The 55,391-nt window shown below is 63.7% G+C and carries 54 protein-coding genes (1 of these 54 running past the window's edge); 24 read left to right on the forward strand and 30 right to left on the reverse strand.

From position 1 onward, the window contains the following. Window positions 1–167: 167 nt before the first annotated feature. The 7 genes from DC363_RS11335 to DC363_RS11365 all read right to left on the reverse strand — a co-directional run bounded on the left by DC363_RS11335 (window position 168) and on the right by DC363_RS11365 (window position 7,865). Window positions 168–1,358 (reverse strand): ABC transporter substrate-binding protein, encoded by a 1,191-nt coding sequence (locus DC363_RS11335; protein WP_108641282.1) that lies wholly within the window; start codon window positions 1,356–1,358, stop codon window positions 168–170. Further along, window positions 1,355–2,455: a branched-chain amino acid ABC transporter permease gene (locus DC363_RS11340; RefSeq protein WP_108641283.1), complete on the reverse strand. Its 1,101-nt coding sequence runs from the start codon at window positions 2,453–2,455 to the stop codon at window positions 1,355–1,357. Before DC363_RS11340 ends, DC363_RS11335 begins: the two co-directional genes overlap by 4 nt. A 1-nt stretch (window position 2,456) precedes the next feature. Then, a complete protein-coding gene (locus DC363_RS11345; protein ID WP_108641284.1) occupies window positions 2,457–3,404 on the reverse strand; it encodes a branched-chain amino acid ABC transporter permease in 948 nt (315 codons plus the stop codon). A 1-nt stretch (window position 3,405) separates the two neighbouring features. After that, window positions 3,406–4,134: an ABC transporter ATP-binding protein gene (locus DC363_RS11350; protein WP_108641285.1), complete on the reverse strand. Its 729-nt coding sequence runs from the start codon at window positions 4,132–4,134 to the stop codon at window positions 3,406–3,408. After that, a complete protein-coding gene (locus DC363_RS11355) occupies window positions 4,131–4,910 on the reverse strand; it encodes an ABC transporter ATP-binding protein (protein ID WP_108641286.1) in 780 nt (259 codons plus the stop codon). Before DC363_RS11355 ends, DC363_RS11350 begins: the two co-directional genes overlap by 4 nt. 262 nt (window positions 4,911–5,172) lie before the next feature. Then, window positions 5,173–6,468 (reverse strand): NAD(P)/FAD-dependent oxidoreductase, encoded by a 1,296-nt coding sequence (locus tag DC363_RS11360; protein WP_108641287.1) that lies wholly within the window; start codon window positions 6,466–6,468, stop codon window positions 5,173–5,175. After that, window positions 6,468–7,865, reverse strand: coding sequence for an aspartate aminotransferase family protein (locus DC363_RS11365; protein ID WP_108641288.1), 1,398 nt, complete (start codon window positions 7,863–7,865; stop codon window positions 6,468–6,470). Before DC363_RS11365 ends, DC363_RS11360 begins: the two co-directional genes overlap by 1 nt. 227 nt (window positions 7,866–8,092) lie before the next feature. On the opposite strand from DC363_RS11365, the gene DC363_RS11370 reads away from it, so the two are divergent. Genes DC363_RS11370 through DC363_RS11390 form a run of 4 tightly spaced genes read left to right on the forward strand, consistent with a single transcriptional unit; the run spans window position 8,093 to window position 12,300 of the window. Beyond that, on the forward strand, window positions 8,093–9,181 hold the full coding sequence (locus DC363_RS11370) for a polyamine ABC transporter substrate-binding protein (protein ID WP_108641289.1): 1,089 nt from the start codon (window positions 8,093–8,095) through the stop codon (window positions 9,179–9,181). 52 nt (window positions 9,182–9,233) lie between these two features. Next, window positions 9,234–10,385 carry an ABC transporter ATP-binding protein gene (locus DC363_RS11375; protein WP_422396409.1) on the forward strand — a complete coding sequence of 384 codons (1,152 nt, stop codon included), beginning with the start codon at window positions 9,234–9,236 and terminating at the stop codon, window positions 10,383–10,385. Then, complete coding sequence (locus tag DC363_RS17165; RefSeq protein WP_241962982.1) at window positions 10,382–11,488, forward strand: ABC transporter permease subunit; 1,107 nt, start codon at window positions 10,382–10,384, stop codon at window positions 11,486–11,488. The genes DC363_RS11375 and DC363_RS17165 overlap by 4 nt, the downstream gene beginning before the upstream one ends. Beyond that, window positions 11,485–12,300, forward strand: coding sequence for an ABC transporter permease (locus DC363_RS11390; protein WP_108641291.1), 816 nt, complete (start codon window positions 11,485–11,487; stop codon window positions 12,298–12,300). Before DC363_RS17165 ends, DC363_RS11390 begins: the two co-directional genes overlap by 4 nt. Here the strand turns inward: DC363_RS11390 and DC363_RS11395 are convergent. Genes DC363_RS11395 through DC363_RS11410 form a run of 4 tightly spaced genes read right to left on the reverse strand, consistent with a single transcriptional unit; the run spans window position 12,297 to window position 15,528 of the window. Beyond that, the gene (locus DC363_RS11395) at window positions 12,297–13,478 is read right to left on the reverse strand and encodes a trans-sulfuration enzyme family protein (protein ID WP_108641292.1); all 1,182 of its coding nucleotides are present in this window, start codon (window positions 13,476–13,478) and stop codon (window positions 12,297–12,299) included. The two genes, DC363_RS11390 and DC363_RS11395, sit on opposite strands and share 4 nt — an antisense overlap. Window positions 13,479–13,487: 9 nt before the next feature. Continuing rightward, window positions 13,488–14,003: a gamma carbonic anhydrase family protein gene (locus tag DC363_RS11400; RefSeq protein ID WP_108641293.1), complete on the reverse strand. Its 516-nt coding sequence runs from the start codon at window positions 14,001–14,003 to the stop codon at window positions 13,488–13,490. Then, on the reverse strand, window positions 14,003–14,641 hold the full coding sequence (gmk, locus tag DC363_RS11405) for a guanylate kinase (protein WP_108641294.1): 639 nt from the start codon (window positions 14,639–14,641) through the stop codon (window positions 14,003–14,005). Before gmk ends, DC363_RS11400 begins: the two co-directional genes overlap by 1 nt. A gap of 2 nt (window positions 14,642–14,643) precedes the next feature. Continuing rightward, entirely contained in the window at window positions 14,644–15,528 is an 885-nt protein-coding gene (locus tag DC363_RS11410; protein WP_241962983.1) for a YicC/YloC family endoribonuclease, read from the reverse strand. A 275-nt stretch (window positions 15,529–15,803) separates the two neighbouring features. On the opposite strand from DC363_RS11410, the gene DC363_RS11415 reads away from it, so the two are divergent. Beyond that, on the forward strand, window positions 15,804–16,454 hold the full coding sequence (locus DC363_RS11415; RefSeq protein WP_241962984.1) for a PAS domain-containing protein: 651 nt from the start codon (window positions 15,804–15,806) through the stop codon (window positions 16,452–16,454). 14 nt (window positions 16,455–16,468) lie between these two features. On the opposite strand, the gene DC363_RS11420 is transcribed toward DC363_RS11415, so the two are convergent. After that, window positions 16,469–17,839, reverse strand: a complete 1,371-nt coding sequence (locus DC363_RS11420) for a class II 3-deoxy-7-phosphoheptulonate synthase (RefSeq protein WP_108641296.1) — start codon at window positions 17,837–17,839, stop codon at window positions 16,469–16,471. Window positions 17,840–18,015: 176 nt separating this feature from the next. On the opposite strand from DC363_RS11420, the gene DC363_RS11425 reads away from it, so the two are divergent. Together DC363_RS11425 and DC363_RS11430 are read left to right on the forward strand one after the other, a co-directional pair. Next, a complete protein-coding gene (locus DC363_RS11425; RefSeq protein ID WP_108641297.1) occupies window positions 18,016–19,017 on the forward strand; it encodes a GlxA family transcriptional regulator in 1,002 nt (333 codons plus the stop codon). Window positions 19,018–19,049: 32 nt separating this feature from the next. Further along, the gene (locus DC363_RS11430; RefSeq protein WP_108641298.1) at window positions 19,050–19,481 is read left to right on the forward strand and encodes a hypothetical protein; all 432 of its coding nucleotides are present in this window, start codon (window positions 19,050–19,052) and stop codon (window positions 19,479–19,481) included. Window positions 19,482–19,679: 198 nt separating this feature from the next. On the opposite strand, the gene DC363_RS11435 is transcribed toward DC363_RS11430, so the two are convergent. Further along, window positions 19,680–20,255: an outer membrane protein gene (locus tag DC363_RS11435; protein ID WP_108641299.1), complete on the reverse strand. Its 576-nt coding sequence runs from the start codon at window positions 20,253–20,255 to the stop codon at window positions 19,680–19,682. A gap of 126 nt (window positions 20,256–20,381) precedes the next feature. Next, window positions 20,382–21,293: an NAD(P)-dependent oxidoreductase gene (locus tag DC363_RS11440; RefSeq protein WP_277871185.1), complete on the reverse strand. Its 912-nt coding sequence runs from the start codon at window positions 21,291–21,293 to the stop codon at window positions 20,382–20,384. A 74-nt stretch (window positions 21,294–21,367) separates the two neighbouring features. Between DC363_RS11440 and DC363_RS11445 the strand changes: the two genes are divergently transcribed. Next, the gene (locus DC363_RS11445; protein ID WP_108641301.1) at window positions 21,368–23,836 is read left to right on the forward strand and encodes a penicillin acylase family protein; all 2,469 of its coding nucleotides are present in this window, start codon (window positions 21,368–21,370) and stop codon (window positions 23,834–23,836) included. A gap of 116 nt (window positions 23,837–23,952) precedes the next feature. Here DC363_RS11445 and hflX read toward each other — a convergent pair whose 3' ends face one another. The 9 genes from hflX to dusB all read right to left on the reverse strand — a co-directional run bounded on the left by hflX (window position 23,953) and on the right by dusB (window position 35,775). Next, window positions 23,953–25,239 (reverse strand): GTPase HflX, encoded by a 1,287-nt coding sequence (hflX, locus tag DC363_RS11450; RefSeq protein ID WP_108641302.1) that lies wholly within the window; start codon window positions 25,237–25,239, stop codon window positions 23,953–23,955. 3 nt (window positions 25,240–25,242) lie between these two features. Then, complete coding sequence (hfq, locus tag DC363_RS11455; protein ID WP_108641303.1) at window positions 25,243–25,476, reverse strand: RNA chaperone Hfq; 234 nt, start codon at window positions 25,474–25,476, stop codon at window positions 25,243–25,245. A gap of 123 nt (window positions 25,477–25,599) precedes the next feature. Beyond that, window positions 25,600–27,123, reverse strand: a complete 1,524-nt coding sequence (locus DC363_RS11460) for a TrkH family potassium uptake protein (RefSeq protein WP_241962985.1) — start codon at window positions 27,121–27,123, stop codon at window positions 25,600–25,602. A gap of 6 nt (window positions 27,124–27,129) precedes the next feature. Further along, a complete protein-coding gene (gene trkA / locus DC363_RS11465) occupies window positions 27,130–28,506 on the reverse strand; it encodes a Trk system potassium transporter TrkA (RefSeq protein WP_108641304.1) in 1,377 nt (458 codons plus the stop codon). Window positions 28,507–28,569: 63 nt separating this feature from the next. Beyond that, complete coding sequence (gene ntrX / locus DC363_RS11470) at window positions 28,570–29,976, reverse strand: nitrogen assimilation response regulator NtrX (RefSeq protein WP_108641305.1); 1,407 nt, start codon at window positions 29,974–29,976, stop codon at window positions 28,570–28,572. A 12-nt stretch (window positions 29,977–29,988) separates the two neighbouring features. After that, window positions 29,989–32,217 (reverse strand): sensor histidine kinase NtrY-like, encoded by a 2,229-nt coding sequence (locus DC363_RS11475; RefSeq protein ID WP_108641533.1) that lies wholly within the window; start codon window positions 32,215–32,217, stop codon window positions 29,989–29,991. Window positions 32,218–32,384: 167 nt separating this feature from the next. Next, window positions 32,385–33,755 carry a response regulator gene (locus DC363_RS11480; RefSeq protein WP_108641306.1) on the reverse strand — a complete coding sequence of 457 codons (1,371 nt, stop codon included), beginning with the start codon at window positions 33,753–33,755 and terminating at the stop codon, window positions 32,385–32,387. Continuing rightward, window positions 33,755–34,813 (reverse strand): two-component system sensor histidine kinase NtrB, encoded by a 1,059-nt coding sequence (locus DC363_RS11485; protein ID WP_108641307.1) that lies wholly within the window; start codon window positions 34,811–34,813, stop codon window positions 33,755–33,757. The genes DC363_RS11480 and DC363_RS11485 overlap by 1 nt, the downstream gene beginning before the upstream one ends. Then, complete coding sequence (gene dusB, locus DC363_RS11490) at window positions 34,810–35,775, reverse strand: tRNA dihydrouridine synthase DusB (protein WP_241962986.1); 966 nt, start codon at window positions 35,773–35,775, stop codon at window positions 34,810–34,812. Before dusB ends, DC363_RS11485 begins: the two co-directional genes overlap by 4 nt. A 167-nt stretch (window positions 35,776–35,942) precedes the next feature. On the opposite strand from dusB, the gene DC363_RS11495 reads away from it, so the two are divergent. Genes DC363_RS11495 through DC363_RS11505 form a run of 3 tightly spaced genes read left to right on the forward strand, consistent with a single transcriptional unit; the run spans window position 35,943 to window position 38,049 of the window. Beyond that, the gene (locus DC363_RS11495) at window positions 35,943–37,082 is read left to right on the forward strand and encodes a bifunctional 2-C-methyl-D-erythritol 4-phosphate cytidylyltransferase/2-C-methyl-D-erythritol 2,4-cyclodiphosphate synthase (protein WP_108641309.1); all 1,140 of its coding nucleotides are present in this window, start codon (window positions 35,943–35,945) and stop codon (window positions 37,080–37,082) included. Beyond that, the gene (locus DC363_RS11500; RefSeq protein WP_108641310.1) at window positions 37,079–37,579 is read left to right on the forward strand and encodes a phosphatidylglycerophosphatase A family protein; all 501 of its coding nucleotides are present in this window, start codon (window positions 37,079–37,081) and stop codon (window positions 37,577–37,579) included. Before DC363_RS11495 ends, DC363_RS11500 begins: the two co-directional genes overlap by 4 nt. Beyond that, window positions 37,576–38,049, forward strand: a complete 474-nt coding sequence (locus DC363_RS11505) for a CinA family protein (RefSeq protein ID WP_108641311.1) — start codon at window positions 37,576–37,578, stop codon at window positions 38,047–38,049. The genes DC363_RS11500 and DC363_RS11505 overlap by 4 nt, the downstream gene beginning before the upstream one ends. A 15-nt stretch (window positions 38,050–38,064) precedes the next feature. On the opposite strand, the gene DC363_RS11510 is transcribed toward DC363_RS11505, so the two are convergent. After that, on the reverse strand, window positions 38,065–38,526 hold the full coding sequence (locus tag DC363_RS11510; RefSeq protein ID WP_108641312.1) for a type II toxin-antitoxin system RatA family toxin: 462 nt from the start codon (window positions 38,524–38,526) through the stop codon (window positions 38,065–38,067). 85 nt (window positions 38,527–38,611) lie between these two features. Here DC363_RS11510 and hpt point away from each other — a divergent pair, with 85 nt between their 5' ends. The 3 genes from hpt (at window position 38,612) to DC363_RS11525 (ending at window position 40,591) form a co-directional block, all read left to right on the forward strand. Beyond that, window positions 38,612–39,148 (forward strand): hypoxanthine phosphoribosyltransferase, encoded by a 537-nt coding sequence (gene hpt, locus DC363_RS11515; RefSeq protein WP_108641313.1) that lies wholly within the window; start codon window positions 38,612–38,614, stop codon window positions 39,146–39,148. A gap of 104 nt (window positions 39,149–39,252) precedes the next feature. Continuing rightward, complete coding sequence (locus DC363_RS11520; RefSeq protein ID WP_108641314.1) at window positions 39,253–39,720, forward strand: c-type cytochrome; 468 nt, start codon at window positions 39,253–39,255, stop codon at window positions 39,718–39,720. Between the two features lies 1 nt (window position 39,721). After that, window positions 39,722–40,591 (forward strand): c-type cytochrome, encoded by an 870-nt coding sequence (locus tag DC363_RS11525; protein ID WP_108641315.1) that lies wholly within the window; start codon window positions 39,722–39,724, stop codon window positions 40,589–40,591. 37 nt (window positions 40,592–40,628) lie between these two features. Here the strand turns inward: DC363_RS11525 and lipA are convergent, their stop codons facing one another. After that, the gene (gene lipA / locus DC363_RS11530; protein ID WP_196778415.1) at window positions 40,629–41,597 is read right to left on the reverse strand and encodes a lipoyl synthase; all 969 of its coding nucleotides are present in this window, start codon (window positions 41,595–41,597) and stop codon (window positions 40,629–40,631) included. A 97-nt stretch (window positions 41,598–41,694) separates the two neighbouring features. Then, complete coding sequence (locus DC363_RS11535; RefSeq protein ID WP_108641316.1) at window positions 41,695–42,726, reverse strand: DUF6456 domain-containing protein; 1,032 nt, start codon at window positions 42,724–42,726, stop codon at window positions 41,695–41,697. A 214-nt stretch (window positions 42,727–42,940) separates the two neighbouring features. Here DC363_RS11535 and DC363_RS11540 point away from each other — a divergent pair, with 214 nt between their 5' ends. Continuing rightward, on the forward strand, window positions 42,941–43,279 hold the full coding sequence (locus tag DC363_RS11540; RefSeq protein WP_108641317.1) for a DUF6477 family protein: 339 nt from the start codon (window positions 42,941–42,943) through the stop codon (window positions 43,277–43,279). Between the two features lie 32 nt (window positions 43,280–43,311). Here the strand turns inward: DC363_RS11540 and DC363_RS11545 are convergent, their stop codons facing one another. Then, the gene (locus tag DC363_RS11545) at window positions 43,312–44,850 is read right to left on the reverse strand and encodes a trimethylamine methyltransferase family protein (protein WP_108641318.1); all 1,539 of its coding nucleotides are present in this window, start codon (window positions 44,848–44,850) and stop codon (window positions 43,312–43,314) included. A gap of 172 nt (window positions 44,851–45,022) precedes the next feature. Further along, window positions 45,023–45,505, reverse strand: a complete 483-nt coding sequence (locus tag DC363_RS11550) for a YciE/YciF ferroxidase family protein (RefSeq protein WP_108641319.1) — start codon at window positions 45,503–45,505, stop codon at window positions 45,023–45,025. Window positions 45,506–45,695: 190 nt separating this feature from the next. On the opposite strand from DC363_RS11550, the gene guaA reads away from it, so the two are divergent. The 9 genes from guaA (at window position 45,696) to DC363_RS11595 (ending at window position 54,301) form a co-directional block, all read left to right on the forward strand. After that, on the forward strand, window positions 45,696–47,273 hold the full coding sequence (gene guaA / locus DC363_RS11555; RefSeq protein ID WP_108641320.1) for a glutamine-hydrolyzing GMP synthase: 1,578 nt from the start codon (window positions 45,696–45,698) through the stop codon (window positions 47,271–47,273). After that, entirely contained in the window at window positions 47,264–47,929 is a 666-nt protein-coding gene (locus tag DC363_RS11560; protein WP_108641321.1) for a YdcF family protein, read from the forward strand. The genes guaA and DC363_RS11560 overlap by 10 nt, the downstream gene beginning before the upstream one ends. 162 nt (window positions 47,930–48,091) lie before the next feature. Further along, the gene (locus tag DC363_RS11565; RefSeq protein ID WP_241962987.1) at window positions 48,092–49,159 is read left to right on the forward strand and encodes an OmpP1/FadL family transporter; all 1,068 of its coding nucleotides are present in this window, start codon (window positions 48,092–48,094) and stop codon (window positions 49,157–49,159) included. A gap of 91 nt (window positions 49,160–49,250) precedes the next feature. Then, window positions 49,251–50,123: an ATPase gene (locus tag DC363_RS11570; protein ID WP_108641322.1), complete on the forward strand. Its 873-nt coding sequence runs from the start codon at window positions 49,251–49,253 to the stop codon at window positions 50,121–50,123. 29 nt (window positions 50,124–50,152) lie between these two features. Continuing rightward, window positions 50,153–51,124 carry a homoserine O-succinyltransferase gene (locus DC363_RS11575; protein ID WP_108641323.1) on the forward strand — a complete coding sequence of 324 codons (972 nt, stop codon included), beginning with the start codon at window positions 50,153–50,155 and terminating at the stop codon, window positions 51,122–51,124. Between the two features lie 73 nt (window positions 51,125–51,197). After that, a complete protein-coding gene (locus DC363_RS11580; RefSeq protein ID WP_196778416.1) occupies window positions 51,198–52,181 on the forward strand; it encodes an alpha/beta fold hydrolase in 984 nt (327 codons plus the stop codon). A 47-nt stretch (window positions 52,182–52,228) separates the two neighbouring features. Beyond that, entirely contained in the window at window positions 52,229–53,101 is an 873-nt protein-coding gene (gene ppk2 / locus DC363_RS11585) for a polyphosphate kinase 2 (protein ID WP_108641324.1), read from the forward strand. After that, window positions 53,094–53,711 carry a TetR/AcrR family transcriptional regulator gene (locus DC363_RS11590; RefSeq protein WP_108641325.1) on the forward strand — a complete coding sequence of 206 codons (618 nt, stop codon included), beginning with the start codon at window positions 53,094–53,096 and terminating at the stop codon, window positions 53,709–53,711. Before ppk2 ends, DC363_RS11590 begins: the two co-directional genes overlap by 8 nt. Before the next feature lie 77 nt (window positions 53,712–53,788). After that, a complete protein-coding gene (locus DC363_RS11595) occupies window positions 53,789–54,301 on the forward strand; it encodes an acyloxyacyl hydrolase (protein ID WP_108641326.1) in 513 nt (170 codons plus the stop codon). Window positions 54,302–54,383: 82 nt separating this feature from the next. Here the strand turns inward: DC363_RS11595 and rpsI are convergent, their stop codons facing one another. Together rpsI and rplM are read right to left on the reverse strand one after the other, a co-directional pair. Beyond that, complete coding sequence (rpsI, locus tag DC363_RS11600; protein WP_108641327.1) at window positions 54,384–54,887, reverse strand: 30S ribosomal protein S9; 504 nt, start codon at window positions 54,885–54,887, stop codon at window positions 54,384–54,386. Beyond that, on the reverse strand, window positions 54,887–55,391 hold the 3' portion of the coding sequence (gene rplM / locus DC363_RS11605) for a 50S ribosomal protein L13 (protein ID WP_108641328.1). Its footprint extends 5 nt past the window's final position; the window shows 505 of its 510 coding nt (coding positions 6–510); its start codon lies beyond the right edge, outside the window; it ends in the stop codon at window positions 54,887–54,889. Before rplM ends, rpsI begins: the two co-directional genes overlap by 1 nt.

A 55,391-nucleotide genomic window follows, 5' to 3' on the forward strand; every position in this document is an offset into this window, starting at 1 on the left:
AAAGCAACCTGATGGAAATACAGAACCGGTTGGAGTAAAGCGACATATCAGGAACTGCACTTCAGCGTGAGTTCACAGATGGGGCCTGCTCATCTCACACTCCCCCGGGTCACGAAAAACGCCGGACCCTTTCGCGTCCGACGTCTCCCACTTGGTATCGCCGCCGATTACTTGATCAGCTCGGCCTGCCATGCGCCGTCCACGACGACGGACTTCGAGAAGTTGCCGGCCACGTCGCCGTTCTCGTCAAAGTCCTGCGTGCCAGCGCCGCCTTCGTAGTTCACCTCACCGCCCTCGGCGAGGATCGCTTTCGCTTTCTCCCATTCGCCCGGCAGGATCACCTCACCCGGTGCCGAGGCCACGGCCCGCAGATGTTCCGCCAGACCTTCACGCTCGTCTGAGCCCGCAGCCTCAATCGCCAGCGCCATCAGGAAAGTCGCGTCATAGGCGTTCGGCACGAAAGGATCGCCGGCGGGAATGCCCGCCTCATCGGCTAGCGCCTTCCAGGTGGCGAAGGCATCGGTGCTGTCGTCCGACGCTGCGGTCGTGAACATCGCGTTGGCAAGGTTCTCGGCCCCAAGCTGGTCGATCAGCTCTTCCGAGAGCATCCCGTCCGCGCCGATGAAGTTGCTGAAGGCACCGGTTTCCAGCGCGTTGCGCATCAGCGTGACACCACCCGAGCCGTAGTAGCTGAACAGCGCCAGGTTGTCGGAGGTGGCGCCGATGGTGGCCACTTCCGACCGGTAAGACGCCTTGTTGGGCTCATGGGCCTCATTGGCGGTCACGGTGCCGCCCATGCCTTCGTAAGCTTCCACGAAGACTTCAGCGATGGCTGCGTTGTAGTCGTCGTTGGCATAGGACACGGCGATGTTGTCGTACCCGTTGGCCATGGCAAGCTCGGCCAGCGCAACCCCCTGATAGGCATCGGACGCGGTGGTGCGGAACACCAGATCGGTGCCGTCTTCCATGTTGGTCAGCGCCGGTGACGAGGCCGAGACCGCCAGAGTGACAACGCCCGCGGGGATCGACACCGATTCCGCCTGCGCGATGGCCGAACCCGAACAGACCGGCCCGACGATGGCGGTGACGTTGTTGACGTTGATCAGCTTGGTCACAGCATCGACCGCAGCGGTCGGATCACAGGCGGAGTCTGCGCGGATCACGTTGAACGTCTGACCGTCGGCGAACATGCCGCCTTGTTCGTTGATGTGCTTGGCGGCAAGGTCAACGGCCTCGGCGATGGGCGCGTTGAGGTCCGGAATCGGTCCGGTCATCGCCATCGGGTTGCCGATGTTCACGTCGGCCAGCGCCGTGGTCGCCAGCAGCGCCGCGGTGGTTGCCAATACTGTTGTTTTCATTTCGTCTCTCCCGTTATGCCCGCGTCTTGTTTTACAGCCTTCGGTGAAGCGGGTCTCACCTCAGGAAGGATTCCTCCCGGATAGCGTTGCAGGATCACTTGCATCAGGATGCCGATCAGCATCATCCGTAAGAACCCGGCCCGGGTGGCGAGGATTGCCGGATCCAGCGTTGTGAACACCGCATCGACAAGATCGATCGCCCCCGCAATCAGAAGTTCAGAAGCCGACCAGATTGTCCAGATTAGGAATGCACCGACAATCGCGCCACGGTTGTTGCCCGAGCCGCCGGCGATCAGCATGACCCAGACAAGGAAGGTCACTTTCGACGGATCGAAGGTGTTCGTGGGCTCGATCAGCCGCAGGTGCTGGGCGAACAGCGCGCCCCCCAACCCCATGATCGCGGCCCCGATGATGAAGGCCTCGATCCGGCGGCGGGTCACGTCCTTGCCGGCGGCACGCGATGCGGGCTCATTCTCGCGGATGGCGGTCATCATACGGCCCCAGGGCGACAGGCGTGCGCGCTCGAGCATTCGGTAGATCACATACATCACCAGCAGAACCGTGCCCGCGAAGAGCGGCTGCCAATACCAGTTCGGCAGGCTGTCAAAGAACGCCTCCCACCCTTCGGGGGTGTTGAACCATGACATGGGCCATGAGGTGTAGAAGCGTTCCTCGCTGAAATGCTCCCAGGCGCGGGGAATCTTGTTGATGCCGCGCGGCCCGTTGGTGACCTCGGTCTCGTTCTTCAGGATCAGCTTGATGATCTCGGCGATGCCAATGGTCGCAATGGCCAGATAGTCCGAGCGCAGCCGGATACAGATCGCGCCGATCAGACCGGCGATCACGGCCGAAGCCACCATGGCCGCGAACATCCCCACCGGCAGCGGCAGACCCAGCCCGCCATAATGGAAGGTCGATTCCGCCGTGGTCAGCAGCGCGTAGGTATAGGCCCCCACCGCGACGAAGCCGACGATGCCCGCGTTGAACAGGCCGGCGAAGCCCCATTGCACGTTCAGCCCAAGCGCGAAGATCGCATAGATGCCCCCCACGGTGAGCAGCGACAGGAAATAAAGCAGAAAGCCGATATATTCGCCCATCTCAGAAGGCCCTCCCTTTGAACAGACCCTGCGGGCGCACGATCAGCATCACCACCATGATCGCAAAGGCGACGCCCGTCTTGTAGCCCGGTGACAACAGCGGCGCGGTGCCGATCCACGGATAGGCGCTCAGCTCTTCGGCCAATCCGATCACCAACCCGCCGAAGACCGCCCCATAGGGCTTGCCGATCCCGCCAAGGATGGCGGCGGCGAACATGGGCAGCAGCATCCGGAAGCCCATCGTCGTCTCGAGCGTTTGCGTGTCCATCACCAGAAACACCCCGGCGGCGGTGGCGCAGATGCCGCCGACGATCCATGTGGCCTTGATGACGGTTTCCACGTTGATGCCGGTCACATGAGCAAGGTCGGGGCTGTCCGAGACCGCGCGCATGGCCTTGCCGGTGCGCGTCTTGTTGAGCAGATAGCTCAGCGCGATGACGATCACGATGGTGCCCGCAAAAATCCACAGGTGCTTGTTGGGCATGATGATCATTGCGCCCATATCGCCCGTGACATCCCGCAACCATGCGTTGGGCTGCGAGATACCGCGCACGAAAGCAATCTGGTTCGGCCCCCAGATGACCTGCACCGCGGACCGGATGATGAGCATCACCCCGAAGGACGCAATGACGATCTTGATCGTCTCGGCCTTGCGGAACGGTTTATAGAACCAGCGGTCGCAGAGCAGGAACAACCCGACCACGAAGATACAGGCAAAGGGCAGCGCCACCAGCGGATGCAACACGATACCCGCCGCCCCCAGCAGCGTCATGATCGTCCAGGTGATATAGGCACCCGACATCATGATCTCGCCATGGGCGAAATTGGCGAACCGCAGGATGCCGAAGGTCAGCGTGATGCCGATGGCCCCCAGCGCATAGATGCAGCCCAGCACAAGGCCCGGGATCAGGTAGAAGTTGACGAATTCAAACAGATAAGCGTCCCACATGTCAGTGCCCCCCGCCCAAGAACATGCGCGCGATTTCAGGGTCGTTCGCAAGCCCCTCTCCGGTGCCGGTATGACGGTTCGCGCCGTCGACAAGGACGTAGCCGCGATCCGAGACGCCAAGCGCCTGTTTGGCGTTTTGTTCAACGATCAGAATGGGAACGCCGGTGTGCTTGATCTTCTGGATGGTGCTGAAAATCTCGCCACGATACTTCGGCGACAGGCCCGCCGTGGGTTCGTCCAGCAACAGAATTTTCGCATCCACCATCAGCGCCTTGGCCATCGCCACCATCTGCCGCTGCCCGCCCGAAAGCGAGCCCGCCGCCTGATGCCGCTTCTCGGCCAGATCGGGAAACAGGTCATACATCTCGGCGATGCGCGCCTCGACGCCGCGGGGCCGGGTCCATGCCCCCATCTCGAGGTTTTCCTGCACGCTGAGGTTCACGAAAACGTTGTTGGTCTGCGGCACGTATGAAATGCCCTTCTCGATGACCTTCTGCGCTGGCGTGTCGGTGATCTCCTCACCGTTCAGCACGACCGAGCCTTCGCGGATGTTGAGCAGCCCCAGCACCGATTTCATCGCCGTGGATTTGCCCGCGCCGTTGGGACCGATCACGGCGACAATCTCGTTGGGGTTCACGTGCAGCGACAAATCATGCAGGATCTCGGTCTGGCCGTAGCCCGCCTTGAGGTTGTTCAGCGACAGGACCGCGCCGGTCTGTGCGTCGGTCATGCGACCTCTCCGCCGAAATAGGCGTCGATCACGCGCTCGTCGTTTTGCACTTCGTTCATGGTGCCTTCCATCAATACGCGCCCTTCAGCAAGCACCACGACCTTGCCGCACAGCCGTGCGATCATGTCCATATCGTGTTCGATGATGCAGAAGGTATAGCCGCGTTCTTCGTTCAATTGTTCAATCATTTCAGCGACTTTGCGCATCAAAGTGGGGTTGACCCCTGCCCCCGGTTCGTCCAGCAGAACGACCTTGCTGTCGTTCATCATGGTGCGCCCGATTTCGAGCAGTTTCTTCTGCCCGCCAGAGAGGTTCCCGGCCAAGACCTCGCCCACATGGGTCAGGCCCAGAAACTCCAACGTGTCGCGGGCCAACTCAATCACCTCGGCGTCGCGCTGGCGCACGCGGGCGGGTGCGAACCACGTGGCCCAGATGCTCTCTCCGGTCTGGTCCGGCGCCGCCACCATCAGGTTCTCGAGCGCGGTCATGCGGGCGTATTCGTGGCTCAGCTGGAACGTGCGCATCAGCCCCTTGTGATACAGCACATCCGTGCGCTGGCCGGTGATATCCTCACCCAGCAGCGTGATCGTCCCGCTCGACGGCGGCAGCTCACCTGCGATCATATTGAATGTGGTGGTCTTGCCTGCGCCGTTGGGGCCGATCAGCCCGACAATCGCGCCGGCCTCGACCTCGAAATCGACGCCGCGCACCGCGTGCAGGCCGCCGAAATGCTTGGCCAGCCCAGACACGCTGAGCACAACTTCCCTAGATGACATGCGCACCCTCTCCCCAAAGTGGCGTGTTGGCTTTTGAAAATCGGCGCGGGTGCTCTCTCACCCCTGCCCTGTCCCCCCAAAGCGTTTCGGTTTTGCTACCCGAGCGGTCTTCCCTTGTCCACGGTCAATTGCGGTGATTTGGCCTGCGTTTCGTAGGGTTATCATGCAAATGACGTCTTTCGCGCCCGATCATCCGCCGCGAATACACGCATCGGTTTAGCGCAGGTTCCGGCCGCCCGTTCGCGGTGCGCAGCACTCGGTGTCACAGCTTGTCCCGCAGGGCATACCACGCCATCGCCAACGCCAGAAGCGGGCTGCGCAGGGCGCGGCCTCCGGGGAACCGGGGACTGGGCACGTTTGCGAAGATGTCGAACTTGTCCGCCTGTCCGGCGACCGTTTCGGCCGCAAGCTTGCCCCCCAGCGTCGCCATCGCGACCCCGTGGCCGGAATAACCCGACACGCTCAGCACCCGGTCGCTCACCCGCGCGAAATGCGGCATCCGGTTCATGGTGATCCCCAAGGTGCCACCCCAGGCGTAGTCGATCGGCGTGTCCTTGAGCTGGGGAAAGATCTCAAGCATCGGTTTGCGCACCGTGGCGGCGATGTCGCGCGGGAAGCGGTAGCCGTAGCTCTCTCCACCGCCGAAGAGCATGCGGTTGTCGTCCGACAGGCGGAAATAGTTGATGACGAACTTGCTGTCGGCAACCGCGTGATTGTCGCGGATCAGCTCCCGCGCCAGCCGGTCGGGCAGCGGTTGCGTGGCGGCGATGAAATTGTTGATCGGCATGACCCGGCGGGCCACATCGTCATTGAGCGCACCAAGATAGCCATTGCAGCCAAGGATCACATATTTGGCCTTGATTTCAGCCTCTCGCGTGGTGACTTTCGCGTCGTCGCTCACGCCGGTGACGGTGCTGCGCTCATGAATTCGCACGCCCCCGTCCTGCGCCGCCCGCGCCAGCCCCAGCGCATAGCGCAAGGGGTGCAGATGCCCGCCCCCCATGTCGAGCGTACCACCGTAGTAGGCGCGCGACCCCACGAGCGAGCGCATCTCGTCCTTGCCCACCGCGCGGATCTTGTCATAGCCGTAGTCGCTTTGCAGTGTCTCGGCGTAGGCATGGCTGTGAGGCACGAACCGGGCCTTGTGGTCGGCCTCGATGATGCCATCGGCCCAGCCGCAGTCGATCCCGTGATCCGCGATCAGGCTGCGCACGAGGTCGACAGACTCCAGCGACAAATCCCAGAGCGCGCGGGCCTGGTCGCGGGGGACCATGCCCTCAAGCGTGTCCTGCCCCACGCGCTGGCCAACGCTCACCTGCCCGCCGTTGCGCCCCGAGGCGCCGAACCCCACCCGCTGCGCGTCCAGCAGCACCACATCGAAGCCCGCTTGCCGCGCATGCAGTGCCGCCGAGAGGCCCGAATAGCCGCCCCCCACGACGCAGACGTCGCAAGACAGGGCTCCCTTGGCCTGGGGGAACGGCTCCAGCGGTGTGGCGGTGGCGGCGTAGTAGCTGGGCGGATAGGTGCCCGGTGCGTCGTTCGGGGTCAGAAGATCCATCAGCCGACCTTATAAAGCCCTTCGGCGCGGATCAAATCATAGGTCTCGTCCAGCGATGTGACGGCGCGCTCGATCAGGGTGTCGATCTCGTCCTTCGTGATCACCAGCGGCGGCGCGATGATCATGCGGTCGCCCACATGGCGCATCACCAGCCCGTTGGCGAAACAGCGCGTGCGGCAGTGCAGCCCAACGGTGCCGGCCTCGGCGGCAAAGGCGGCGCGGCTGTCCTTGTGCGGGGTCAGCGCGATGGAGCCCATCATGCCGACGATCTTCGCCTCACCCACCAGCGGATGGTCGGTCAGTCCCTGCCATTTCTCGGCCAGATAGGGCGCGGTCTCGGCGGCGACACGGTCGATGATCTTTTCCTCTTCCAGAATGCGCAGGTTTTCCAGCGCCACGGCACAGGCCACGGGGTGGCCGGAATAGGTGTAGCCGTGGTTGAAATCACCCGCGCCGTTGACGACCTCGGCCACCTCGTCACAGACCAGCGAGCCACCGATGGGCGCATAGCCCGAGGACAGACCCTTGGCGATGGTCATGATATGCGGGCGGATGTCGTAGTGCTGCGATCCGAACCAATGGCCCGTGCGCCCGAAGCCGCAGATCACCTCATCGGCGATCAACAGGATGCCGTGTTCGTCGCAGATGCGCTGGATCTCGGGCCAATAGCTGTCCGGCGGGACGATCACGCCGCCCGCGCCCTGAACCGGCTCGGCGATGAAGGCGGCGACGCGGTGGGCGCCCAGCTCCTCGATGGCTTTCTCAAGCTGGCGGGCGCGTTCCAGACCGAAGTCATGGGGGCTCATGTCGCCGCCCTCGGACCACCAGTCGGGCTGGTCGATGTGGTGGATGCCGGGGATCACCGGCACACCCTGAGTCTGCATGCCGGACATGCCGCCCAGAGAGCCGCCGCCCAGCGTCGAGCCGTGATAGGCGTTCTTGCGGCTGATGATGATATTGCGCTCGGGCTGGCCCTTTTGCATCCAGTAGTGCCGCACAAGGCGGATGTTGGTGTCGTTCGCCTCGGACCCGCCGCCCGCGTAGAACACGTGGTTGAGGTCCCGCGGCGCAAGCTCGGCCAGTTTCGACGCAAGGGCAATCGCCGGCACATGGGTCGTCTGGAAGAAGGTGTTGTAGTAGGGCAGCTCCATCATCTGGCGCGACGCCGCCTCGGCCAGTTCGCGGCGGCCGTAGCCGATGTTCACGCACCACAGGCCTGACATCGCATCAAGGATCTTGTGCCCGTTGCTGTCGGTCAGCGTGACCCCGTCGGCGCCGGTGATCACCCGTGCGCCGGTTTTCGCAAGGTCCGCCCCGTCGGTGAACGGGTGCATATGGTGGGCCGCGTCAAGCCGCTGCAATTCGTCGGTCGGCATGTGGTTGGTGATGACGTTCATGGTGTTTTATCCTGTTTCTTCGGGGCGCCCCGCGCAGTCCTGCGGCTCGCATTTGACAGGCAAAGCGGTCCGACTAGATCGAATCCTGCGCGGGCTTTTCACAAGTCTATCACGTTTCAAATAAGGGTGTCACATTTTTTGAGAACCGATATTGCATGTTGAGAAACATGGTTTCATAGTAACATGTGGATCGGGGCCAACCCGACATACCAACAACGGGGATTATCATGACGACAACAAAACTGTTTGCCGGCATTGCCACGGTTGCCCTTCTGGCCGGTGCTGCATCTGCCGAAGAGGTGCGGGTCTACAACTGGTCCGATTACATCGACGAAGAGCTTCTGGCCAAGTTCGAGGAAGAGACCGGCATAGACCTGATTTACGACGTTTTCGACAGCAACGAAGTGCTGGAAACCAAGCTTCTGTCCGGCGGTTCGGGCTATGACGTGGTGGTGCCCACGGCCTCGTTCCTGCAGCGCCAGATCACCGCAGGCGCGTTCCAGCCGCTCGACAAATCCAAGCTGAGCAACATCGACAACCTGTGGGATGTGATCTCTGAGCGGACCGCGCAATACGATCCCGACAACACCTATTCGATCAACTACATGTGGGGCACCACGGGGCTGGGTGTGAACGTCAACAAGGTGGAAGAGGCTTTGGGCGAGGATGCGCCGATCGACAGTCTGGCACTGATCTTCGACCCCGCGAACATGGAAAAGCTCGCTGAATGTGGCGTGCATCTGCTGGACGCACCCGCCGAGATGATCCCCGCCGCGCTGGCCTATCTGGGTGAAGATCCCGACAGCCACGACCCGGACGTGATCGCCAAGACCGAAGCCGTGTTCGAGGGGATCCGCCCCTACGTGCAGAAGTTCCATTCGTCCGAATACATCAACGCGCTTGCCAACGGCGATATCTGCGTGGCCTTCGGCTGGTCCGGCGATATTCTGCAGGCCCGCGACCGCGCCGATGAGGCCGGCAACGACGTCGAGATCGTCTATAACGCGCCGACCGAAGGGGCGCTGATGTGGTTCGACCAGCTGGCCATCCCCGCGGATGCGCCCAACCCGGACGGCGCGCACAAGTTCATCAACTTCCTGCTGGACGCCGAGAACATGGCCACAGCTTCGAACTATGTCTATTACGCCAATGGCAACGAAGCCTCGCAGGAGTTTCTGGTTGAGGATGTGATCGGTGACACGGCGATCTACCCAGATGAGGCGACGCTCGAGAACCTCTATACCACGCGGCCCTTCGATGCGCGCACCCAGCGGGTGGTGACCCGTCTGTGGACGACCGTGAAATCCGGCCAGTAAGCCGGCCCTGCCCCGTGCCATCCCGGCGCGGGGCTTTACCAATACAGGACCAATGATGGCGCATCCAAGACCCGAGGTCGCGTTCGCCCCCTGGGACGATCCCGAGGCCAAGCCGCTGATCCAATTCAAGAATGTCACCAAACGTTTCGGTGACTTCACGGCCATCGAAGACCTGACACTCGACATTTATGCCAAGGAATTCTTCGCTCTGCTCGGCCCGTCCGGCTGCGGCAAGACGACCCTGATGCGCATGTTGGGCGGGTTCGAGACCCCAAGCGAGGGGACGATCCTGCTTGATGGCGTCGATATCGGACCGGTGCCGCCGAACGAGCGGCCGGTGAACATGATGTTCCAGTCCTATGCGCTGTTCCCGCACCTGAGCGTCTGGGACAACATCGCCTTCGGGCTGAAACGCTCCGCCATGCCGAAAGACCAGATTGGTGATCGGGTGGAAAAGATGCTCAAGCTGACGCAGCTGGGCAAGTTCGCCAAACGCAAGCCGCACCAGATTTCCGGCGGGCAGCGTCAGCGCGTGGCCTTGGCGCGGGCGCTGGCCAAGGCGCCGAAACTGCTGTTGCTTGACGAACCTTTGGGTGCGCTCGACAAGAAGCTGCGCCACGAAACCCAGTTCGAGCTGATGGACATTCAGGAAACCACAGGCACCACTTTCGTGATCGTCACCCACGATCAAGAAGAGGCGATGACCGTCGCCAGCCGCGTCGCGGTGATGACCGAAGGCAAGTTGGCACAGGTGGCCACGCCAGACCAGATCTACGAAGCGCCCAATTCGACCTATGTGGCGGATTTCATTGGCGATGTGAACATCATCGAAGGCACCGTAGAAGTCCCTGAAAAGGGCGCGGCCGACACGGCCGTGACGATCCGCTGGGCCAACCACAAGGCTCCGATCAACGCCTATTCCGACCGCCATTTGCCCGCCGCCAGCTCGGTGCATTTCGCCATCCGGCCCGAGAAGGTTGCGATCTCCTCCGAGGCGCCCGAGGCGGCCAATGTTGTTGAGGGCAAGATCCTCGACATCGCCTATCTCGGCAACATCTCGACCTATCACGTTGAGGTGGCCCCCGGCATGGTGATCAAGGCGCAGGCCACGAACAACCGCCGGATTTCGCGGCGCAACCTGACGTGGGAGGATCACGTCTACCTGAGCTGGACCGACACCGCCGGTGTCGTGTTGACCGAATGAACTGGCGCGGTCGCCTTCTGATCCTGCTGCCCTATACGTGGCTGCTGCTGTTCTTTCTGGTGCCCTTCGGCATCGTCCTGAAAATCTCGTTGTCGGACATCGCGCTGGCGATTCCGCCCTACACGCCGACGATGAAGGACGGGCTTTGGACAATGTTGTCCGGGCTGGACCTTGAGAACTACGCCTTCATCGGCGCGGGCGCGGTTTTCGCGGCCTTTCTGGGGGTCGCCGCGCTGGCGCTGCTGTTCCGCGTGGTGTTTCCGCGCGTGCGGCGGGCCATGTCGTTTGACGCCCGGCACGGGTTGTTCGACAGCGTGGCCGCCGCCCTCATCGCGCTGGCCGTGGCGCTGGTCAACGTGGCGCTGGTGGCGGCGGTGCTTAGCGTGCTCTTTCCGGCGCTGTCGGGCTTCATCGACATTCCCGATTTCCTGTACTTCGCGGCCTATCTCTCCTCGCTCAAGATCGCGGTGATCTCAACCTTTCTGACGCTGCTGATCGGCTATCCCATCGCCTATGGCATGGCGCGCGCGGCGGCCCATTGGCGCCCGACCCTGTTGATGCTGGTGATCCTGCCGTTCTGGACCTCGTTCCTGATCCGCGTCTATGCGTGGATGGGCATTCTGAGCACCGAAGGCTACCTGAACCAACTGCTGTTGCAGATCGGCGTGATTTCCGAGCCGCTGACGATCCTGAACACCAACATCGCGGTCTATATCGGCATCGTTTACACCTATCTGCCGTTCATGGTGCTGCCGATCTATGCCTCGCTCGAGAAGATGGACGACAGCCTTGTGGAAGCCGCAGAAGACCTAGGCTGCACCGCCCTCTCCGCCTTCTGGCTGGTCACCGCGCCGCTGTCGAAACCCGGCGTCATCGCGGGCTGTTTTCTGGTCTTCATCCCGACGCTGGGCGAATTCGTGATCCCGTCGCTGCTCGGCGGCTCCAACACGGTGATGATCGGCAAGGTGCTCTGGGAAGAGTTCTTCAACAACCGCGATTGGCCCGTGGCCTCGGCCGTGGCGGTGATCCTGCTGTTGATCCTGATCGTGCCCATCGTGCTGTTCCAGCGCAACCAGCAGGCCCAGCGGGAGGTTGACGGATGAGACGTTTCACTTGGTTCAATGCCACGGCGCTGACCTTCGGTTTCGCCTTCCTGTATCTGCCGATGTTGATCCTGATCTCCTACAGCTTCAACGAATCGCGGCTGGTGACGGTCTGGGCGGGCTTTTCGACCAAATGGTATGGCGAGCTGTTGCAGAACGAACAGTTCCTGAAAGCGGCCTGGGTGACGCTCAAGGTGGCGTTCTGGTCCTCGACGCTGGCCACGGTGCTGGGCACGATGGCGGCCTATATCATGGTGCGCGCGGGGCGTTTCCGCGGGCGCGGCCTGTTTTCGGGGATGATCTATGCGCCGCTGGTGATGCCCGAAGTCATCACCGGCCTGTCGCTTCTGCTGTTCTTCATCGCCATCGGGCTGGACCGCGGCGTGCTGACAATCGTGCTGGCGCACACGACCTTTGCCATGTGCTACGTCAGCGTGGTCGTGACCTCGCGTTTGGTGAGCTTCGACCGCTCGCTCGAGGAAGCCGCCCTTGATCTGGGCTGCACGCCCTTCGATGCCTTCCGCAGCGTGACCCTGCCGATCATTCTGCCTGCGGTGATCTCCGGCTGGCTCTTGGCTTTCACCCTGTCGCTGGACGATCTGGTGATCGCTTCCTTCACATCCGGCCCTTCGTCCACGACCTTGCCGATCAAAATCTTCTCGGCCGTGCGGCTGGGCGTCACGCCCGAGATCAACGCCCTGTCGACGCTGATGATCGGGATCGTGACGGTCGGGGTGATTGCGGCCTCTCTGGTGTCCCGCGCGAGCACGATCAAGGCGCGCGCGGATGAACAGCGGGCGAACCAGACTTAAGGTTTCTGGCTTTCCGCGATGGCGTGGGTGAGTTCCCGGATCAACAGATCGGGGTCCTCAAGCCCCACCGAGACCCGGAAGAACCCTTCGGAAATGCCAAGCGCCGCCCGCGCCTCGGGCGTCAATGCCCGGTGCGAAGAGGATGCCGGATGGCTGAGCGTGGTGCCCACGTCGCCCAGTGTGGGCGCGAAGGGAAGGTCCGGCACCGCCCGTGTGAGCGCGTTGGCCGCCGCCCGTCCGCCCGCCACTTCGAACGACATCATATTGCCCGGCCGGTCCCCCAGCACGGACGTCACCCGGTTGTGGTCCGGGTGGTCCGGACGGCTGGGATGCAGGACCTGCAGCACTCCCTCTAGCCCCGACAAAGCCTCGGCCAACGCGCTGGCCGTCGCCTCGGCGCGGTCATAGCGCAGATCGAAAGACTGCAAGCCGCGCTCGGCCAGCCAGCAATCGAAGGGGCTCGGCGTCATCCCCCAAGAGGTATTGGCGACGTAGATTTGCTCCATCAATGCGGGATCCTTCGCCACCGCATAGCCCAACGTCGCATCGGAATGGCCGGCGAGCAGTTTGGTCACCGAATGGATGACGATATCCGCGCCGTGCTCGAACCGCCGATAGCCGCGCGGCGTCGTGAAGGTGTTGTCCACCATCAACAGAATGCCCCGCTCGGCGCAAAGCTTGGCGATCCCCTCCATATCGGCGATGCGGATCGTCGGGTTCGACACGACCTCGACCACGATCATCCGCGTCTCGCGCCGGATCGCGGCCTCGATCGCGCTTGCATCGGTCGGATCGGCCAGCGTGGTTTGCACCCCGAACTTGGGCAAATCCTCGGTCATTAGTCGCAGGGTGCGCCCGTAAAGCTGGTCCGCGCCGATCACGTGGTCGCCCGCTTTCAGCACACCCAGAAACACCGCCCCGACGGCGGACATGCCCGAGCCGGTGATGATCCCGCCGTCCACACCCTCAAGCGCGTCGATCTTCTGGGCCAGAACGGTCGCGTTCGGATGGCCTTCACGGGCATAGGTGAAGCCGGTGCCGCCTTCGTATTGCGCATCAAGCGCGTCCGGATCGGGCGAGGCATAGACCACCGAAGGCTGCAGCGGCGTTACTACCGGGCGCGAGGTGGACGTGGGCCAGTCCGGCCGGCGTGTGAGGGACGTTCTGTGATCGGTCATCAAAGGCTTTCAAAGGGGGGCAAGGCCCTTGCGGAACCGTGCGGCGTTGTTCTGATAATTCTCGGCCGAGGTGGCCAAGGCTTTGGTGGCGGCGTCGTCAAGCTCGCGCACGACCTTGCTGATGCCCACCACCAGCGAGCGGTCAGCGATCTCCTTGCCCTCGGTCACCAGCGCCCCTGCCCCGATCAGACAGCTTTGGCCCACGCGCGCGCCGTTCAACACGGTCGCGTTCATCCCGATCAACGTCGTGTCACCGATGGTGCAGCCGTGCAGCATGGCCTTGTGTCCCACGGTGCAATTTTTCCCGATGGTCAGCCGATAGCCCATGTCCGTGTGCAGCACGCAGTTTTCCTGCACGTTGCTGCCCGCGCCCACGGTGATCGTCTCGTTATCGCCCCGAATAGTGGTGCCGAACCAGATCGACGCCCCGGCCTCGATCACCACCTTGCCGATGATATGGCACCCCGGCGCGATCCAGGCGTCCGGATGGACCTGCGGCGCGTGGCCATCGAGTTCATAGAGCATCAGGCATCTCCTTCGTATTCGGTTTGCAGATCGCGCACGAAATCGTTCAGGCTGTGCTGGCGTTCCCGGCGCAGGCGTTCCGCCGTCAGGATCGCCTTGAGGTTTTCCGCGCAGGCGTCGGCGTCGTCGTTCACCAGCACATAGTCATATTCCGCCCAATGGCTGACTTCATCAAGGGATTTGGCCATCCGGTTGGCGATCACCTCATCGCTGTCCTGCCCGCGTGAGCGCAGGCGGTGCTCGAGCACGGCCATGCTGGGCGGCAGAAGGAAGATCGACACCACGTCATTGCCCAGCGAGGAGTTGCGGATCTGCTGGCCGCCCTGCCAATCGATGTCAAAGAGCGTATCAAGCCCCGCGCCCATCGCCTCTTTCACCGGCGCCTTGGGCGAGCCGTAGAGGTTGTCGAAAACCGTGGCATGTTCCAGCATTTCCCCGTTCTCGACCAGATCGGTGAAAGCCTCACGGGTGACGAAATGGTAATCCACGCCGTCAACCTCGCCCACGCGCGCAGGCCGCGTGGTGGCCGAGACCGAAAAGCGGATCGACGGGTCCCACTCCCGCAAAAGTTTGGAATGAAAGGACTTTCCCGCACCAGAGGGGGAAGACAGGATGATAAGAAGGCCGCGCCGCTTCATGGCTACTCCACGTTTTGAACTTGTTCGCGCATCTGGTCGATGACAGCTTTGAGCGCCAGACCAACCCCGGTGAGGTCGACATCCTGCGCCTTGGAACACAGGGTATTCGCCTCGCGGTTAAATTCCTGTGTCAGAAAATCGAGTTTGCGGCCGCACGGCCCGCCGTTGGCCAACAGCTCCCGCGCGGCCTGCACATGGGCGCGCAGGCGGTCAATCTCTTCGGTGATGTCGGATTTCACGGCGATCAGGGCAAGTTCCTGCGCGACGCGGTCCGGATCGACGCCGGTGGCATCTTCCATGACCCGCGCCAGCGCCGCGGTCATCTGAGCCTTCACCGCATCGGGCCGCGCCCGGGCCATGTCGGCGGCGCGGACCGTGAGCGCTTCGATCTCGTTCACCTGTTGCGTCAGCACCGCGTGAAGGCGCTGGCCCTCACCTTCGCGCATAGTCAGAAGCGCGGTAAGCGCCGTTTGAAAATCGGCAAACAGCGGTTCGGCCAGATCGGCGCTCTCTGCCTGGGTCGCGATCAGGACGCCCCGTTGCGCCAGAACGTCGGCGGCGGTGGGCTGGCCCAGCGTCACCCCCTTGTCGAAGGCCCGTTCCTGCACCGCGTCCAACGCGTCCAGCACCGCATCGAGCCGCGCGGGATCGACCGCCAGCGCACCCTCGCCCGCATCCCGCGTCAGGCGGAGCCCGATGCTGACGTTGCCCCGGGTGATCCGGGCGTTCACCGCTTCTCGCACCCGCGCCTCAAGCCCGTCGATGTCCTCGGGCAGACGCAGCTTCACATCCCGGCCGCGCCCGTTGACGCTGCGCAACTCCCAGACCCAGGTCGCGCGCTCGGCGGCTCCCTGCGCGGTGGCGAAGGCGGTCATGGATCGGATCACGGGCAACTCCGGTAGTGGCGATGTGCCTGCACCTAAAGGCAAACCTTGCCACGGGGCAAGGGCCGCCCCCCGTTTGCGCGGGCAAAATCCACCCCCACAGGGGGCCGCGTTAACCCGTTAAGACTTTGTTTAGAGTATTCTGCAGCAAGCTGTGGCACATTCGGATGACATTGCGACAAATTTTAAGCGTCAAGGCGGGCTTCTTTTCCGTGACCATTGCAGACATGCCCCCGATCCGCCGCCCCCGGCACCAACCCGAACCGCAGGACGTTCTGATGACCAACCCGACGGCCCCCCGTGATCTTGAACGCTATTGGGCCAGCCTGCCACGCCTGCGCGGCGTGCCTTTGCGCCGTGACCTTGATCCGGCCGCGATGGAGGGGTTGCTTGAGGATTGCTTCATCCTGGAACGGGTGGCCCCCGGTGTTGCGCGGTTCCGGGTCGCGGGGCGCAACCTGCACCGGCTGCTGGGGGTCGAGCCCCGGGGCCTGCCGCTCACCGCTGCCTTCCTGCCCGAGGCGCGCGCGGCGATGGCACAGCATCTGGACGCGGCCTTTACGACGCCCGGCCTTGTCGAGCTGTCCCTTGATGGGCCGCGCGCGGTGGCGCAGCCGCGACTGAGTGGCAAAATTCTTCTGCTGCCCCTGCGCGACGATCACGGTCAGATCAGCCGCCTTCTGGGGCTTCTGGTGATGAGCGGCCGACGCGGGTTGGGCGGGCGGCGCTTCACGATTTCGCAGACTGAACACGCGCGGTTTGAGCCGATCCCGGGGCTGCACCCTGTTTCCACGCCGGAAACGGGCCTCAAGGATGGGTTGACGGGTCCGTCACATCAAACAATCGCGCACCGCAGCCCTGCGCGGGCGGCAGACAGCAACAAGGCGGAGGACCGACCAGCCCTCCGCCTTGTTGTTTCCAATTCCTAGACCGGTTCCGCCGCTTAGGCGGATTGTGCGGTCTTCACCCCGTCGCGCCGGGCCGAAAGCTCTTCCGCGATGAGGAAGGCCAGCTCAAGCGACTGCGAGGCGTTCAGACGCGGATCGCAGGCGGTGTGGTAGCGGTCCGACAGATTCTCGTCAGTCACCGCGCGCACGCCGCCGGTGCACTCGGTCACATCCGCGCCGGTCATCTCGACGTGGACACCGCCGGGAACCGTGCCTTCGGCGTTGTGGACAGCGAAGAACTCACGCACTTCGCGCAGGACCGAATCGAAGGGCCGCGTCTTGTAGCCCGAAGAGGATTTGATCGTGTTGCCGTGCATCGGATCGCAGGACCAGACGACGTTGGCGCCTTCCTCTTCCACGGCCCGGATCAAGCGCGGCAGATGTTCGCCCACGGTCCCCGCACCGAAGCGCGCGATCAGGGTCAGGCGGCCGGCCTCGTTCTCGGGGTTGAGCTTGGCCATCAGCGCCTTGAGGTGGCCCGTGGTCATGGTCGGCCCACACTTGAGCCCGATGGGGTTCTGCACGCCCGAGGCATATTCCACATGGGCGCCGTCCGGCTGCCGGGTGCGGTCGCCGATCCAGATCATGTGACCCGAGCCTGCAAGCCACTTGCCCGAGGTGGAATCGAGCCGCGTCAGCGCCTCTTCGTATTCCAGCAGCAAAGCTTCATGCGAGGTGTAGAAGTTCACCGTTTGCAATTCGTGGTTCGTCTCGGTCGTCAGCCCGGCGGCCTGCATGAAGTCCAGCGTGTCGGAAATCCGCTCGGCCATGGCGCGGTATTTCTCCGCTTCGGGTGCGCCGGTAAAGCCCAGCGTCCAGCCGTGGACCTGATGCACGTCCGCATAGCCCCCGGTCGAGAAGGCCCGCAACAGGTTCAGCGTGCCCGCCGCCTGGGTATAGGCCTGAAGCATCTTTTCGGGGTTGGGGATGCGCGCCTCGGGCGTGAAGTCCAGATCGTTGATGATGTCGCCGCGGTAGCTGGGAAGCTCCTGCCCGTTCACGGTCTCGGTCGGGGCCGAGCGGGGCTTGGCGAACTGACCGGCCATCCGGCCGACCTTCACCACCGGCACCTTGGCGCCATAGGTCAGCACCATTGCCATCTGCAACATCACCTTGAAAGTGTCGCGGATCGCATCGGCCTGGAAGGCGGCAAAACTCTCGGCGCAGTCGCCCCCCTGCAACAGGAAGGCATCGCCCCGGCTCACATCGGCCAGCTCGGCCCGCAGGCGGCGCGCTTCTCCGGCAAAGACCAACGGTGGATAGCTGCTCAACTTCTCCTCCACAGCGGCCAGGGCCGCGGCGTCGGTATAGTCGGGCATCTGAACCCGCGGCTTGTTGCGCCAGTCAGATTTGTTCCAGTCCGTCATGTCATGCTCCGAAGATAGAAATTGAAGGTACGTTAGCGATACCAGCCCTGCTTATAGCGAAACCGCACGGCAAGGTCCAAGGCAAATACCCGGGATCTTTCAGGGAAACAACGGCAATGCCCTTGATCCTTGCAACAAAAGGTGGTGAGCATCTTTCAACGACAGAGAGAAATGCCATGCAGCGTCATAATATCATTGATGTGGAAGCCACCCGAGGCGCCCCGCGTCGGTTCGTGTTTGTCCTGCTTGAGGATTTTACCCTGCTGTCTTTTGCTGCCGCGATCGACTGTTTGCGGCTGGCCAACCGCATGGCCGATCAGGAACTCTACAGTTGGCGGCTGCTGGGCGAAGGCGGCGACACAGTGACATGCTCGACCGGCACGGTCTTCAAGGTGGACGGCGATCTGGACGAGATGCACCGCGACGACACCGTAATGATTTGCGGCGGGCGCGATGTGCAGAACGCGACCACGCGCAAGGTGTTGAACTGGCTCCGGCGTGAGGCGCGGCGCGGCATCGTCATCGGCGGTCTGTGCACGGCGGCCTATACGCTGGCCAAGGCCGGATTGCTCGACGGCAAACGCGCGACGATCCACTGGGAAAACCACGACAGTTTCTCCGAGGAGTTCCTTGAGGTTGAGCTGACAAAATCTGTCTTTGTGGCCGATGGCAACCGGATGACCACAGCGGGCGGCACCTCGTCCATCGACCTGTTTTTGCAGATCATTGCCGACCAATACGGCGAGGAGCTGGCGAACGCCGTGGCCGACCAGCAGATCTATTCCGCGATCCGCACCGATCAGGACACCCAGCGGCTGTCGATCCCCACGCGGATCGGCGTGCGACACCCCAAGCTCAGCCGTGTGATTCAGGAGATGGAACAAAACATCGAAGAGCCGATCAGCCCCAGCGTTCTGGCGAAAGACGTGGGCATGTCCACGCGCCAACTTGAACGGCTGTTCCGGCGCTATCTGAACCGCTCGCCCAAGCGCTACTACATGGAATTGCGCCTGCAAAAGGCGCGCAACCTGTTGATGCAGACGGATATGTCCGTGATCAACGTGGCACTGGCCTGCGGCTTCGCGTCGCCGTCGCATTTTTCGAAATGCTACCGCGCCCATTATGACACGACCCCCTACCGCGAACGGGGCGCCCATGCGGCGCGCCTGTCGGTCTAGGTGCTGGTCCTGCGACGAAAGGATGGTTTGCGATGACCGGACGGGCGACCCTTGTCCCGATCATGCTGGTGGTCACGATTCTGGTTCTGTTGCTTTACGCCATCAGCACCGGGCGCTCGAACGACACGGGTCTGCGGGGGGATGCGGCCTATCCGCACCACATCTGCACCTTTACCAGAACCTGCGTCGGACCGGACTGCACGCGCGAGCCGCAAAGTTTCATCCTGTATCTGGCCCATGTGGACGGCACGCCGCGGCTGGACCATATGCCCGATATGGCGCCCGCGCTTGACGCGCAGCCCGTGGGCGACGCGATGACCTATCGCTCACGCGGGGGCGAGGTTGAGGGCACGTTCACGCTGTTCCGCGACCGCGCGCTGGATTTCAGCGGCACCTCGGGCGACGGTGCGATGCCCGTTGAGCACTACGCCAGCGGTACGTGCGAGCGGTTGCAAACACCGTAAGCGGTTAGGCTATCTGGTTGTTGTGAAGCGGACAGGTCGCCGCATGAGGCCCAGCCTCTTTCGCCAGTGCTCTCTATCAAAGGCACTTCCCCGTTGCACGGTGGATGCCTTGCAAGAACCACGAGGCACCCCTTCGCCCCGCGCACGAAAAAGGGCAGCGCCGAAGCACTGCCCTTAAAATCTGTCAGACAGATCGCCTTAGAACGTGAAGGATGCACGCAGGCTGATGGTGTCGACTTCGAGGTCGGTAGTAGAGCCGGCGAAATCATCCTTCTGGTGACGCAGAGCTTCAACGCCAACGCGGAACATGTCAGTAGCTTGGAAAGAACCACCAAGACCGTAGAAAGTGGCTGTGTCGTCAGGGCCGCCTTCAATGTCGATTTTTGCCGCACCAGCGGTCAGGTAAGGCATGAAGGAGCCGAGGTCGTAGCCAGCGATCGCCTTGGCGCGCAATACGTCGGCATCTACGCTCGGAGACACGTCAAACTCGATCTTGTCATAGTCAAGTTCGCCACCGAGGACGAAGCTGCCCATGTCGTAGAGGTAACCGACGTGCACGCCGTAACCGTCGAGATCAACTTCACCGAAGCCGTCATCGGCATCACCGGTGACATACTGCGCACCAGCGTAGAAGCCAGTCCAGTCAGCAGTTGGCACCACGACAGGTGCGACGGGGGCGACCGGAGCCACGACGACAGGCTCGGACAGGTTGCCGGCGAAAGCGGCGGTGGAGGCCAGCGCGAGGCCGGAAGCGAGAAGGGTTGTACGGATCATTTATAGTACTCCTGGTTAACGTTAAACTTGGCGTAACCTACTGGAATGCTAATCGGAAGACGAGTCTGCATGGTTAATGGAAATTGCGTTGTTGCCCTAAGGTCACAATCTCAGGCCCGCCGAAATCTAACCGCGTAACCGCTTGATAAGGCTTGATGTATCCCAGCGTCCGCCGCCCATATTCTGCACATCCTTGTAGAATTGATCCACCAGCGCGGTCACAGGAAGGGCGGCACCTGTCTCATTTGCCGCCTCAAGACAGATACCAAGGTCCTTGCGCATCCAATCCACGGCGAATCCGTGGTCGAAGGCGTCGTCGAGCATGGTTTCATAACGATTCTCCATCTGCCAGGACCCGGCCGCGCCCTGGCTGATCACCTCGACCACCGCGCGCTCGTCCAGCCCGGCTTTCTGCGCGAAATGCAGGGCTTCGGACAGACCTTGCACCAGCCCGGCGATGGCGATCTGGTTGCACATCTTGGTCATCTGGCCTGCGCCGCTTTCACCGATGCGGCGGCAGATGCGGGCATAGCTGTCGATGATCGGCGCGGCCTGCTCGAACGCCTCGGCGTCGCCGCCGCACATGACCGAGAGCACGCCCTTCTCGGCCCCCGCCTGCCCGCCGGAAATCGGCGCATCCACGAAGGACACACCCCGCGTGGCGGCGGCCTCGTAGAGCTCTCGCGTGACCTTGGCCGAAACGGTCGTGTGATCGACGAAAATCGCGCCCTCGGCCATGCCGGCAAAAGCCCCGTCCTCTCCGGTGCAGACGGCGCGCAGATCGTCGTCGTTGCCCACGCAGGCCATGACAAAGTCCGCCCCCTCGGCCGCCGCTTTCGGGGTCGCGGCGGTGGCGCCTCCGTATTCTTTCGCCCAAGCGTCGGCCTTGGCGCCCGTGCGGTTATAAACGGTCACCTCATGCCCGGCCTTCACCAGATGCCCGGCCATCGGATAGCCCATGACCCCAAGTCCCAAAAACGCGATCTTCGCCATGCTCACTCTCCCTGCTTGCTTGCATACCTGCGGCTGTTCATGGATAGGTAACGAACCCTTGGACCGCGTCAACTGCCACAGGTTCCGCGGCGCAGGGGCGCAAGGCAAGGGACACTGATATGGCAACTGTTTTTCGCTGGTTGATCCGCATTGCCTCGGGTCTGATCTTCCTGATCGTCGCCGCCTTCGTCCTGACCTATTATTTCGCCTCACGCTCGCTGCCCGACTATGACCAAACGCTGCGGGTCGCCGGGATCAGCGCCCCGGTCGAGATCGTGCGCGACAACGCCGACGTGCCGCATATCTTTGGCGAGACCGACGACGACGTGTTCTATGCCTTGGGCCTTGCCCACGCGCAGGACCGTCTGTGGCAGATGACCATGCTGCGGCGCACAGCGCAGGGCCGCCTGTCGGAGCTGTTTGGCCGCCGCACTGTGTCGCTCGACAGCCTGATCCGGCGGCTCGCGCTTTATCCGCTGGCGCAATCCTCGGTGGACGCGCTGGACGCGCGGACCCAAAGCGCGCTTCGGGCCTATGCTGCCGGTGTGAACGCCTGGATCGGTCAGGTCAACGATGGCGCGCGAGGGCGCGGCGCGCCCGAGATGTGGCTGTTCAACCATGCCATCGCCCCATGGCAACCGGCGGATTCCGTGGCGATCATCAAACTGATGGCGCTGCAACTGAGCAGCCATCTTGAGGAAGAGGTCCTGCGCGCGCGCACCTCGCTGATCCTCAACGACGACGACCGTTTGAACGACATTCTGCCCACCGCGCCGGGGGACGGGATCGCCGCCCTGCCCAGCTATGCCAGCCTGATGCCCGGCGTGCCGCGCTACGCGCCCAACACCCGCATGGCGTTCGACCCCATGTCGCCGGTGGTGCCCCGCGCCCATGCAGGCGCCTCGAACGCCTGGGCCGCCGGGCCAAGCCGCAGCGCCACCGGCTCGACCCTTCTGGCGAACGATCCGCATCTGGGCCTGACCGCGCCCTCGATCTGGTATCTGGCACGGGTGGAACTGGAAGCCGGCGGCGTGATCGGCGGCACGATCCCCGGGGTGCCGGTGGTCATGGTGGGCCGGTCGGATGCGCTCGGCTGGGGGATCACCTCAAGCTATCTGGACGATCAGGACGTCTATATCGAAGAGGTGAACCCCAGCGACGCCAGCCAATACCGCACGCCGGACGGTTGGGCCGACTTCGAGACCCGCGACAGTATCATCCGCATCAAGGACGCGCCCTCGGTCACGCTGCAACTGCAATGGACGCAAAACGGGCCGGTGCTGCCGCCGGATCAATACGACCTTGGCACGATCCGTCCGCCCGGCCATGTCACCGCCTTGGGCTGGACTGCGCTTTCCGACAGGGATACGACAATTCAGGCGGCGATGAACCTGATGCGCGCCCGCACCGTGGAAGAAGGGATTGCCGCCGCCGAGGACTACGTCGCCCCCAGCCAGATGCTGACGCTGGCGGATCGCAACTCGGTCGGGCTGAAACTGATCGGCCATGTGCCCAACCGCGACGCGGACCACGTCACCCAGGGGCGTCTGCCGCACTTCGGCTATCTGCCGCAGAACCGCTGGGACGGGCGGCGACCCTACGCCGAAAACCCCGAATGGATCGACCCGGTGGGCGGGATCGTCGGCAACACCAACAACAAGGTCGTCGATGCGCCCTTCCCCGGCCATGTCAGCTTTATGTGGGGCGACAGCCAGCGCATCCACCGCTGGCGGCGTCTGATGCAGGCGCGCGAGGTCCACACCCGCGACAGTTTCATCGAAGCCCAAAGCGATACGGTCAGCCATACGGCACGGTCGATCCTGCCGCTGATCGGCGCGGATCTGTGGTTCACCGGAGAGGCGGCACCCGACGGCACGCCCGAGAAACGCCGTCAGGATGCGCTGTCATTGCTGGCCGAATGGAATGGCGAGATGAACGAGCACCTGCCCGAACCCCTGATCTATTCCGCCTGGCTGCGCGCGCTACAGGACCGGCTGATACGCGACGAGTTGGGCCCGCTCGCTCGGGAATTCACCCACGTGGAGCCGCTGTTCATCGACCGGGTGTATCGCGATACCGGCGGTGCATCGGTCTGGTGCGACGTGCTGCAATCGGCCCCGGTCGAGACCTGCTCCGACATCGCCCGCATGGCGCTGGACGACGCCTTGATCTGGATCGACGAGACCTACGGCGGGGCGCTGGAATCCCTGCGCTGGGGCGATGCCCATGAGGCGACCCACGACCATCCGGTGCTGGGCGAGGCCCCGGTGCTGAGCTGGTTCGTCAACATCCGGCAATCCACCTCGGGCGGGGACAACACCCTGATGCGGGGCCGCACCTCGGGCGCGCCGGGGGCGCCGTTCCGCAACGTCCACGCGGCAGCTTATCGCGGGGTCTATGACTTTGCCGACCCGGACAGTTCCGTATTCATCATCTCCACCGGGCAGTCCGGCCACCCGCTGTCGCGCCACTACGACGATCTGGGCGATCTGTGGCGGCGGGGGGAATATATCCCCATGTCGCTGGACCCGGCGCTGGCGCGCGGCGGCGCGGTGGGGATCACCGTGCTGGAACCGGTTCAGGATTAGAGGGACGTAAAGTCTTGGTCGGTTTGGGGGCTTTGCCCCCCTTCGCTGCGCTCATCCCCCCAAGGTATTTGGGAACCAGAGAAGATGGGGCGGCGCAGGATGGGACAGTGCGTGGATTAGAACGCGTCGGGGAATTGCTTTTCGAACTTGGCCTGTTGGATCGCGGTCCAGCGGACTTGAAGGGTCCAGCCGCTGTCGGTCTGGGTTTCGGATTCGATGACACCTTCGCGCTGCAGCCAGCTTTGCGCGGCCCCCTGTGACCAATCCAGCGTCAGCGTCATATCGCGGGTCTTGCCCTTGAGCTCATCGGCCACTTCGGCCAGCAGGGCGTCGATCCCCTGCCCCGTCACCGCCGAGATCGGGAAGACCTTGGCGTCGGTGCGGTTCATGGCGCGCAGGTAATCCTCGTCATCCTCGGGCAGCAGGTCGATCTTGTTGAGCACCTCGAGCATGGGCACCTCTGGATCGACGTCGAGCTGTTTGAGCGTGCGGCGCACGGAGGCGTTCTGCGCCTCGGACTGGGGATGGCTGATGTCACGCACATGCAGGATGATGTCGGCTTCCAGAACCTCTTCCAGCGTTGCGCGGAAGGCGGCGACCAGTTGCGTCGGAAGCTCGGATATGAAGCCCACCGTGTCCGACAGGATCACCTCATCCCCCGTGGGCAGTTCCACCCGGCGCATGGTCGGGTCGAGCGTGGCAAAGAGCATGTCCTTGGCCATCACGTCCGCCCCGGTCAGCCGGTTGAACAGCGTCGATTTGCCCGCGTTGGTGTAGCCCACAAGGGCCACGATCGGGAACGGCACCTTGGCCCTTGCCTTGCGGTGCAGCTCGCGGGTCTTCACGACCTTTTCGAGGGACTTTTTCAGCCGGTTGAGCTGGGCGTCGATGGCGCGCCGGTCCGCCTCGATCTGGGTCTCACCGGGGCCGCCAACGAAGCCCAGCCCGCCGCGCTGACGCTCAAGGTGGGTCCAGGCCCGCACCAGACGCGTGCGCTGATAGGAAAGTGCCGCCATCTCGACCTGCAGCACCCCTTCGCGGGTGGCCGCCCGGTCCGAAAAAATCTCAAGGATGAGCCCGGTCCGGTCAAGCAGTTTGACCTTCCACTCTTTTTCCAGATTGCGTTGCTGCACCGGGCTGACGGGGCCGTCGATCAGCACCAGACCGGCGTCGGCTTCGGCCAGCCACTCTTTGATCTCGGCGATCTTGCCCTTGCCGAACAGCGTCCCAGGGTGGACCTTGGGCAGGCCCACGACCTGCGCGCCGGCGACTTCAAGCTCGGGCAGCGCCCGGGCCAGCGCCACGCCTTCTTCCAGCGCGGCGGTGGCATCCCGCCGGCCCGGGTCGGACTTGATCTCCGGGTGCAGGACATAGGCCCGCGTGGCGGACGCATCCTCGCCCATGGGTTACTCTTCGCCGTCGTACAGGCTGATGGGGGTGCTGGGCATGATGGTGCTGATCGCGGACTTGTACACCAGCTGGCTTTGACCGTCCCGGCGCAGCAGCACGCAGAAACTGTCGAACCATGTGATCACGCCCTGAAGCTTTACCCCGTTGATCAGAAAGATCGTCACCGGGATTTTCGCTTTGCGGACGTTGTTCAAGAACGCGTCCTGAAGGTTCTGCTTGTCTGAGGCCATGATCCCCGTCCCTTATTTTTTTATTGTGGCTGACGTTGCAGCCATTTGTAATGCGTCATGGGTCACTATGTCCGGAAGGTGGCCGGATTTCCACCCCAAAAACAAGGGCGTCCGGCGGCCGGTTCAGCGGCGCCAGAATTCGGGGTTCAGCAGCGCGATCATGGCCAGCGCTTCGAGCCGGCCGAAGACCATCGCCAGCGCCAGCACGAATTTGCCAAGATCGGGAATCCCCGCATAAGAGACCGGCGCCTCGGCGGCGATGCTGGCCAGCGGGCCCGTCGTCGAGAGGGCGGCCACCGCAAGCACCACGGCGGTTTCGAACTGCACGCCCGTGAGCGACAGCAGGACCATCACCACGGCGATGGAAATCGTGAACAGCATGAAGAAAATCCAGGCGATCTGCGCCCCCTGTTTGCGGATCTGCCGCGCGTCGGCCCCCGATCCCCCGATCGAGGACGGATAGATCAGCCGTTCGACTTCGCGTTCCCCGTGTTTCCACAAGGCATAGACCCGCAAAAGCTTGATCCCCCCCGCGGTGGTCGCCACACCACCGCCGATCAGCGACAGCCCGACAAGGATCAGCCCCGGGGTGCCAAGGCCCGACCAGTTGCGGGTGGCAGTCCAATCGGCGGATTCGAAGCCGGTGGTGGTCATGAAGCTGGTGATCGTGAAGATCGCCCCCCAGAGCGCGCGCGCGGCGCTGCGCACGTCATTGGCCGCATCGCTATCAAACGCCACAAGACCGTGGCGCAGGAAAAGTACCGTCACCAGAAGGGCAATCAGACCCAGCGCCAGCCGGAATTCATGGTCCTTGTGCAGGGGGTTCACCTCTTGCCCCGAGAGGCCACGGGAAAACGACACCCGTGACAGGGCGAAGACGAAGAACCCGAGGATGAGAAGCTCGCCCAGAAAACCCGCCGGCGAGAACACCAGCCCACCCACCGGCGAGATGCCCGAGGTCGCCATGACCGACATGGCGTGACAGAAGGCCACGAAGGGGATTTCTCCCGCCACGGTGAGCATCAGCCACAGCAGCAACGTGAGGCCGGTATAGAGCGGCACCAGCTTGGCGCCGTAGCGCACCAGCCGCTCGGACGGGTCCAGCTCGCGCCCGATCTGCGCATAGGTGCGTTCCCGCATGAGGCGGCCATCCGCCGTGGCGCGCACCTCGAACCCGCCGATGTTGAGCGGCGCCAGAACCGCGATGGCGGCGACCCAGACCAGAAGCCCCCCAAGCCACCCCATGAGCGCGCGCCACAGATGCACCGTCGGTGGCAGCGTGCGCGGGCTGTCAAACAGCGTGGCGCCCGTGGTGGTGATCGAAGAGACGGATTCGAACCAGGCCTCGAAGAAGGTGATCTGCGGCACGACCTCGTAGATGGGCACGGCCAGCATCAGCGGCAGCACCAGAAAGGCCGCCAACAACGACACCAGATACCCGCGCGAGCGGTTGGTGAACTCGTAGTTCGCCGTCGCGAGCCCAACGAAAACGGTGATCACGAAGAACAGCAACGCCGAATAGAAGAACGCGCGCGAGATGGCATGTTCGCCGATCGCCAGCGCGTGGATCGACGGCACCACCATGGCCAGCGCGCCGATCCCCATCAGCACCACGAAGAACGACCGCTTGAACAGGCTTTCAAACATGAAGCATCAGAAGTAGTCGATGGAGACTTGCAGCAGCGCCTCGACTTCCGCCACCTGATTGGCCATGGCGAAGATCGCCACGATGTCGCCTTCGTCGATGCGCAGATCGCCGCGCGGCTTCAACATCTTGCCGGCCTTGAGCACCCCGCCCACCAGCACGCCTTCGGGCAGGTCGAGATCGCGCAGACGGTTGCCGGAGATCGGGCTGGTGGTCAGCACCTGCGCCTCGATCACCTCGGCCTCGGCGTCGCCGATGGAATAGACCGACCGCACGCGCCCGTGGCGGATGTGCTGAAGGATCGAGCTGACGGTGGTCGCGCGCGGGTTGATATAGGCGTCGATGTTCAACGGCCCCATCAGCGGCACCAACGTGGGATCGTTGGTCAGACAGATCGCCATGGGGCAGCCCAGCTCTTTCGCGCGCACGGCGGCCAGCAGGTTGGTCTTGTCGTCATCGGTCACCGCCAGCACCGCGTCGGCGTTGCTGATGTTCGCCTCTTCCAGAAGGCTGGCGTCCAGCCCGTCGCCGTTGAGCACGATGGTGCGCTCCAGCGCGTCCGCCGCCCGCTCGGCCGTCTCGCGGTCGCGTTCCAGCACGCGCACCCGCACGCGGTTGGTGCGCGCCTCAAGCGCGCGGGCCACGGCGAGCCCCACGTTGCCGCCGCCGATGATCACCACCCGTTCCAGCTTGCCTTGCGTCTTGCCGAAGATCTCAAGCGTGCGCGCCATGTCGGTGTTTTCCGTCATGACGTAGCACTCATCGCCTGCAAAAATCTGGTCGTTGGCCGAAGGCACGAAAAGCGACCCCTTGCGACGGATGCCCAGCACCACCGCCTTCAGGGTCGAGAACAGATCGGTGAGCTGGCGCAGGGGCGTGTTGATGACGGGGCAATCCTCGTCGATCGAAATCCCCAGCAACTGCGCGTGCCCTTCCAGAAAACTTTCTGTGTCGAAAGCCGCCGGGGCCGCAAGCCGTTGCAGCGCGGCCTCGGCCACCTCCATCTCGGGCGAGATCACCACGTCGATGGGCAGATGGTCGCGCCGGTACAGGTCGGAATAGATCGCGTTGAGGTAGCTTTGCCCGCGCAGACGCGCGATCTTGCGCTGCACCGAAAAGACCGAATGGGCCACCTGACAGGTGACCATGTTCACCTCGTCCGAATGGGTCGCCGCGATGATCATATCCGCATCATTCGCGCCGGCCCGCTCCAGAATGTCGGGATAACTGGCAAATCCGGCGATGCCCTGCACGTCAAGCGTGTCCGTGGCACGGCGCACCAGTTCGGGATTGTTGTCCACCACTGTTACGTCGTTGCGCTCGGAGGCGAGGTGGCGCGCGATCTGCCAGCCGACCTGACCTGCCCCGCAAATGATAACCTTCATGGACGTATCCCGCGTGGTTGCCGTCCCGCCGTGATGCCAGTTGGCCGCGGCACGGTCAATCCGCTAGGCCTCGGCATTTTCCTCCACATAGGCCACGCGCGCGCCCGCCTTGTTCGAGGTGACCACGCCCAAGGTCTTGAGCTTGCGGTGCAGCGCTGAGCGTTCCATGCCCACGAAACTTGCCGTGCGGCTGATGTTGCCGCCGAAGCGGTTGATCTGGGTCAGCAGGTATTCCCGTTCAAACAGCTCGCGCGCCTCGCGCAGGGGCAAGGTCGCAAGACTGCCCGACAGCAGCACGCGGCCGTCTTCCACCGGTCCATCCTGCTGGCTGGGCAGTTCCCGCGCTTCGATCGGACCCGAGCTTTCGCCAAGGATCAACACCCGCTCCATGACGTTGCGCAGCTGGCGCGCGTTGCCGGGCCAGGGCATCGTCTGCAACAAGGCGTCCGCCTCGTCACTCAAAGGACGCGGTGTAAGCCCCTGAGTTTCATGGAGTTCTTCGATGAAGTGCTTCGCCAGAAGCGGAATATCCTCGCGCCGTTCCTCAAGGCTGGGCACATGGATTGGCACGACGTTGAGCCGGTGATAGAGCTCCTGCCGGAAGCGGCCCGCATCAATTTCGCCCTGCAAGTCCTTGTTCGTGCTGGAAATAACACGCACGTCCACCTGCACCTTGTCGATTCCGCCGACCCGCTGGAACTTCTGGTCGACCAGCACGCGCAGCAGTTTGGACTGGGTGCCAAGGGGCATGTCGGCCACGCTGTCGAAGTAGATCACGCCGTTGTTGGCTTCTTCGAGCAGGCCGGTTTCGATCCCCCGCCCCTCGGTCTCGCGGCCGAACAGCACCTCTTCCATGCGCTCCGGCTCGATCGCGGCGCAATTGACGGATACGAAGGGCATCTCGGCGCGGTCCGATTGCGCGTGGATGTAGCGCGCCGCCGTCTCCTTGCCCGAGCCACCCTCGCCCGAGAGCATCACCCGCCCGTTGCTTTTCGTCACCTTGTCGAGCTGGCCGATCAGAGTGCGGAACGCGGCGCTTTCGCCCAGCATCTCGGTGGGCGCGGCATCGGTCCGCTTGAGCGCGATGTTTTCCCGGCGCAGGCGGCTGGTTTCCATCGCGCGGCGAATAACGACCAGCAACTGGTCGATATTAAAGGGTTTTTCGATGAAGTCGTAAGCGCCCTGCTTGATTGCGGCGACGGCAATCTCGATGTTGCCGTGGCCCGAGATGATCACCACGGGAACCTCGGGGTGATCGCGTTTCACCTGTTTGAGGATGTCGATCCCGTCCATCCGGCTGTCCTTCAGCCAGATGTCGAGGATCATCAGCGAGGGAACCTCGGCGGCAATCTCACTCATGCATTCGTCGGAGGTGCCGGCCAGCCGCGTGGTGAACCCCTCATCCTTGAGGATGTCGGAAATCAATTCGCGGATGTCCCGCTCGTCGTCTGTAATCAGAATATCGCCCATTCTACTCGCTCCTCATGCTGTTTTTTTGGTATCCACCGCGGCCGTGGCCTCGATGGGAAGTGTAATGACTGCCATGGCGCCGCAGCGGTCCGCATTGCCCGGCCCCTCGAACTCCGGCGCATCGGTCAGGGTCAGCGTGCCGCCGTGTTCGTCGATGATTTTCTTGACGATGGGCAGGCCAAGCCCCGTGCCCTTGTCCCGCGTCGTGACGTAGGGCTCAAAGAGTTTCGCGCGATCCTCGGGCAGGCCGATGCCATTGTCCGCCACCCGGATGCGCACCTGCGTCTGCTCGACGTCCATAGTGACGCGAACTTCGGGCACCACTTCAGCGTCGGGGAGCAATTCGGAATAGGTTTCAATGGCTTCGCCTGCGTTCTTGATCAGGTTTGTCAAGGCTTGCGACATCATGGTGCTGTCCAGATCGGCCCAGACCTCGAAGGCGGGAATGTCCGTCTTGAAGGTCACACCGGGCTGACCCGCCTCTTGCAGGGTGACCGCATCGCGCAGGAGCGCCGCCAGATCATAGCTGCGCCGGTCGGGCTCCGGCATCCGTGCAAACTTGGAAAACTCATCAACAATGCGCCGCAAGTCATTGGTTTGCCGCACGATTACGTCGGTAAGCTGTTCCAGATCAGGGGCCAGATCGCCCACCTCCTTGCGGAACTTGCGTTTGATCCGTTCGGCCGAGAGCTGGATCGGCGTGAGCGGGTTCTTGATCTCATGGGCGATGCGTCGCGCCACGTCGCCCCAGGCGGCCATCCGCTGCGCCGAGACCAGATCGGTCACATCCTCAAAGGCAACGACATAGCCCTCAAGCGTGCCATCCTCGCGCAGGCGGTGGGACATCCGCACGAGCAGGCTTTCCTGCTGCCCGCCGCGCACGAGGTTGACCTGTTCTTGCACCACCGCAGCTTCGGTCGTGGTGAGTTCCTCGAACAGGCTTGCGAACTCGGGCACCGCAAGGCTCAGTGCGGTCTGGGTGTGGCCGTCGACCTCAAGCAAGCGTCCGGCGGCGCGGTTGGCGAAGGTCACGCGCCCCCCTTCATCAAGGCCGACAACCCCCGAGGGCACCGAGGACAGCACGGAATCGAACAGGCGGCGGCGCTGTTCGATCTGCTGGTTGGTGTCCAGAAGCTCTTGCCGCTGGTGTCGCAGCTGCGCGGTCATCTGGTTGAAATAGCGGCCCAATTGCGCGATTTCATCCTCGCCGTCTTCCTCGGGCACGCGCACGCTCAGATCCCCCGCGCCAACCCGCTGGGACGCGCCCACAAGCCGCCCTACGGGGCGCGACAGGCGCTCGGCGAACCACAGGCCGACCCAGACCGCGGCGATGATCAGGATCAGCGCGAAGCCCAGATAGATCAGCCCGAACTCGAAAAGCACACGGCCGCGCTCGTTCTCGAGCTGGCCGTAAAGCTCGACCGTGGCCTGCGTGTCGTCGAGCAGCGCCAGAATGTCGCCGTCGACCTCGCGGGTGACATAGAGGTATTTGTTGGCGAAAGCCTCAAGCGGGATCAGGGCGCGGAACTCGTTGTTCGACCAATCCTCAATGATGACGATGCCGTTGCGCCGCGCCTGCGCCAGTTCGTCCATGGTGGGCTGTTCGAAATAGAACTCATAGGATTGCTCGCCCCGGGCCCAGATTTCCCCGGCCTCATCCAGCACGAAAACTTCCGTCAGGCCGCGTTCGATCTGCGGCTGCGCGCGGGCCAGCGCCTGTCGGACCTCGCCGCGTTCCATGAAGAAGGTCTGCAACCGCTCGGTGTTGAGATAGCCCGCAAGCGCGCGCCCGTCCCGCGCGACCTCCTGGCGGTGCTCCTCTTCATAGGCCTCGGCAGCTGAGAGCGAATTGCCCAGCACGTTGCGCACCCGCTCAGAGAACCACCCCTCAAGCCCGATGTTGATCGTCAGCACGGCGAAAACAGCGACCGCCACCGTGGGGATCAGCGCCAGAAGCCCAAAGACCCCGGTCAGCCGCAGGTGCAGCCGCGACCCGGCCGAGCGGTTGCGCCGCGCCACGATCATCGTCACCACGCGCGACGCGACAAGGGCCGCGATGATCAGCACATAGATGATATCGGCGAGCAGGATCAGCCGCAGCGTTTCGGTGCGTCCGGTCTGATCCAGCGGTCGCAGGGCGGTGATCGTGAGAATGATCAACAGCGGCGCCATCAGCGCCAGCACGACGGTGATCGTGGCCTGCACCCTGCGCCGCCGCCGCCAGCGCGAAAACGCCAGCATATAGGTCCCGATGAGCGATCGCTGCACGCGACTTGCCCCGCTGTAAAAGGGCTAGCGGGGTCAGATGCCCCACGTGCCCACCGCCTGTTCTATGTGGTCCTGCCCTGATCCCGGCGCGGTGCGAAGACCGGCGACTGGGGCCAGAGGGCCACGGTTATGTTGCCCTTTTACATCAACTTGCGCCCGCGTGTCACGCGGATATCCAGATCGGTGAGCTTTTTTCGCAAGGTATTGCGGTTGATCCCCAGAAGTTCGGCACATTTCGCCTGATTTCCGGCAGTTGCCCCAAGCGCAATCTCAAGCAACGGCGTTTCGATTTCCCGCAGGATGCGCTGATACAGGCCCGCCGGCGGTAGGCTGTCGCCGTGCAGGTCGAAATAGCGGCCAAGGTGTTGGGCCACCGCGTCCGCCAGGCGCTCGGTCGCGGGCGGCTGCAGCGGTCCGGCGGCCGGTTGTGCCGCCAGCGCTTGTTCGACCTCGGCGCGGGTGATCTCGGGCAGCGCGGCGGTGACCGCCAGACGGCGCATGATGTTTTCGAGCTGGCGCACGTTGCCGGGCCAGCGATAGCTGCGCAGAAGCTCGCCCGCCGCGTGCTCGAGCCCCCGGTCGGGACCACCGTCCTGCGCCGCGCGGGCGAGAAAATGCGCCGCCAGAAGCACGATATCCTCAACCCGGTCGCGCAGCGCGGGCACGGGCAGCGTCACCCCCGCAAGGCGATAGAACAGATCCGACCGCAGCCGCCCGCCGGACAGCGCTCCCTCCAGATCCCCGCGCGACGTGGCGATGACGCGCGGGGCGGTGTCGTCCCTAAGCGTGGCGTCATGGTCCAGAAGCGCCACGATTTGCGCCTGCGCGGTGTCGGGCAGGTCCGCGACCTCCTCCAGCACCAGCGTGCCCGTCCCAACCTGCGCCAGAAGCCGCGCCCCGGCATCGGGCGGACCGTCAAAGGTGGCGGCGGTGGCGACGAGGAAGGGCCGTCCTTGCCGGTCGGAGAGGTCATGAATGGCCCGCGCGACAAGGCTTTTGCCGCTGCCGCTTTCGCCAGTGACCAGCACCGGCAGCGACGTGTTCATCACCTGCGCCAACAGCCGGTACAGCGCCTGCATCGGCGCCGAGCGGCCCACCAGCGGCAGGTCCGCGGTGGCACGATCGTCGCGCGGCTCGGGCTTTGGCGACTTGCGGTCCAGCCCGCGCGCCACACGCTGCATCAGGTCCGGTAGATCGAACGGTTTGGGCAGATAGTCGAAGGCCTCCGCCTCAGCCGCCTGAATGGTGGTCATGATCGTGTTCTGCGCCGAAATCACGATCACCGGAAGGTCGGGGCGCAATTGGGCGATTTGCGGCACCTGCGTCAGACCGTTGCCATCGGGCATGACCACGTCCGAGATCACCAGATCGCCCATGCCCTCAGTCACCCAGCGCATCAGCGTGACCAGCGAAGAGGTCGCATGCACCTTGCACCCCGCCCGCGTCAAAGCCTGCGTCAGGACCGTGCGAATGGTGCGATCGTCATCGGCGACCAGTATCGTGCCGTCCATCAGATCTCTCCTGTTTTGGGGGCGAGGGCGAGCGACAGGCGGAACCGCGTCTGGCCCGGGGCCGAGGTGACGGTGACCATCCCGCCCATGCCCGAGATCAGCTTGCTCACCAGCGCCAGCCCCAGCCCGGTGCCATTCTCGCGCCCGGACACGAAGGGGTCGAAGACGTCTCCGGCGATGTCCGGCGGCAGGCCCGGGCCGTCGTCGATCACGTCGATCTGCAAGGGGACCCGCGCGGCGGGCTTGTCCCCGTCGTGCAGGCGCAGCGATGGCTCGTAGGAGGTTTGCAAGGTGATCGTCCCGCCCTTTGCCCCGGCCTCGGCGGCGTTGGCCAGCAGGTTCAGGATCACTTGCAGCAACTGGTCAGGGTCCGCCAGCGCATCGGGCAGCGACGGGTCGAACCGGTCCCGGATGGTCATATGCGCTGCCACCCCGACCGAGGCCGATTGCCGCGCGCGGTCGAGCACGTCATGGATGTTCACGGGGCGCAGCGCCGGGGGGGTCAGATTGCCGAACTGCTCCACCCGGTCCAACAAAGTGACGATCCGGCGCGATTCCGCGACGATCAGGTCCGTCATCTCGCGATCCTCCGGCGGCAGCGACATGGCCAGCAGTTGCGCCGCACCGGTGATCCCCGCGAGCGGGTTCTTGATCTCATGGGCGAGCATTTCCGCCATGCCGATGGCCGAGCGCGCCGCCCGTTGCGACCGGGCCGAAGGGATCAGCCGGGTGGCCATGTCGCGCGGCGTGAACAGCATGAGCATCTGATCGGCGCTGTCCTGCATGGGGGAGGCCTGGATCGCGCATTGCAGATCCGCCTGCGCCAGCCCGCCCAGGGTCACGTCATTGACAAACAGCGCGCTGCGCTGCGCCTCCGCGCGCCCGTAGGCCGCGTTCAGGGGCGCGTCCACCTCGATCATGTCCCACAGCCGCGCCCCGTGCAGGGCGCGCGAGGACAGGTTGAAAAAGCTCTGCGCGGCCGGATTGCTCTCGGCGATGATCGCACCGGGGTCGAGTAGAAGCGCCGGCACCGGCAGCGACGCCCACAGCGTTTTCATGCCGCGGTCCGCACGGTCAGTGCGTCGGGGAGCAGCTCAAAGACGCGCGCCGGGTCCCGCTCGGTCAGCACCGCCTTGCGCAGGCCCGCGGGCGGCGCGGTCTGGTCCATGTACCAGCCCAGATGTTTCCGCGCGACGCGCCCGCCCAGTGTCTTGCCGTAGAACCCCAGCATCGCGTCGTAATGGGCGGCGACCATGTCCACAAAGCCCGCGCCCTGCGGGATCACCGGTGCCGCCTGTCCGGCCAGATCAGCAGCCACCTGCGCCAAAAGCCACGGCCGCCCCTGCGCGCCGCGTCCGATCATCACCCCGTCCGCGCCCGAAGCCCGCAGCGCCGCGCGGGCGGATCGCGCATCGACAATATCGCCATTGGCGATGACCGGGATCGAGACCGCGTCTTTGATTGCGGCAATGGCGTGCCAATCCGCACGGCCCTTGTAGAACTGGCAGCGGGTGCGTCCGTGGATCACGATCCGCTGCACCCCCGCGCCCTCGGCCCGCTGCGCGAGCGTGTCCGCGTTGCGCAAGCTGTCGTCCCACCCAAGCCGCGTCTTCAGCGTCACAGGGATCGAGACCGCGCCCACGACCGCCTCGATCAGCGTCAGCGCATGGTCAAGATCGCGCAGCAGGGCCGAGCCGGAGTAGCCGTTGGTGACCTTCTTGGCGGGGCAGCCCATGTTGATGTCGATCATCGCAGCGCCGTTGCCCTCAACCACGCGGGCGGCCTCGGCCATCCAACGGGCGTCGCGTCCGGCCAGTTGCACCGCCGTGTTGCCCTGATCGAAGCCCAGCTCGGCCTTCTCACGCACGCCCGGCTTGGCCTGGACCATCTCTTGGCTGGCGACCATCTCGGACACCACCCAGCCCGCGCCGAAGGAGGCTACAAGCTGGCGGAACGGCAGGTCCGTGATTCCCGCCAACGGGGCGAGCGCCACGGCGCTGTCCGGTGCGGGAAGGGGCATGCGCTGTCTCATCGGACTGACCTAGCGGGCCGCGCGGCGAATCTCAACGCCGGAATGCTCAAAAAACAGGCAGTTCGTGCCGGCGCCCCTGCGCCCCGACGCAAGCGCCCCCTTTCCCCTGTCCCGCGGTCTGGCTACAACACCGCGACTGACGTGAAGGACCCGCCATGACCACAGCCGCCATCATCGTCGCCGCCGGGCGTGGCCGTCGGGCCGGCGGTCCTCTGCCCAAACAATGGCAAGAGGTCGCGGGCCGCCCGGTGGTGGAACACACGCTTGCGGTGTTCGAGGCGCACCCCCGCGTGGACCGCATCACCCTTGTGATCGCGCCCGAGGATATGGAACTGGCCCAAGCGCGTGGCCTGCCGGACCGTGCGGTGATCGCCCTTGGCGGGGCCGAGCGGTCCGCATCGGTACGTAACGGATTGGCGGCCACCCGTGCCGAGCGCGTGCTGATCCACGACGCCGCGCGCTGCTGCCTGCCGTCCGGGGTGATCGACCGGGTGCTGGACGCGCTCGACACCCATCCCGCGGCCGCCCCCGCCCTGCCCGTCACCGACGCGCTCTGGACCGGGGCCGAAGGTCAGGTCACCGGCGTGCAGGACCGTCGCGGCCTTTACCGCGCGCAGACCCCGCAAGGCTTTCACTTTGACGCCATCACCGCTGCCCATGCCACCCACGGCGCCGGTGCCGCCGACGATGTCGAAGTCGCCCGGCGCGCGGGCCTGCCCGTCGCAATCGTCGAGGGCGACGCCCGCAATCTGAAAATCACCACGCCCGCAGACTTCGCGCGGGCCGCAACGCTTCTGGAGCCCCCCATGACCATCCCCGACATCCGCACCGGCAACGGGTTCGACGTCCATCGTTTCGGCCCCGGCGATCACGTGATGCTGTGCGGCGTGAAAGTGCCACATGGGCGCGGCCTGCAGGGCCATTCGGACGCGGACGTGGGCATGCACACGGTGACCGACGCGATCTACGGCGCGCTGTGCCAAGGCGACATCGGCCAGCATTTCCCGCCCAGCGATCCGCAATGGAAAGGCTGCGAAAGCCATGTCTTCCTGCGCCACGCCTGCGCGCTTGCCCGTGAGATGGGCTTCACGATCACCCATGTGGATTGCACGCTGATCTGCGAATTTCCCAAGATCGGCCCTGTCGCCGACGCGATGCGCACGCGCATGGCCGAGGTGATGGGCATGGACCGCGACCGGGTCAGCATCAAGGCCACCACCTCCGAGAAACTGGGCTTCACGGGTCGCGGCGAAGGCATCGCGGCGCTGGCCACCGCAACACTGGTGAAGACATGAAGGACACTTTGGCAAAACTCATCGCGACGGTGTTCTACGTGGGCTACCTGAGGCCCGCGCCGGGCACTTGGGGGTCGCTGGCCGCCTTGCCGCTCGCCTGGCTGATCTACCAGATCGGCGGCTTTTGGCTGTTCGCGCTGGCGATCCCGGTGGCCTACGTCAAAGGCTACGTTGCCACCCAATGGATGACCCAAGGGGCCGAGGACCATGACCCGTCGGAGATCGTCATCGACGAGGTCGTGGGGATGTGGATCGCCCTGTTGCCGGTGATCTATGGTGCGGGCATGATGGGGGTCACGCTGCTGACGCTCTGGCCCGGCTGGATCGCGGCCTTTGTCTTCTTCCGGCTGTTCGACATCACCAAACCGGGGTTCGTGGGCTGGGCCGATCGCAAGGACAACGCCACCGGCGTGATGCTGGACGACGTAATCGCGGGCGTTTTCGCCGCGCTCTGCGTGGCGGGGGCTGCCAGCCTGTTTCACGGGATGATGGGATGACCGAAACCGCCGCCACCATCGTGCGCCTGTGCACGCAACGGGGCCTGAGCGTCACCACCGCCGAAAGCTGCACCGGAGGGCTGGTGAGCGCCGCCCTCACCGCGATTCCCGGAAGCTCTGCCATGTTCCAGCGCGGCTTTGTCACCTACTCGAACGAGGCAAAAGCCGAAATGCTGGGCGTGTCCCCCGCCACCCTTCAAGCCCATGGCGCGGTCTCCGAAGAGGTCGCGGGCGAAATGGCGCAGGGGGCGCTGCGGGCCGCGCGGGCAGACATCGCGGTGTCGATCAGCGGGATCGCCGGGCCGGGCGGTTCTGAACACAAGCCCGAAGGGCGCGTCTGTTTCGGATTGGCCACGCAGGCGGGGGTAGAAACACTCACCCGTGAATTCGGCCCGCTGGGGCGCGACGGGGTGCGGCGCGAAAGCGTGGTTCAGGCGCTCGACCTGATTGCGAACGCCATTGAAGGTTAGGCGCGCCTGCGCGGCTTAGGGCTGGCCGTAAAGCTCTTGTGCGCGTCGCTCGAAGGCGCGCACGATGGTCTGCATCGCCTGATTGAAGAACATCCCCGCCGCCCCCTGCAACAGCCGGTTGCGGAATTCGAAATCCACGTCGAAATGCACAAGGCTTCCGCCGCCCTCAGCCTCGGGCACATCCTCAAACCGCCATGTGCTGTCCATGTGCTTGAACGGCCCGTCGATATAGGCAGTGTCGATGCGCTTTTCCTCGGGCCAGAGCTGAACGCGGCTGCCGAACTGTTCGCGGAACACCTTGAAGCTGATCACCAGATCCGCCAGCATTTCGGTATGATCACCTTTGTCCGTGGTCGATCGGATGCGTGCCGCCGCCGTCCATGGCAGGAACTTCGGATAGTCGCCCACATCGGCCACAAGATCATACATCTGTTGCGCGGTGTAGGGCAGTCGTCTGGTTTCGGAATGGGCAGGCATGGGGCGCTTTCACGGGTGACGTTTCCTGACCCATGTCCTATGATTTGCCGAAAGATTCAAGCAAGTGACACGAAGGCCTGCCCTGATGACAAAACCCGCATACGTGATCGATGAAATGATCTCGGCCAAATCCATCGCCGCACGGATCGAGGATCTTGCCAAGATCATTGACGCCGAATTCGACGGCACCGACAAGCTCGTGGTGGTGGGCCTGCTGCGCGGGTCCTTCGTGTTCATCGCCGATCTGGTGCGTGAGCTGAACCTGCCGGTTGAGGTCGATTTCCTTGAGGCGAGCAGCTACGGAGACGGCATGGAATCCTCGCGCGAGGTGCGGATTCTCAAGGATCTGCGGGGCCAGATCGAAGGCCGCGACGTGCTGGTGGTTGAGGATATCGTCGACACCGGCCACACGCTGCATCAGGTGATCGACATGCTCAACACCCGCAAGCCGGGGCGGCTGAAATCCATCGCCCTGCTCGACAAGCCCACCCGGCGCGAGGTCGACATGAAGGCCGATTGGACCGGCTTCGAGATTCCGGATGAATTCGTGGTTGGCTATGGCATCGACTACGCCCAGCGGGACCGGAACCTGCCCTATATCGGCAAAGTTCGGTTCACCTGAGCACAGGCAATTGTGCGCTCATGCAAAGGTGGGCGCCATGACGGACGGAAAACCTGTGTTAGCGTAAGGGCTCATGTCGCAACCTTTTCTCAAGGAGCCTTTCGATGAAGTCACTTCCCTTGCTCGCTGGCCTTGCCACCCTTGCGCTGGGCACGCTCGTCCACGCGGACGCCCACTCCAACCTGCCCCCCGCCGTGAAAGCGCGGCAGGCGCATATGCAACTTTATGCCCACAACCTCGGGGTACTCGGCGGCATGGCGCAGGAAAAGATCGACTATGACGCGGCGGCGGCCTCGGCGGCGGCAGCGAACCTTGCGGCGCTCGCGCAACTGGACCAATCGAGCTACTGGCCCGAAGGCACAGACAACGGCGCAATCGAAGGCACCCGGGCGCTGCCGGCGATCTGGACGGACTTCGACGGCGTCATGACGGCGAGCGAAGGTTTGATCGAAGCCTCGGCCGCAATGAGTGACGTGGCCGGTGACGGTCTCGATGCGCTCAAGGGGGCGATGCGGCCGTTGGGTCAGGCCTGTTCGGCCTGCCATCAGGACTACCGCCAGCGCGACAACTGATATGCGCAAAGGGGTTTGGCTTCTGGCCGGGGTCGGGGTCGTCGCCGTGGCGGGCGTGGGCTTGGCTGTGACACAGCCGCAGTCCCTTCCCGCCTCGGCCCTCGCCGGGGTTGAGGGGGATGCCGCGCGCGGCGCGCAGGTCTATGCAGCGGCGGGCTGCGGCTCCTGCCACGGCGCGGAGGACACCGAGGCGCTCGCAGGCGGCGCGGCCTTCGCCAGCCCCTTCGGCACTTTCTACGCGCCCAACATCTCGACCCACGCGGACCAGGGCATCGGCGGCTGGAGCGACTACGAGCTTGCCAATGCGATCCGCGCCGGCGTCTCGCCCGAGGGCCAGCACTATTATCCGGCGTTCCCCTACACCAGCTACGCGCGGATGACGGCGCAGGACACGGCGGACCTGATCGCGCATCTGCGCACCCTGCCCGCCGACGCCACCCCCTCACGCGGCCATGATGTGGGCTTTCCGTTCAACATCCGGCGCTCGCTGGGGGGCTGGAAATTTCTGTTCGCGTCGGACGATTGGGTCGTGACCGACGCGCCCTCGCCCGAGGTCGAGCGCGGACGTTATCTGGTTGAGGCTTTGGGCCATTGCGGCGAATGCCACACCCCGCGCAACGCGCTGGGCGGGCTGAAAACAGATCAATGGCTGCGCGGCGCCGCGAATCCGGCGGGTGACGGGCGCATTCCGTCGATCCATCCCGACGATCTCGGTTGGAGCGCGCAGGACATCGCAATTTATCTCGAAAGCGGATTTACCCCGGATTTCGACACGGTCGGGGGCGAGATGGTCGAGGTGGTCGAGAACACCGCCAAACTGGCCGATGAAGACCGCAACGCCATCGCCGCCTATCTGGTGGCGCTGCCTTAACGCCGGGCGACGTGTCCCGCCCGGCGGTGCGGAGCCGTCAGGACCCCAACTTTTCCAATCGGGCCGCGCGCAGCTTGGCGAAATCGTCGCCCGCGTGATAGCTCGACCGCGTCAGGGGGGACGCTGAGACCATCAGGAAGCCTTTGTTATAGGCCGCTTTTTCGTAGGTCTCGAACTCCTGTGGCGTCACGAAACGGTCCACCGCGTGGTGCTTGGGCGTGGGCTGGAGATATTGCCCGATGGTCAGGAAATCGATGTCAGCGGCGCGCATGTCTTCCATCACCTGCACCACGGCCTGTTTGTCTTCGCCCAGCCCGACCATGATGCCGGATTTGGTGAACATCGTCGGGTCCAACTCCTTGACCCGCTGCAACAGGCGCAGCGAATGGAAATACCGCGCGCCGGGGCGCACCTGCGGATACAGCCCGGGCACGGTTTCAAGGTTGTGGTTGAACACATCGGGCTTCGCCGCGACCACCACCTCAAGCGCGGAGGGCGCGCAGCGGATGAAGTCCGGCGTCAGGATCTCGATCGTGGTGCCCGGGGACTGGCGGCGCACGGCGCGGATCGTCTGGGCGAAATGTTCCGCCCCGCCGTCTTCCACATCGTCGCGGTCCACCGAGGTGATGACCACGTGATTGAGGCCGAGTTTCTTGACCGCATCGGCCACCCGGCCCGGCTCGAACACGTCCAGCGCCTCGGGCGGCTTGCCGGTGGCAATGTTGCAGAAGGTGCAGGCGCGGGTGCACACCTCGCCCATGATCATCATCGTCGCATGGCCCTGCGACCAGCATTCGCCCACATTGGGGCAGCCCGCTTCTTCGCAGACAGTGGTGAGATTGTGCTCGCGCATGATGTTGCGCGTGTCCTTGTAGCCTTCGCTTGTGGGCGCTTTCACCCGGATCCAGTCGGGCTTCTTCGGCTGCGGCGAATCGGGCCGCCGCTGCTTTTCCGGATGCCGCTGGGCCGGTATCTTCAGATCGCGCACTTTATCTGCTTGGGACATAGATCTCTCCTCTTGCGCCCTACCTAAGCGGGATCGAAGGATTTGTCCAAGGAACTCGATGTCGCGGTTTGCGGAATTGCACCGGCTGCATGGCCGGTCAGCCGATCTTGGGCCCCAGCGTGCCACGATCTTCGTAAAACAGCACCAGCCGTTGCAGCGCGATGCGCAAGACGACCTTGCCCGAGCGCGCCGCCCAGCCCATCTGCTTCTCGCAGGTTTCCAACCCGTCCAGAAGGCAACAGCAGCGGAAGGCAACCTCGGACAGGCCCGGCCCGAGGAAAGACAGCGCCTCGGTCACGAAGCGTGCGATGTCGCCTTCGGGCATGGTCACCGGCGCATGCGTTTCTACGGCCTTCAGGATCCCCTCCCAATCGGGGCGGCTGCTGCCCCGGTCATGGCGTCCGATCTGGGCGATCTCGTAATCCTCGCGCAGACGTTCCGCCGCGCGGACCATGGCGCGGTTGAGGAAGGGCGCGCCGCTTTGGTCCTTGCGCCGCGCGAGGGCCACCACAGGGCTTTCCTGCACCGGCGCGCGGATGGCTTTCGCCCCGCCCCCCCACGGGCCGTCGCGGTCCGCGGCCCCCTCGAATCCGGCGGGTGCTTCGGCCATGGCGCGGGCGTGATTCTCGGAGCGCGCCACAAGGTCGCGCAGGGCGGCCCGCCCCGCGGGCGTGATCCGGTAGCGCAGCACCTTCGCCGTCGTCTGGCTTCCGGCGATCCAGCCCCGCAACGCCAGCGTCTGGGCCGTCTCACGCGACAAAGGCGTGCCCCGGTCCGGCTCTCCGCTGGGGGTGTCGTGCAGAATCACGCCCTGTTTCATCCCCATGGCAATCGCCAGCAAGGCATGCGGCATGGCGAGCCTGCGCAAAGCCTGCATCAGCTCCAGCTCGGACGGCGTCTGCGTGTCATCCTCATCAGAAGACAGGCACCGGATCGCATGATCGACCAGCGGATCGTCGCGCCGCTGCTCAACCTTTCTGATCTGCCGCATGATGGTAGAGGGATGGCACGCCTGTGAGCGCGCAAGCCCCCGGATCGGCTGTCCCTGTTCCGTATGAAAGACGTAGTTTCGCACCTCGACCGGCACCCAGGCCGGCACCGCAGGCGCCGCATGTTTGGCGTTCGTCATTGTCTAATCCGTGTCCCTGAAACGGCATTTGCCCCGCCGTTTGCGCACAACTCTTGAGCGCAATTGTTTCTGAATCGTTAACTTTATCCACAGCGTTCATGATTGTTTCTGAATGGTAAACAAACCCTAACGCACCGCGCGGTGGAACTTATCCACACGCAACACCCCCATAGGTTGTGCCATGATTGCGCCACAATCTGCGAAGGGGAGAACAATGGAAGATATTCTGACACGGGTTTCACGCCTGAACCGGCCAAAGCTGCTTGTGCGCACGGCGCGTCATGGGCTCGACGATTACAACCGCATCGTGCACCTGCGACGCCTGCTTAAGGTGATGACGCCGCCCGGCCCGCGTGAGGCCGTGGTGCGACTCATGGAGCTGGAAGAGCAGGCCGAGACACAGCGGCAGACCGGCCGCGGGGAATATTCGGTGGCCCGTCACGTGGACCTGATCACCGCCCTGATGTGTGAGGTGCGAATCCTCAAACAGGCGACGCGCCAGACGGCCCGGCGCGCGCCAAGGTTGGAGGTGATCCCGACATCGCCGACCTGAACCCGACCGGAACCAGACGGACCTAGACGGTCCTACATGAAGCTGTCAGGCATCGAGGCCTTCTTCTCGGCGATATAGGCTTCCAGTCGGCTGCGGATCTCGGGGTCGAGCGCGGGCGGCTGATAGGTTTCGATCAGCTTCTCAACGCGGGCCGAGGCGAGGGTCTGGCTGTCGCGCGCGCCCTCCTCCTCCCAAGTCTCGAAGGGTTTGTAGTCGAAGACCTCGGAGCGCCAGAACGCCGTCTTGAAGTTTGCCTGCGTGTGGGCGCAGCCCAGATAATGCCCGCCCGGTCCGACTTCGCGGATAGCGTCCATGGCTTGCGCGTTCTCGTCCACGGGGACGCCGCGCGCCATGTGGTGCAGCGCGCCCAACTGGTCCGCGTCGAGCACGAATTTCTCGAAATCAGCGACCAGCCCGCCTTCGAGCCAGCCGCAGGCGTGGAGCATGAAATTCACCCCTGACAGCAGCCCCATGTTGAGACTGTTGGCGGTCTCATAGGCCGCTTGCGCATCGGGCAATTTCGAGCCGCAGAACGACCCGGCCGAGCGGTAGGGCAGCCCCATGCGGCGGGCCAGCTGCCCGGCCCCATTGGTGATATGAGCGGCCTCGGGCGTGCCGAAGGTCGGCGCGCCGGAGTTCATGTCGATCGAGGTCACGAAGGTGCCAAAGATCACCGGCGCCCCCTTGCGGATCAACTGGCTGTAGGCCACGCCCGCCATCACCTCGGCCAGCACCTGCGTCAGGGTGCCCACGACCGAGACCGGCGCCATCGCCCCGCCCACGATGAACGGGCTGATGATCGAGGCCTGATTGGCCTCGGCATAGACTTCGAGCGCGCCCATCATGGTGTCGTCGAAGGTCAACGGTGAGTTGATGTTGATGAGCGAGGTCATCACCGTGTTCTCTGCCACGAATTCTTTGCCGAAAAGGATTTCGCACATCTCGACGCTGTCGCGCGCGCGGCTGGGCTCGGTCACGGACCCCATGAAGGGCTTGTCGCTCAGCGTCATATGCGCAAGCAGCATGTCCAGATGGCGCTTGTTCACCGGCAGGTCCGTCGGCTCGCAGATGGTGCCGCCGGACAGGTGCAACCATTTCGACATATAGGCCAGCTTCACGAATTTCTGGAAATCCGCAATCGTGGCATAGCGCCGCCCACCGGCCGCATCGCGCACGAAGGGCGGCCCATAGACCGGTGCCAGCACAAGGTTGTCGCCGCCGATGGTGACGGACTTTTCCGGATTGCGGGCGTGATGGACGAATTCCGACGGCGCGGTGGCGCAGAGCTTGCGGGCCAATCCCTTGGGGATGCGCACCCGCTCACCGGTGACCTCGGCCCCCGCAGCCTTCCAGCGCTCAAGCGCCTTAGGGTTGTCGACAAAGGCGACGCCGATCTCTTCCAGCACCTGTTCGGCATTGGCTTCGATGATGTCCAAAGCCTCTTCGCTGAGCATCTCGAGGTTGGGGATCTTGCGCTCGATCACCGGAGCCGTCTCGAATGACACGGCGGTCCGTTCTGCCCGACGGGCGGCCCCGCCGCCTCCGCGTCCTCTGCGCCGTGCCTGCGTCATGATCGTCTCCCTTCTTTGAGATGCTTTTTGCAGCCCTACCCCATGGGCGCGCGGCACCTGTCGCGGATTGCGTCTGTTAGGGGATAAAAGCGACATCGCGCGCCCGCACGGCCCGTCAATCACGAAAACGCCGCCCCGAGCGGCGGCGTCCCTGTGCGTCATGCAGCACGGATCAGGCGGCTTGCTTGTTCAGCTTGCTTTCGGCCATCCGGTCCAGTTTCTGGTCGGCGGAATATTCCTGATCGAGGTTCTTTTGCAGGATCTCGGCGCAGTCGTCTTTGCCCAACTGCTTGGCCCAGCTTACCAGCGTGCCGTAGCGCGTGATCTCGTAGTGCTCGACCGCTTGGGCTGCGGCGATCATGCCGGCGTCCAGCGCATCGGGATCTTCGCACTCATCCATGATATGCTTGCCTTCCTTGAGGATCCCCTCAATGGCTTCGCACTTTTCGCCCTCGGCCTTGAGCCCGCATTTCTCGAACACCTGCTCGAGGTTGCGGATCTGCTCTTCGGTCTCGGTCTTGTGCTCCTCGAAGGCCTTGCGCAGATCGGCGCTGTCGGCCTTTTCGGCCATCTTCGGCAGCTCTTTCACGATCTGCTGCTCGGCGTAGTAGATATCCTTGAGGAAGTGTTCGAACAATCCGTTGAGGTCTTTCATCGTCGTCTCCTAACATTGGTAATCGTTACTGTTGACGTATGAAAGAAACCTCTGCCGCTGCCCTTCGTTCCGTTGATCCATGTTAACCGCGGCGCTTGGCAGACAGTTGCCGATCCAAAGATCGGGATCAAAGCACCTGTCGTGGACTTCCACGCTTGCCACCGCGCCCGTGCGACCCTAATCAGGCGCCATGGACATCATCGAACACGACCGCCTTCTCATCATCGACTTCGGCTCTCAGGTGACGCAGCTGATCGCGCGCCGCTTGCGGGAACAGAATGTCTTTTGCGAAATCCTGCCCTACCAGATCGTCACTGACGATGTGCTGGCCGAAATGGCACCCAAAGCGGTGATCCTCTCCGGCGGGCCGGATTCGGTCACCCGCGAAGGCTCGCCCCGCGCGCCCGAGAGCCTTTGGACCATGGGCATCCCCGTACTGGGCATCTGCTACGGCCAGCAGGTGATGATGGAGCAGTTGGGCGGCAAGGTGCTGGGCGGCAAGAACACCGGCGGCGGCGGCACGGCAGAGTTCGGGCGCGCCTATGTCACGCCCACTGAAGAGCGGATCGATCTGCTCGCCGGCTGGTTCCTTGGCGAAAAGGAACAGGCCTGGATGAGCCACGGCGACCACGTCGCCAAGCTGGCCCCCGGCTTCAAGGTCTATGGCACCTCGCCCAACGCGCCCTTTGCGGTGACCGCCGATCTGGAGCGTAATTTCTACGCGGTGCAATTCCACCCCGAGGTGCATCACACCCCCAACGGCCCGACGTTGTTCGAGAATTTCGTGCGCCTTGCGGGGTTCACTGGCGACTGGACGATGGAGGCCTACAAGGACATCGCGATCGAGAAGATCCGCGAACAGGTGGGCGACAAACAGGTGATCTGCGCTTTGTCGGGTGGGGTCGATTCCTCGGTCGCGGCGGCGCTGCTGCATGAGGCCGTGGGCGACCAGCTCACGTGCGTCTTCGTGGACCACGGGCTGCTGCGCCTGAACGAGGCGGACGAGGTCGTGGCCATGTTCCGCGATCACATGAACCTCAAGGTGATTCACGCGGACGAAGTGGACCTGTTTCTGGGTGAGCTTGAGGGCCAGTCGGACCCCGAGACCAAGCGCAAGATCATCGGGCGGCTGTTCATCGACGTGTTCCAGAAATACGCCAATGAGATTGAGGGCGCCGAGTTTCTGGCGCAGGGCACGCTATACCCGGATGTCATTGAATCGGTGTCCTTTTCCGGCGGTCCCAGCGTCACCATCAAATCACACCACAACGTCGGTGGCCTGCCCGAGAAAATGGGCCTGAAGCTGGTCGAACCGCTGCGCGAGCTCTTCAAGGACGAGGTGCGCGCGCTGGGTCATGAGCTGGGCCTTCCGTCGTCCTTCATCGGCCGCCACCCCTTCCCCGGGCCCGGCCTTGCCATCCGCTGCCCCGGTGAAATCACCCGCGAGAAGCTGGAGATCCTGCGCAAGGCTGATGCGGTCTATATCGACCAGATTCGCCGCCACGGGCTTTATGACGAGATCTGGCAGGCCTTCGTCGCGATCCTGCCCGTGCGCACCGTGGGCGTCATGGGCGATGGGCGCACCTATGATTTCGCCTGCGCCTTGCGCGCCGTGACCTCGGTCGACGGCATGACCGCGGATTACTACCCCTTCAGCCATGAGTTCCTCGGCGAGACGGCGACCCGCATCATCAACGAGGTGCCGGGCATCAACCGGGTGACCTACGACATCACCAGCAAGCCCCCGGGAACCATTGAATGGGAGTGATCCGCTGGCTCGCGCGGCTTCTCAAACTCGGACTTTACGCCTATCTTCTTCTCTCTCTCGCGATGCTCGGCTGGACCTTTCTGTGGCCGCGGCCCGAGATGAATGACCTCAAACAGGCGGACGCGATTGTCTGTCTGGGCGGCGGCATTTCCCCCAACGGCACCCTGGCCGCGCCGGTGTTGCGCCGGATTGAGCGTTGCGTGCAGCTTTACGAGGCCGGGATCGCGCCGGTCGTGGTGTTCACCGGCGGCACCACAACGGCGGACGGGATGAGTGCGGCGACCGAGATGGGGCGCTTCGCGGTCTCCATGGGCGTGCCCCCCTCGGCGGTGATCGAGGAAGGCCGCGCCCGATCGACCTTGCAGAACGCTCTGTTCACGCTCGATCTTATCCCGCAGGCCCGCCGTCTGGTGGTTGTGAGCGAGGCGTTCCACCTGCCGCGCGCATGGGCCTCGTTCCGCTGGGCGGCGTGGCAGGTGAACGACCCGGATGTTTCGGTGACGCCAGTGATGTCGGAACCGGTGCGCCGCGACCCGGTGACGGGGACCGTCCGCTGGCCCATGCTTTTGCGCGAAAGCTTCGCACTGTGGTTCAACGGGGTGCGGGCGCTGGCCTATTCCCTCAGCCCCGACGCGCCTTTGGCTTGGCTGGAGTAATCCGCCCGTCCGCGTGCGGACCTGTGACATCCTTGCATCGCACCCCCCTGCTGCGGTGAAGCGACGCAGGGTCAACTTATGACGGTGATTGACCCTCTCATCACGCTCTCATTACTGTGAAGGTCGGAGATGTCCAATTTTGGATAAGGGACTTAGGACACTATGAAAAACATTATGACAGCAGGCGCGGCCCTGCTTATGACGACCTCTATCGCGACGGCTGGTGGTCTTGACCGTTCGGGGCAGCCGATCGATGTGATTTTCGAGGATACGGGCGCTACCGGTGGGTATAGCGAATTGAGCTATGGTTCGGTCGATGCCAATCTGTCGGGCACATTCAATGGTGATGAGAGCGGCGATATTTCCCCACGTTACGGCCAGCTCGGTATGGCCCTTAAACAGCAGCTGACTGAGCAGTTCTCACTTTCGATGATTTATGACCAGCCATTTGGCGCAGTTGTGGATTACGCCGAACCTGGATACGCCCTTGATGGGGTGAATGCTGAGGTGGAAACAGATGGTGTTACCATCCTCGGTCGCTACGAAATCAACCCCAACTTCAGCGTTCACGGTGGTCTCCGCTACGTTCAGGCTAAGGGCGTCTACGATATTGTCGCCTATGAATCTAACTACGATACGGATGGCGATTTCGGTTATGTCTTGGGTGGCGCCTATGAGCGTGACGACATCGCTTTGCGGGTTGCTCTGACTTATTCTAGCGCCATCGATTTGGAGCTGGACGGTGACGTCGGTGGAAACACTCTGACGGCGAATCTCCCCGAGAGCGTTAATCTGAATTTCCAAACCGGAATCGCTGCCGATACGTTGGTTTTCGGCTCTGTTCGGTATGTTGCTTGGGACGGATTCCGTTTGGTGGATAGCAATGATCCGACCGGAGAGGGCAATATCCTTGCCTATGATGACGACGTGATCACGTACAACCTCGGCATCGGTCGGCGCTTCACCGATAATTTTTCTGCCACGATCGGTGTGGGTTACGAAAAATCGACCGGCGAAACGACAGGTCAACTTGGCCCGACTGATGGCTTTATCAGCTATCAAGTAGGCGGAGCGTATACGATGGATAACGGGATCGAGATCTCTGGCGGAATCCGCTACATCGACATCGGTGATGCAGATACGAACCCAATCGCACCTGCCCCATTCGGTCAGACCTATGAAGACAATGATGCAATTGCCATCGGTCTCAAGGTGGCATACGCATACTGATCAGCAGGATAACTAGTTGAAACAGAAGCCCCGTCCCTTCGGGCGGGGCTTTTCAGTTGCTCCCCGGGGCCAGCTTCGCTACCCATCCTGCATGCTGTACCAAACTGCCCGCGCCTGGATCGATGCCCCGCAAAAACGGGTGCTTTTGTTTGCCATGTCGGGACTGGGAAAAACCCATACCTCCAACCTTTTGCGCGACACGGGGGAGTGGTTTCACTACTCCATCGATTACCGGATCGGCACCCGCTACATGGGTGAATTCATCGTCGACAATGCCACGGCACAGGCGATGAAAGTGCCCTTCCTGCGCGATCTGCTGATGTCTGATAGCATCTACATCGGCTCAAATATCAGTTTCGACAACCTCGCGCCCGTCAGCACCTATCTGGGCAAGCCGGGCGATCCGGCCAAGGGCGGCCTGCCCATGGCGGAATACCAGCGCCGGCAGGAACAGTTTCGCCGGGCCGAGCTCGACGCCCTGCGCGACACGCCCTATTTCATCGACCGGGCGCAGACGCTCTACGGCTATCCGCATTTCGTCTGTGATACCGGCGGGTCGATCTGCGAATGGGTCGACCCCGAGGACCCCAACGACCCCACGCTCAAGCTGCTGTCCGACAGTTGCCTGATGGTCTGGATCGAGGGGAGCGACGGGCACACCGCCGACCTTGTCCGGCGCTTCGACAAAGCGCCCAAGCCCATGTCCTATGACCCTAGGTTCCTCACCTCTTGCTGGCGCGAATATCTGAAGGAAAACAACGTCGAAGAAGATGACGTTGATCCAGATGAGTTTATCCGCTGGACCTATGCCCGCGCGCTGGCGCACCGCCAGCCCCGCTATGCCGCCATGGCCGCCAACTGGGGGGTCACCGTGCCCGCCTCGGACATGGCGCAGGTGCGCGATCAACACGACTTTACCGCCGTCATCGCCAAAGCCCTTGAGGTGCGGCGCCAAGGCGCTTAGGTCATCGGTTCCCAATCCTCAGGTGTGCCATGCCGATCCGTCTTCCCCGCTCCCTTCCCGCCTTCAATGTCCTCAGCCACGAAGGCGTCATGGTCATGGGCGAACGTGCGGCCGACCAGCAGGACATTCGCCCCCTGCGGATCGGCTTGCTCAACCTGATGCCCAAAAAGATCCAGACCGAGACCCAGTTTGCGCGTCTGATCGGGGCCACGCCGCTGCAGATCGAGCTGACGCTGATCCGCATGTCCGATCATGAGGCGCGCAACACCGCCGCGGACCACATGGAAGAGTTCTACCAACCGTTTCAGGCTGTTAAGGACCAGAAGTTTGACGGGCTGATCATCACCGGCGCGCCGATCGAACACCTCGACTTCGAGGATGTCACCTATTGGGACGAGCTGCGCGAGGTGATGGACTGGACCCAGACCAATGTGCACGCGACCTTCGGCGTCTGCTGGGGCGGCATGGCGATGATCAACCATTTCCACGGGGTGCAGAAACACCTTCTGGAAAAGAAGCTCTTCGGGTGCTACCGGCACATGAACTTTGCCCCGCAAAGCCCCTATTTGCGTGGGTTTTCCGATGAGCTGGCCATGCCGGTCAGCCGCTGGACCGAGATGCGCCGGGATGAGATTGAAGCCGCCGGCCTGCCGATCCTGCTCTACTCGGACGAGGTCGGCCCCGCACTGGTTGAGGACCCCGCGCACCGCGCGCTCTATGTCTTCAACCATTTCGAATACGACAGCGACACGCTTGCGCAGGAATATCAGCGCGATCTGGAAAACAACCAGATCGCCGGGGCGGAGATCCAGATGCCGGTGGATTATTTCCCCGACAACGACCCCAGCCGCAAGCCGCCGAACCGCTGGCGCAGCCATGCCCATCTGCTTTACGGCAACTGGATTTCGGAAATCTACCTGACGACGCCCTATGACATCGACCAGATCGGCGTGAGCTCCACCGACCTGCGCCGCCCCGCCACCGACGACGCAACGGAATAGCCGCGCGGGCTGGCGCGGCGGCTGCGGCGGATTAGCTGTTCGGTCAGGGAAACGGATCGGGAAAGGCTGCACCATGGGTGGCAGATTGCTGAAATCACTGACGTTGGCGGCGCTGGTCGGCGGCGTGTTGTTCACCGCGCGCCAGTCGAGCGAACATGTCGCCGCCGCCGAACGCAATTTCCCGCCCGAGGGTCAGTTCGTCGAGGTGGACGGGCGACAGATCCATGCGGTCGTGCGCGGCACCGGCCCCGATCTGGTGTTGATCCACGGGGCGGGCGGGAACCTGCGGGATTTCACCTTCGACTTGATGGACCGTCTGACCGACCGTTACCGCGTGATCGCGTTTGATCGGCCGGGCATGGGCTACAGCGACCGCGCGGGGGATGGTTATGGCGATGCCTTCGGCAGAACCGCGGAAAGCCCCGCCGAACAGGCCGCTCTGCTGGCCGCCGCCGCCCGTGCCTTGGGGGCCGAACGGCCCATCGTGCTGGGCCATTCCTACGGCGCGTCCGTGGCGCTGGCCTGGGCGCTGAACCACCCTGACGCCATCGCCGGATTGGTCAATCTCGCCGGCCCCTCGCACCCCTGGCCCGGGGAGCTTGGCGCCTATTACACCGTGATCGGGTCGTCGCTGGGCGGTCTGGTCGTGCCGCCGCTGGTCTCGGCCTATGCGTCGGACGGGATGATCCGCGGCGCGGTCAAAGGGATCTTCGGCCCGCAAGAGGTGCCCGAAGGCTACGTCGAACACATCGGCGCGCCGCTGACGATCCGCCCGGACAGCCTGCGCGCGAACACCCGGCAGGTGAACACCCTGCGCCCGCATATCGTTGAGATGTCAGAGCGTTACGCGCAAGATCTCACCCTGCCGGTCGAAATCATCCACGGCGATCTGGATGAGACCGTGCCGCTCGAGATCCATTCGATCCCCCTGCGCAACGCGCTGCCACAGGCGACCCTGACGGTGCTTGAGGGGGTCGGCCACATGCCCCATCACGCCGCCCCCGACGTGGTCGAGGCCGCCATCGATCGCATCGCTGACAAGGCCGGATTGCGCTAGGGCCGCCGCCCTCCCATAGTGGAGCGGACAACAACAAAGGCAACGACATGAGCACCCTGCCCTTCGACGGAGAAATCAGCCGCTACTTTCGCGAGGACGCCCCCGCCGCCGTCCGGCGCGAGATCGAAACCCACGCGAAGGGCGAGATCCTCGCCACCACTTTTCCCTATGATTGCCGCTGGAAAAAAGACGACTACCGCGCGGCGTTGGACGATCTGCAAGTGGAGCTGGTGAAGCTGCAGGCCTGGGTGAAAGAGACAGGTCAACGGGTCGTCATCGTGTTCGAGGGGCGCGACGCGGCCGGCAAGGGCGGCACGATCAAACGTTTCCGCGAATACCTCAACCCGCGCGGCGCGCGCGTCGTGGCCCTGCCGAAACCGACCGATACCGAAAAAGGGCAATGGTATTTTCAGCGCTACATCCAGCACCTGCCCACCGCCGGTGAGATCGTGTTCTACGACCGGTCCTGGTACAATCGCGGCGTCGTGGAAGAGGTTTTCGACTTCACCACCAAGGCGGCCCGTGACACCTGGTTCGATCAGGTCTGCCCCTTTGAGCAAATGCTGGTGGATGACGGCATCAAGCTGTTCAAGATCTGGCTGACCGTGGACCGCGCCGCGCAATTGCAGCGCTTCCTGGACCGTGAGCGCGACCCGCTCAAGCAATGGAAGTTGAGCTGGATCGACGTGGAAGGCCTGAAACGTTGGGACGCCTATACCGCCGCCATCGAAGAGACCTTGCAAAAGACCCACACAGAAGCCGCGCCGTGGCATGTGATCCGCAGCGCGGACAAGCGGCGCGCGCGGGTGAATGCCATTCGCACGGTGCTGGGCGGGCTGGACTATCCGGGCAAGGATGCGCAGGCCGTCGGCACCCTCGACCCGCTGATTGTGGGCGGGCCGGAGATGCTGGATGGGTAAACGTGGCTATCACCATGGCGATCTGAAACGTGCTCTGGTGGACGGTGCCCTGCGGTTGATCGAAGAGAAGGGCCCGACAGGGTTCACCCTCTCCGAGGCTGCGCGCGAGGCCGGGGTGACGCCGGCGGCGGTTTACCGTCATTTTGACGGGCGCGAGGATCTGATCGCCGAGGCCGCGCGACAGGGCTATGCGATCTTCGCCGATCTGATGGCCTATGCCTATGACAAGGGGCAACCCTCGGCGCTGGCGTCGTTCGAGGCGACGGGGCGCGCCTATCTTGCCTTCGCGCGCAAATACCCCGGCCACTACGTCGCCATGTTCGAATCCGGGATCAGCATCCAGTCAACGCCCGAATTAAACGAAGTCGCGACCCGGGCGCTTGGCGTGCTTGAGAAGGCGGCCGTCGACCTGTCGATGCAGATCCCCGAAGAGCGCAGGCCCCCGCCGCAAATGTTCAGTGCCCATATCTGGGCCATGAGCCACGGGGTGGTCGAGCTTTTCGCGCGCGGCTCGCCCGGCACGAAATCCCCCTTCCCGCCCGAGGACCTGCTCGAAACCGGCATCGGCGTTTATCTGCGCGGGCTCGGGCTGGTGCCCCACGACGAATAACGACCCAAGCGCGTAAGCGGGTCTTGCCGCGCGGGCCTGGTTTGTGCGACCACTGACCCAAAAACAGGGGTTCGGGTATGGACGGCACGCTTGCCATGATTTTTGCAATCGTCGGGCTGAGTGACATGGTCCTCAACGACTGTCCGACCGGGTGTCTGGCCGAGAGGCCCGCAGACCGGCGGCTGAGCTTTCAGGCCTCGGGCGTGCAGTTTCAGGACGACTGGATCGGCTCAGAGCTGGTCTTGGGCTACGAATACGACCGCCGTTTCGGACCGTTCCAGCCGCTCGCGTCGGTGTCCTTCACCGAAGAAGGCGACGTCTGGATCGGCGGCGGCGTGAAGTGGCGCTACGCGCTCGGACAGTCGGATTTCTTCGTCGATGGCAGCTTTCAGCCCGGCCTTTGGGCGCGCAACGATGGCCCGGACCTGGGCGGCGTGCTGCAATTCCGCTCGGCCCTTGGCCTCGGCTATGCCTTCACCGACCAAAGCGCCGTCGTGGTCAGCTTCGATCACCGCTCGAACGGAGACACGCAAAGCGTCAATCCGGGGCTTGAGACCCTATCGATCCAGTATTCCATGACACTCGACTAACACCCCGTTGCGACGCTGCTGTTGCGCACGAAAAAGGGCGGCCCCATGGACCGCCCTTTCGCAAATGTCTGGTGACGAAGGCTTAACGCTTCGAGAACTGGAAGCTCTTCCGGGCCTTGGCCTTACCGTATTTCTTCCGCTCTACGACGCGGCTGTCGCGGGTCAGGAAGCCTGCGGCTTTGAGGGCCGAGCGCAGCGAAGGGTCGAACAGCTGCAGCGCTTTCGAGATGCCGTGCTTGACCGCACCGGCCTGACCGGACAGACCGCCGCCCTTGACCGTGGCCATCACGTCGAACTGACCGGACACACCGGCCACGTCGAACGGCTGGCGCAGGATCATCTGCAGCACGGGACGGGCGAAGTATTCGTCCTGGTCCTTGCCGTTGATGACAACCTTGCCGGAGCCGGGCTTGATCCAGACGCGGGCGACCGCATCCTTCCGCTTGCCGGTGGCGTAAGAGCGGCCCTGCGCGTCCTTGACAGGCTCACGCTGGATAGAGGTCATTTCGGCTGCGCCCTGCACCCCACCGACATTCTCGGTGACGGCTGCGCCCAACTCTTCGAGGGAATTCACTTGATCGGCCATTATACGTTCCCCGGTGTATTGCTTGCGCCGGTGTCTTTGGCAGACGTGCTGGCGGTGCGCGTGTTTTTCGAGTTCATGGATTTGACATCCAGCACTTCGGGCTTCTGGGCTTCCATGCCGTGCTCGGCGCCTGCGAAGACACGCAGATGCGTCATCTGTTGGCGGGCCAGACGGTTGCCGGGCAGCATGCGCTTGACGGCCTGCATGACCACACGCTCGGGGTGGGCGCCTTCAAGAATCTCGCCAGTGGTGCGGGACTTGATGCCGCCCACGGTGCCGGTGTGCCAGTAGTTGGGCTTTTCACGCTTGTTGCCGGTCAGTTGGACCTTGTCCGCGTTGATGACGATCACGTTGTCGCCCATGTCCATGTGCGGGGTGAAGGACGGCTTGTGCTTGCCGCGCAGGCGGGTGGCGATGATCGAGGCAAGACGGCCCAGAACGACACCTTCGGCGTCGATCAGGATCCATTTCTTGTCGATGTCCGCCGGTGTAGCAGTATAGGTT

Source organism: Thalassorhabdomicrobium marinisediminis, from assembly GCF_003072065.1.
Classification (GTDB): Bacteria; Pseudomonadota; Alphaproteobacteria; order Rhodobacterales; family Rhodobacteraceae; genus Octadecabacter; species Octadecabacter marinisediminis.

Excerpts from the sequence above, each read along its gene's own strand:
- hflX (WP_108641302.1), bottom strand. The coding sequence starts at position 25,239 with ATGGGCGAGGATGCGTCCGCCACGCGGGCCTATGTCCTGCACCCGGAG.
- DC363_RS11540 (WP_108641317.1), top strand. The coding sequence starts at position 42,941 with ATGGAAGATATTCTGACACGGGTTTCACGCCTGAACCGGCCAAAGCTG.
- DC363_RS11360 (WP_108641287.1), bottom strand. The coding sequence starts at position 6,468 with ATGGATCTTCTGACCCCGAACGACGCACCGGGCACCTATCCGCCCAGC.
- DC363_RS11355 (WP_108641286.1), bottom strand. The coding sequence starts at position 4,910 with ATGTCATCTAGGGAAGTTGTGCTCAGCGTGTCTGGGCTGGCCAAGCAT.
- DC363_RS11520 (WP_108641314.1), top strand. The coding sequence starts at position 39,253 with ATGAAGTCACTTCCCTTGCTCGCTGGCCTTGCCACCCTTGCGCTGGGC.
- DC363_RS11480 (WP_108641306.1), bottom strand. The coding sequence starts at position 33,755 with ATGGACGGCACGATACTGGTCGCCGATGACGATCGCACCATTCGCACG.
- DC363_RS11565 (WP_241962987.1), top strand. The coding sequence starts at position 48,092 with ATGAAAAACATTATGACAGCAGGCGCGGCCCTGCTTATGACGACCTCT.
- rpsI (WP_108641327.1), bottom strand. The coding sequence starts at position 54,887 with ATGGCCGATCAAGTGAATTCCCTCGAAGAGTTGGGCGCAGCCGTCACC.
- DC363_RS11430 (WP_108641298.1), top strand. The coding sequence starts at position 19,050 with ATGACCGGACGGGCGACCCTTGTCCCGATCATGCTGGTGGTCACGATT.
- DC363_RS11400 (WP_108641293.1), bottom strand. The coding sequence starts at position 14,003 with ATGCTCTATGAACTCGATGGCCACGCGCCGCAGGTCCATCCGGACGCC.
- guaA (WP_108641320.1), top strand. The coding sequence starts at position 45,696 with ATGGACATCATCGAACACGACCGCCTTCTCATCATCGACTTCGGCTCT.
- DC363_RS11560 (WP_108641321.1), top strand. The coding sequence starts at position 47,264 with ATGGGAGTGATCCGCTGGCTCGCGCGGCTTCTCAAACTCGGACTTTAC.
- DC363_RS17165 (WP_241962982.1), top strand. The coding sequence starts at position 10,382 with ATGAACTGGCGCGGTCGCCTTCTGATCCTGCTGCCCTATACGTGGCTG.
- DC363_RS11575 (WP_108641323.1), top strand. The coding sequence starts at position 50,153 with ATGCCGATCCGTCTTCCCCGCTCCCTTCCCGCCTTCAATGTCCTCAGC.
- DC363_RS11580 (WP_196778416.1), top strand. The coding sequence starts at position 51,198 with ATGGGTGGCAGATTGCTGAAATCACTGACGTTGGCGGCGCTGGTCGGC.
- DC363_RS11350 (WP_108641285.1), bottom strand. The coding sequence starts at position 4,134 with ATGACCGACGCACAGACCGGCGCGGTCCTGTCGCTGAACAACCTCAAG.
- DC363_RS11570 (WP_108641322.1), top strand. The coding sequence starts at position 49,251 with ATGCTGTACCAAACTGCCCGCGCCTGGATCGATGCCCCGCAAAAACGG.
- DC363_RS11420 (WP_108641296.1), bottom strand. The coding sequence starts at position 17,839 with ATGACGGACTGGAACAAATCTGACTGGCGCAACAAGCCGCGGGTTCAG.
- DC363_RS11335 (WP_108641282.1), bottom strand. The coding sequence starts at position 1,358 with ATGAAAACAACAGTATTGGCAACCACCGCGGCGCTGCTGGCGACCACG.
- lipA (WP_196778415.1), bottom strand. The coding sequence starts at position 41,597 with ATGTCCCAAGCAGATAAAGTGCGCGATCTGAAGATACCGGCCCAGCGG.
- DC363_RS11500 (WP_108641310.1), top strand. The coding sequence starts at position 37,079 with ATGAAGGACACTTTGGCAAAACTCATCGCGACGGTGTTCTACGTGGGC.
- DC363_RS11415 (WP_241962984.1), top strand. The coding sequence starts at position 15,804 with ATGACCAACCCGACGGCCCCCCGTGATCTTGAACGCTATTGGGCCAGC.
- trkA (WP_108641304.1), bottom strand. The coding sequence starts at position 28,506 with ATGAAGGTTATCATTTGCGGGGCAGGTCAGGTCGGCTGGCAGATCGCG.
- DC363_RS11445 (WP_108641301.1), top strand. The coding sequence starts at position 21,368 with ATGGCAACTGTTTTTCGCTGGTTGATCCGCATTGCCTCGGGTCTGATC.
- ppk2 (WP_108641324.1), top strand. The coding sequence starts at position 52,229 with ATGAGCACCCTGCCCTTCGACGGAGAAATCAGCCGCTACTTTCGCGAG.
- dusB (WP_241962986.1), bottom strand. The coding sequence starts at position 35,775 with ATGCCCCTTCCCGCACCGGACAGCGCCGTGGCGCTCGCCCCGTTGGCG.
- DC363_RS11495 (WP_108641309.1), top strand. The coding sequence starts at position 35,943 with ATGACCACAGCCGCCATCATCGTCGCCGCCGGGCGTGGCCGTCGGGCC.
- DC363_RS11485 (WP_108641307.1), bottom strand. The coding sequence starts at position 34,813 with ATGAAAACGCTGTGGGCGTCGCTGCCGGTGCCGGCGCTTCTACTCGAC.
- hpt (WP_108641313.1), top strand. The coding sequence starts at position 38,612 with ATGACAAAACCCGCATACGTGATCGATGAAATGATCTCGGCCAAATCC.
- DC363_RS11370 (WP_108641289.1), top strand. The coding sequence starts at position 8,093 with ATGACGACAACAAAACTGTTTGCCGGCATTGCCACGGTTGCCCTTCTG.
- DC363_RS11390 (WP_108641291.1), top strand. The coding sequence starts at position 11,485 with ATGAGACGTTTCACTTGGTTCAATGCCACGGCGCTGACCTTCGGTTTC.
- DC363_RS11460 (WP_241962985.1), bottom strand. The coding sequence starts at position 27,123 with ATGTTTGAAAGCCTGTTCAAGCGGTCGTTCTTCGTGGTGCTGATGGGG.
- DC363_RS11435 (WP_108641299.1), bottom strand. The coding sequence starts at position 20,255 with ATGATCCGTACAACCCTTCTCGCTTCCGGCCTCGCGCTGGCCTCCACC.
- DC363_RS11590 (WP_108641325.1), top strand. The coding sequence starts at position 53,094 with ATGGGTAAACGTGGCTATCACCATGGCGATCTGAAACGTGCTCTGGTG.
- DC363_RS11425 (WP_108641297.1), top strand. The coding sequence starts at position 18,016 with ATGCAGCGTCATAATATCATTGATGTGGAAGCCACCCGAGGCGCCCCG.
- hfq (WP_108641303.1), bottom strand. The coding sequence starts at position 25,476 with ATGGCCTCAGACAAGCAGAACCTTCAGGACGCGTTCTTGAACAACGTC.
- DC363_RS11545 (WP_108641318.1), bottom strand. The coding sequence starts at position 44,850 with ATGACGCAGGCACGGCGCAGAGGACGCGGAGGCGGCGGGGCCGCCCGT.
- DC363_RS11550 (WP_108641319.1), bottom strand. The coding sequence starts at position 45,505 with ATGAAAGACCTCAACGGATTGTTCGAACACTTCCTCAAGGATATCTAC.
- DC363_RS11340 (WP_108641283.1), bottom strand. The coding sequence starts at position 2,455 with ATGGGCGAATATATCGGCTTTCTGCTTTATTTCCTGTCGCTGCTCACC.
- DC363_RS11475 (WP_108641533.1), bottom strand. The coding sequence starts at position 32,217 with ATGCTGGCGTTTTCGCGCTGGCGGCGGCGGCGCAGGGTGCAGGCCACG.
- DC363_RS11395 (WP_108641292.1), bottom strand. The coding sequence starts at position 13,478 with ATGACCGATCACAGAACGTCCCTCACACGCCGGCCGGACTGGCCCACG.
- DC363_RS11505 (WP_108641311.1), top strand. The coding sequence starts at position 37,576 with ATGACCGAAACCGCCGCCACCATCGTGCGCCTGTGCACGCAACGGGGC.
- DC363_RS11345 (WP_108641284.1), bottom strand. The coding sequence starts at position 3,404 with ATGTGGGACGCTTATCTGTTTGAATTCGTCAACTTCTACCTGATCCCG.
- ntrX (WP_108641305.1), bottom strand. The coding sequence starts at position 29,976 with ATGGGCGATATTCTGATTACAGACGACGAGCGGGACATCCGCGAATTG.
- DC363_RS11525 (WP_108641315.1), top strand. The coding sequence starts at position 39,722 with ATGCGCAAAGGGGTTTGGCTTCTGGCCGGGGTCGGGGTCGTCGCCGTG.
- gmk (WP_108641294.1), bottom strand. The coding sequence starts at position 14,641 with ATGAAGCGGCGCGGCCTTCTTATCATCCTGTCTTCCCCCTCTGGTGCG.
- DC363_RS11535 (WP_108641316.1), bottom strand. The coding sequence starts at position 42,726 with ATGACGAACGCCAAACATGCGGCGCCTGCGGTGCCGGCCTGGGTGCCG.
- DC363_RS11510 (WP_108641312.1), bottom strand. The coding sequence starts at position 38,526 with ATGCCTGCCCATTCCGAAACCAGACGACTGCCCTACACCGCGCAACAG.
- DC363_RS11595 (WP_108641326.1), top strand. The coding sequence starts at position 53,789 with ATGGACGGCACGCTTGCCATGATTTTTGCAATCGTCGGGCTGAGTGAC.
- DC363_RS11365 (WP_108641288.1), bottom strand. The coding sequence starts at position 7,865 with ATGAACGTCATCACCAACCACATGCCGACCGACGAATTGCAGCGGCTT.
- DC363_RS11375 (WP_422396409.1), top strand. The coding sequence starts at position 9,234 with ATGATGGCGCATCCAAGACCCGAGGTCGCGTTCGCCCCCTGGGACGAT.